This is a genomic window from Pseudomonas sp. GM24 (assembly GCF_000282235.1).
Classification (GTDB): domain Bacteria; phylum Pseudomonadota; class Gammaproteobacteria; order Pseudomonadales; family Pseudomonadaceae; genus Aquipseudomonas.
The window spans coordinates 1-52,378 of the sequence record NZ_AKJR01000062.1; the positions used below are offsets into that span (position 1 = coordinate 1).

The 52,378-nt window shown below is 57.6% G+C and carries 50 protein-coding genes and 1 pseudogene; 26 read left to right on the forward strand and 25 right to left on the reverse strand.

What is annotated here, in order from left to right; genetic code table 11:
* The 3 genes from tssI to PMI23_RS29245 form a co-directional block, all read left to right on the forward strand.
* Nucleotides 1-1,535 (forward strand): type VI secretion system tip protein TssI/VgrG (tssI, locus tag PMI23_RS09860; protein WP_007949790.1); only part of this gene is annotated, 1,535 nt, incomplete at its 5' end.
* A 198-nt stretch (nt 1,536-1,733) separates the two neighbouring features.
* Nucleotides 1,734-4,418, forward strand: a complete 2,685-nt coding sequence (locus tag PMI23_RS09865) for a glycoside hydrolase family 19 protein (protein ID WP_007920306.1) — start codon at nt 1,734-1,736, stop codon at nt 4,416-4,418.
* Nucleotides 4,415-4,951 (forward strand): hypothetical protein, encoded by a 537-nt coding sequence (locus PMI23_RS29245; RefSeq protein ID WP_007920308.1) that lies wholly within the window; start codon nt 4,415-4,417, stop codon nt 4,949-4,951. Before PMI23_RS09865 ends, PMI23_RS29245 begins: the two co-directional genes overlap by 4 nt.
* Before the next feature lie 154 nt (nt 4,952-5,105).
* On the opposite strand, the gene PMI23_RS29985 is transcribed toward PMI23_RS29245, so the two are convergent.
* A complete protein-coding gene (locus PMI23_RS29985; protein WP_238539527.1) occupies nt 5,106-5,528 on the reverse strand; it encodes a DUF6124 family protein in 423 nt (140 codons plus the stop codon).
* 169 nt (nt 5,529-5,697) lie between these two features.
* Between PMI23_RS29985 and PMI23_RS09875 the strand changes: the two genes are divergently transcribed.
* The 11 genes from PMI23_RS09875 to PMI23_RS29840 all read left to right on the forward strand — a co-directional run bounded on the left by PMI23_RS09875 (nt 5,698) and on the right by PMI23_RS29840 (nt 16,913).
* The gene (locus PMI23_RS09875) at nt 5,698-6,483 is read left to right on the forward strand and encodes a hypothetical protein (protein ID WP_238539528.1); all 786 of its coding nucleotides are present in this window, start codon (nt 5,698-5,700) and stop codon (nt 6,481-6,483) included.
* 46 nt (nt 6,484-6,529) lie between these two features.
* On the forward strand, nt 6,530-7,897 hold the full coding sequence (locus PMI23_RS09880) for a lysozyme inhibitor LprI family protein (protein WP_007949791.1): 1,368 nt from the start codon (nt 6,530-6,532) through the stop codon (nt 7,895-7,897).
* Between the two features lie 203 nt (nt 7,898-8,100).
* Complete coding sequence (locus tag PMI23_RS09885) at nt 8,101-9,495, forward strand: TIGR01777 family oxidoreductase (protein WP_007920314.1); 1,395 nt, start codon at nt 8,101-8,103, stop codon at nt 9,493-9,495.
* Nucleotides 9,496-9,504: 9 nt separating this feature from the next.
* Nucleotides 9,505-11,955, forward strand: coding sequence for a hypothetical protein (locus tag PMI23_RS09890; RefSeq protein ID WP_007920315.1), 2,451 nt, complete (start codon nt 9,505-9,507; stop codon nt 11,953-11,955).
* Nucleotides 11,956-11,975: 20 nt separating this feature from the next.
* Nucleotides 11,976-12,680, forward strand: coding sequence for a hypothetical protein (locus tag PMI23_RS09895; RefSeq protein ID WP_238539529.1), 705 nt, complete (start codon nt 11,976-11,978; stop codon nt 12,678-12,680).
* A gap of 37 nt (nt 12,681-12,717) precedes the next feature.
* Nucleotides 12,718-13,224 (forward strand): hypothetical protein, encoded by a 507-nt coding sequence (locus PMI23_RS09900; RefSeq protein ID WP_007920317.1) that lies wholly within the window; start codon nt 12,718-12,720, stop codon nt 13,222-13,224.
* Between the two features lie 4 nt (nt 13,225-13,228).
* On the forward strand, nt 13,229-14,092 hold the full coding sequence (locus PMI23_RS09905) for a tetratricopeptide repeat protein (RefSeq protein ID WP_007920318.1): 864 nt from the start codon (nt 13,229-13,231) through the stop codon (nt 14,090-14,092).
* A gap of 2 nt (nt 14,093-14,094) precedes the next feature.
* Entirely contained in the window at nt 14,095-14,853 is a 759-nt protein-coding gene (locus PMI23_RS09910) for a lysozyme inhibitor LprI family protein (protein WP_007920319.1), read from the forward strand.
* Between the two features lie 61 nt (nt 14,854-14,914).
* Nucleotides 14,915-16,003 (forward strand): tetratricopeptide repeat protein, encoded by a 1,089-nt coding sequence (locus PMI23_RS09915; protein WP_007920321.1) that lies wholly within the window; start codon nt 14,915-14,917, stop codon nt 16,001-16,003.
* Nucleotides 16,000-16,599: a lysozyme inhibitor LprI family protein gene (locus PMI23_RS09920; RefSeq protein ID WP_007920323.1), complete on the forward strand. Its 600-nt coding sequence runs from the start codon at nt 16,000-16,002 to the stop codon at nt 16,597-16,599. Before PMI23_RS09915 ends, PMI23_RS09920 begins: the two co-directional genes overlap by 4 nt.
* Before the next feature lie 152 nt (nt 16,600-16,751).
* Complete coding sequence (locus PMI23_RS29840) at nt 16,752-16,913, forward strand: hypothetical protein (protein WP_007920325.1); 162 nt, start codon at nt 16,752-16,754, stop codon at nt 16,911-16,913.
* Between the two features lie 114 nt (nt 16,914-17,027).
* Here the strand turns inward: PMI23_RS29840 and PMI23_RS09925 are convergent, their stop codons facing one another.
* Nucleotides 17,028-17,399 (reverse strand): DUF6124 family protein, encoded by a 372-nt coding sequence (locus tag PMI23_RS09925; RefSeq protein WP_007920326.1) that lies wholly within the window; start codon nt 17,397-17,399, stop codon nt 17,028-17,030.
* 586 nt (nt 17,400-17,985) lie between these two features.
* On the opposite strand from PMI23_RS09925, the gene PMI23_RS09930 reads away from it, so the two are divergent.
* Together PMI23_RS09930 and PMI23_RS09935 are read left to right on the forward strand one after the other, a co-directional pair.
* Nucleotides 17,986-18,369 carry a hypothetical protein gene (locus PMI23_RS09930; protein ID WP_007920327.1) on the forward strand — a complete coding sequence of 128 codons (384 nt, stop codon included), beginning with the start codon at nt 17,986-17,988 and terminating at the stop codon, nt 18,367-18,369.
* A 191-nt stretch (nt 18,370-18,560) separates the two neighbouring features.
* The gene (locus tag PMI23_RS09935) at nt 18,561-21,173 is read left to right on the forward strand and encodes a delta-60 repeat domain-containing protein (protein WP_007920328.1); all 2,613 of its coding nucleotides are present in this window, start codon (nt 18,561-18,563) and stop codon (nt 21,171-21,173) included.
* A gap of 66 nt (nt 21,174-21,239) precedes the next feature.
* On the opposite strand, the gene PMI23_RS09940 is transcribed toward PMI23_RS09935, so the two are convergent.
* The 6 genes from PMI23_RS09940 to exbB form a co-directional block, all read right to left on the reverse strand.
* Nucleotides 21,240-22,640, reverse strand: a complete 1,401-nt coding sequence (locus tag PMI23_RS09940) for an aminoacyl-tRNA deacylase and HDOD domain-containing protein (protein WP_007920329.1) — start codon at nt 22,638-22,640, stop codon at nt 21,240-21,242.
* A gap of 79 nt (nt 22,641-22,719) precedes the next feature.
* Nucleotides 22,720-24,795, reverse strand: coding sequence for an ATP-dependent DNA helicase RecG (gene recG / locus PMI23_RS09945; protein WP_007920330.1), 2,076 nt, complete (start codon nt 24,793-24,795; stop codon nt 22,720-22,722).
* 9 nt (nt 24,796-24,804) lie between these two features.
* A complete protein-coding gene (locus PMI23_RS09950; protein WP_007920331.1) occupies nt 24,805-25,734 on the reverse strand; it encodes a hydrogen peroxide-inducible genes activator in 930 nt (309 codons plus the stop codon).
* Nucleotides 25,735-25,917: 183 nt separating this feature from the next.
* Complete coding sequence (locus PMI23_RS09955) at nt 25,918-26,664, reverse strand: energy transducer TonB family protein (protein WP_007920332.1); 747 nt, start codon at nt 26,662-26,664, stop codon at nt 25,918-25,920.
* Complete coding sequence (exbD, locus tag PMI23_RS09960; RefSeq protein WP_007920333.1) at nt 26,661-27,089, reverse strand: TonB system transport protein ExbD; 429 nt, start codon at nt 27,087-27,089, stop codon at nt 26,661-26,663. The genes PMI23_RS09955 and exbD overlap by 4 nt, the downstream gene beginning before the upstream one ends.
* A gap of 6 nt (nt 27,090-27,095) precedes the next feature.
* The gene (gene exbB / locus PMI23_RS09965; RefSeq protein WP_007920335.1) at nt 27,096-28,049 is read right to left on the reverse strand and encodes a tonB-system energizer ExbB; all 954 of its coding nucleotides are present in this window, start codon (nt 28,047-28,049) and stop codon (nt 27,096-27,098) included.
* A 188-nt stretch (nt 28,050-28,237) separates the two neighbouring features.
* On the opposite strand from exbB, the gene PMI23_RS09970 reads away from it, so the two are divergent.
* Entirely contained in the window at nt 28,238-29,095 is an 858-nt protein-coding gene (locus PMI23_RS09970; RefSeq protein WP_007920336.1) for an SDR family oxidoreductase, read from the forward strand.
* Nucleotides 29,096-29,235: 140 nt separating this feature from the next.
* Here PMI23_RS09970 and PMI23_RS09975 read toward each other — a convergent pair whose 3' ends face one another.
* The 6 genes from PMI23_RS09975 to PMI23_RS10000 all read right to left on the reverse strand — a co-directional run bounded on the left by PMI23_RS09975 (nt 29,236) and on the right by PMI23_RS10000 (nt 34,539).
* Complete coding sequence (locus tag PMI23_RS09975; protein ID WP_007920337.1) at nt 29,236-29,976, reverse strand: hypothetical protein; 741 nt, start codon at nt 29,974-29,976, stop codon at nt 29,236-29,238.
* Nucleotides 29,977-30,043: 67 nt separating this feature from the next.
* On the reverse strand, nt 30,044-30,424 hold the full coding sequence (locus PMI23_RS09980) for a RidA family protein (RefSeq protein WP_003229509.1): 381 nt from the start codon (nt 30,422-30,424) through the stop codon (nt 30,044-30,046).
* Nucleotides 30,425-30,448: 24 nt separating this feature from the next.
* Entirely contained in the window at nt 30,449-32,554 is a 2,106-nt protein-coding gene (spoT, locus tag PMI23_RS09985; protein ID WP_007920338.1) for a bifunctional GTP diphosphokinase/guanosine-3',5'-bis pyrophosphate 3'-pyrophosphohydrolase, read from the reverse strand.
* 57 nt (nt 32,555-32,611) lie between these two features.
* Nucleotides 32,612-32,875 (reverse strand): DNA-directed RNA polymerase subunit omega, encoded by a 264-nt coding sequence (gene rpoZ / locus PMI23_RS09990; protein WP_007894670.1) that lies wholly within the window; start codon nt 32,873-32,875, stop codon nt 32,612-32,614.
* 167 nt (nt 32,876-33,042) lie between these two features.
* Entirely contained in the window at nt 33,043-33,663 is a 621-nt protein-coding gene (gene gmk, locus PMI23_RS09995; protein ID WP_007920339.1) for a guanylate kinase, read from the reverse strand.
* A 12-nt stretch (nt 33,664-33,675) separates the two neighbouring features.
* A complete protein-coding gene (locus PMI23_RS10000) occupies nt 33,676-34,539 on the reverse strand; it encodes a YicC/YloC family endoribonuclease (RefSeq protein ID WP_007920340.1) in 864 nt (287 codons plus the stop codon).
* A 268-nt stretch (nt 34,540-34,807) separates the two neighbouring features.
* Between PMI23_RS10000 and rph the strand changes: the two genes are divergently transcribed.
* The 3 genes from rph to gltS all read left to right on the forward strand — a co-directional run bounded on the left by rph (nt 34,808) and on the right by gltS (nt 37,492).
* Nucleotides 34,808-35,530 (forward strand): ribonuclease PH, encoded by a 723-nt coding sequence (rph, locus tag PMI23_RS10005; RefSeq protein WP_007920342.1) that lies wholly within the window; start codon nt 34,808-34,810, stop codon nt 35,528-35,530.
* A 28-nt stretch (nt 35,531-35,558) separates the two neighbouring features.
* Nucleotides 35,559-35,927: a DUF4870 domain-containing protein gene (locus PMI23_RS10010; protein WP_007920344.1), complete on the forward strand. Its 369-nt coding sequence runs from the start codon at nt 35,559-35,561 to the stop codon at nt 35,925-35,927.
* Between the two features lie 356 nt (nt 35,928-36,283).
* Complete coding sequence (gene gltS, locus PMI23_RS10015) at nt 36,284-37,492, forward strand: sodium/glutamate symporter (protein ID WP_007920346.1); 1,209 nt, start codon at nt 36,284-36,286, stop codon at nt 37,490-37,492.
* 80 nt (nt 37,493-37,572) lie between these two features.
* On the opposite strand, the gene PMI23_RS10020 is transcribed toward gltS, so the two are convergent.
* Nucleotides 37,573-38,352 (reverse strand): exodeoxyribonuclease III, encoded by a 780-nt coding sequence (locus tag PMI23_RS10020; RefSeq protein WP_007920349.1) that lies wholly within the window; start codon nt 38,350-38,352, stop codon nt 37,573-37,575.
* Nucleotides 38,353-38,434: 82 nt separating this feature from the next.
* Here PMI23_RS10020 and pyrE point away from each other — a divergent pair, with 82 nt between their 5' ends.
* Nucleotides 38,435-39,079: an orotate phosphoribosyltransferase gene (gene pyrE / locus PMI23_RS10025; RefSeq protein WP_007920351.1), complete on the forward strand. Its 645-nt coding sequence runs from the start codon at nt 38,435-38,437 to the stop codon at nt 39,077-39,079.
* A gap of 274 nt (nt 39,080-39,353) precedes the next feature.
* On the opposite strand, the gene PMI23_RS10030 is transcribed toward pyrE, so the two are convergent.
* The 7 genes and pseudogenes from PMI23_RS10030 to coaBC form a co-directional block, all read right to left on the reverse strand.
* On the reverse strand, nt 39,354-39,737 hold the full coding sequence (locus PMI23_RS10030) for a hypothetical protein (protein ID WP_007920353.1): 384 nt from the start codon (nt 39,735-39,737) through the stop codon (nt 39,354-39,356).
* The gene (locus PMI23_RS10035) at nt 39,724-40,296 is read right to left on the reverse strand and encodes a hypothetical protein (protein WP_007920355.1); all 573 of its coding nucleotides are present in this window, start codon (nt 40,294-40,296) and stop codon (nt 39,724-39,726) included. Before PMI23_RS10035 ends, PMI23_RS10030 begins: the two co-directional genes overlap by 14 nt.
* A gap of 18 nt (nt 40,297-40,314) precedes the next feature.
* A complete protein-coding gene (locus PMI23_RS10040; RefSeq protein WP_007920357.1) occupies nt 40,315-40,566 on the reverse strand; it encodes a hypothetical protein in 252 nt (83 codons plus the stop codon).
* A 206-nt stretch (nt 40,567-40,772) separates the two neighbouring features.
* The gene (argB, locus tag PMI23_RS10045; RefSeq protein ID WP_003229488.1) at nt 40,773-41,678 is read right to left on the reverse strand and encodes an acetylglutamate kinase; all 906 of its coding nucleotides are present in this window, start codon (nt 41,676-41,678) and stop codon (nt 40,773-40,775) included.
* A gap of 17 nt (nt 41,679-41,695) precedes the next feature.
* Nucleotides 41,696-43,072 (reverse strand): annotated as a pseudogene (locus tag PMI23_RS10050) (phosphomannomutase/phosphoglucomutase); the annotation flags it as partial.
* A gap of 319 nt (nt 43,073-43,391) precedes the next feature.
* Complete coding sequence (dut, locus tag PMI23_RS10055) at nt 43,392-43,847, reverse strand: dUTP diphosphatase (protein ID WP_007920363.1); 456 nt, start codon at nt 43,845-43,847, stop codon at nt 43,392-43,394.
* A 5-nt stretch (nt 43,848-43,852) separates the two neighbouring features.
* Nucleotides 43,853-45,061 carry a bifunctional phosphopantothenoylcysteine decarboxylase/phosphopantothenate--cysteine ligase CoaBC gene (gene coaBC / locus PMI23_RS10060; protein ID WP_007920365.1) on the reverse strand — a complete coding sequence of 403 codons (1,209 nt, stop codon included), beginning with the start codon at nt 45,059-45,061 and terminating at the stop codon, nt 43,853-43,855.
* A gap of 135 nt (nt 45,062-45,196) precedes the next feature.
* Here coaBC and radC point away from each other — a divergent pair, with 135 nt between their 5' ends.
* On the forward strand, nt 45,197-45,871 hold the full coding sequence (gene radC, locus PMI23_RS10065) for a RadC family protein (protein ID WP_007920367.1): 675 nt from the start codon (nt 45,197-45,199) through the stop codon (nt 45,869-45,871).
* 132 nt (nt 45,872-46,003) lie between these two features.
* Here the strand turns inward: radC and PMI23_RS10070 are convergent, their stop codons facing one another.
* The gene (locus PMI23_RS10070) at nt 46,004-47,590 is read right to left on the reverse strand and encodes an ABC transporter substrate-binding protein (protein WP_007920376.1); all 1,587 of its coding nucleotides are present in this window, start codon (nt 47,588-47,590) and stop codon (nt 46,004-46,006) included.
* 448 nt (nt 47,591-48,038) lie between these two features.
* Between PMI23_RS10070 and rpmB the strand changes: the two genes are divergently transcribed.
* Nucleotides 48,039-48,272 carry a 50S ribosomal protein L28 gene (gene rpmB, locus PMI23_RS10075; protein WP_007920377.1) on the forward strand — a complete coding sequence of 78 codons (234 nt, stop codon included), beginning with the start codon at nt 48,039-48,041 and terminating at the stop codon, nt 48,270-48,272.
* Nucleotides 48,273-48,283: 11 nt separating this feature from the next.
* Complete coding sequence (gene rpmG / locus PMI23_RS10080) at nt 48,284-48,439, forward strand: 50S ribosomal protein L33 (RefSeq protein WP_003177274.1); 156 nt, start codon at nt 48,284-48,286, stop codon at nt 48,437-48,439.
* Between the two features lie 76 nt (nt 48,440-48,515).
* Here the strand turns inward: rpmG and PMI23_RS10085 are convergent, their stop codons facing one another.
* Together PMI23_RS10085 and PMI23_RS10090 are read right to left on the reverse strand one after the other, a co-directional pair.
* The gene (locus tag PMI23_RS10085; protein ID WP_007920378.1) at nt 48,516-48,725 is read right to left on the reverse strand and encodes a hypothetical protein; all 210 of its coding nucleotides are present in this window, start codon (nt 48,723-48,725) and stop codon (nt 48,516-48,518) included.
* A 158-nt stretch (nt 48,726-48,883) separates the two neighbouring features.
* Entirely contained in the window at nt 48,884-49,246 is a 363-nt protein-coding gene (locus PMI23_RS10090; protein ID WP_007920379.1) for a cupin domain-containing protein, read from the reverse strand.
* Nucleotides 49,247-49,483: 237 nt separating this feature from the next.
* Between PMI23_RS10090 and PMI23_RS10095 the strand changes: the two genes are divergently transcribed.
* Both PMI23_RS10095 and PMI23_RS10100 read left to right on the forward strand, forming a co-directional pair.
* Nucleotides 49,484-50,977: an aldehyde dehydrogenase gene (locus tag PMI23_RS10095; protein WP_007920380.1), complete on the forward strand. Its 1,494-nt coding sequence runs from the start codon at nt 49,484-49,486 to the stop codon at nt 50,975-50,977.
* A 191-nt stretch (nt 50,978-51,168) separates the two neighbouring features.
* The gene (locus tag PMI23_RS10100; protein ID WP_007920382.1) at nt 51,169-52,314 is read left to right on the forward strand and encodes an MFS transporter; all 1,146 of its coding nucleotides are present in this window, start codon (nt 51,169-51,171) and stop codon (nt 52,312-52,314) included.
* Nucleotides 52,315-52,378 lie beyond the last annotated feature (64 nt).

Here is a 52,378-nt window from a genome sequence, read left to right on the forward strand (position 1 = left end):
ACCACTTCCAGCACAGCGACAAAGGACACCTGCTGGTGTTCGGCGACGACCAGACCGTGTTCCCCGATCTCGGCCAGCCGACCGCGTACGTGCAGGGCAGCGGCATGGTCGCCGAAGAACCGGTGATCAAAGGCTTCAAACTGCGCCTGGAAACCCGCACCAGCCGCACCACACGCCGCGACTACGACTTCGAAAAACCGCGCCTGCAAATGGAAGCGGCCTACAAACCGGACGGCGAGAGCACCGAGCCGGATCTCGAAGACTACGACTACCCCGGCCGCTTCATCGACCGCGCGCGCGGCAAGTTCCTCAGCCAGCGCGCCCTCGAACGCCACCGCGCCGACTACCGCCAGGCCGAAGGTCGCGGCGACCAGACCAAACTGGTCAGCGGCCACTTCATGGCCATGTCCGACCACCCGCGCAGCGAGTGGAACGACCTGTGGCTGCTCACCGAACTCTTCCACGAAGGCAAACAGCCGCAAGTCCTCGAAGAAGGCGTGACCAGCGACACCACCGACAACAAGGACGACTTCCACCAGGGCTACCGCAACACCTTCCTCGCCACCCCGTGGGACGTGTTCTACCGCCCGGCGCTCGAACACCCGAAACCGCGCGTCCTCGGCAGCCAGACCGCCGTCGTCACCGGCCCCGCAGGCGAAGAAATCCACTGCGACCAATACGGCCGCATCAAAGTGCAATTCCACTGGGACCGCGAAGGCCTGGCCGACGACAAAACCAGCTGCTGGCTGCGCGTCTCCAGCTCCTGGGCCGGCGACCGTTACGGTGCGATCAGCATCCCGCGCATCGGCATGGAAGTCCTCGTCACCTTCCTCGAAGGCGACCCCGACCAACCGCTGGTGACCGGCTGCCTGTACCACAAGGAAAACCCGGTGCCGTACGCCTTGCCGGCGAACAAGACTCGCAGCGTGTTCAAGACGCTTAGCTCACCGGGTGGCGGTGGGTACAACGAACTGCGTATTGAAGACAAGAAAGGTGCGGAGCAGATCTACATTCATGCGCAGCGCGACTGGGATGAGAACGTTGAGCACGATCAGAAGATTCGGGTCGGGAATGAGCGTCATGACACGGTGGTTAAGAACACCTACACCGAGCTGAAGGCTGAAGAACACCGCACGACGATTTCCGACCGCAAGATTGAAGCGAAGCTGGATGATCACCTGACGGTTGGGCAGAACCAGCATGTGAAGCTGGGGACTGCGCAGCTCACCAGCGTGGGGAAAGAGATTCATCTCAAGGCTGGGGACAAGATCGTTATTGAGGCGGGAACGGAGCTGACCATCCTTGGGGGTGGGAGCTTTATCAAGCTCGATGGCGGTGGTGTGACGGTGGTTGGGCCAGTGATCAAGATCAATGCCGGTGGCTCGGCTGGCTCCGGCACAGGGATCGGGATTAAACCGCCGGTGCTGCCGGGGGCGGCGGATAAGGATAAGGCGGGGAGTTTGATGGATCAGGCGTTGTTGAATGCACCGCCTGAGAAGGTTAAGCCGAAGGCTTTTTTTGTGTTTTCTGAGTAAAAGACATGAATCGTGCTTTTAAGAAAAAATTGATTATGGGAATGCCAACTGCATCTGTCCCGGTTAGCATGTTTTTTGGTCGAGCTAAAGTGCTATTGAAAATGACAACTTTAACTGCGAAGTCATCAAGTCCGATGGTCGCCAAACAGGAATGGGTTGAGTCAAAGAGCTCGACTGTAAGCTTGCAGGAAGCAAAGAATGACTGACTCCTCGACCCAAAGCACAACTCCGGAAATAATCGTTCCGACGATTAAGTTTGAGTTTCCCATAAGAAAGTCCGATGGGAAGCAGTTTAAAGATGCCGAAGAGATTTATCAGGCTATCGGAACTGAGACGTCAGGGCACTATTTACTGGGAAATAACAGATTCTGGCATGGTGGAATCCATATTAGTGACCTAAGTGCGCCTCAATGTGTACTACAGGAACCTGTGCGTTGTATTGCTGATGGTGAAGTTGTCGCTTATCGCTTGAGCAAGGATTACTTGACATCAACCTTCGGTGAGGGCGAGGGCTCTAAGTCTCTGAAGTATACTAATTCTTTCTGTTTGGTGCGTCACGAATATCATTCACCACCAAATACCGAAGAAGGCGCGAATAAAGGTAAACAGAACAAGCTGACATTTTACAGCTTGTACATGCATTTATTACCGTTTGATCGGTATCCATTGTCACCAGAAGAAGCGCCTAATCAAAGAATCAAAATGATCGCCGGTGGTTTTACTGCGCGTAGCGACGCTAAGGGTGAACCTGGTTGCCATACTTATGGAGCAATCGCTGCAGGCACAGAGTTTGAGATTCTCGAAAAAAAGGGAACAGTTGAGGTTTATGCCAAGGGCAAAATTCTTAAGGGAAGTGTGGCAGGCCGCTCTGTGGGTCAGGAGGCTTGGTTTGCCTACAAAAAAAATGGTGAGGTATATCCTCGAACAACAACTGGTGGCGCCATTGCAGGACCAAGTTGGTTCGAAGTTTTACCTCCGCAGCGAGAAAAACCGAATTATTGGCACGGCAAAGTAAAGGCGACAGTAGGGCCACAACCTTTACCGATATACAGCGCTCCGGCAATACAAGCCAACGGGCAAAATGCGGGGCCACCAGTTGGCTCTATAGCATTGGTAGCTACAAGTGTTGTTACTTTCGACAGCGAAAAAGTTGTCAACCTGAATATCGCTGGAGAGACTAGGCGCATGGCCGAATGCACGCTAATTAGCGGCGGCCCCGGAGGGGGCGGAGCGGTGCCGCCAACGTTTTGGGCTTGCGTCGAAAATGAGCTTCCATCGCCAGCGATGCGGTGGGATACAGTGACTCCCGTTGATGAGGCTTTTGAGAAAGTCGTCATTACCAGTATCGGTATCAAGGCAGGAAATCCTATTGGTTACTTAGGCCTGATGGAAAATCTTCTTGATGAGAGCGGTGAGGCAACTCGCAAGCACCAGGTTCATATCGAGGTCTTTACAACAGATCAAAAATTGGAAGAGTTTTTACAAAATCCAGCTGGGTTGGCCACTGGGAAGAAATTTTTGCGATTGTCCGCAAATAAAACTTTGTTAAAAAAGCCTCCCCAGACGGGAGTTGTGGAGTTGGTTTCGGACCATGCCATTGAACTGAGTAAAGTTCCAATATTCAAAAATCCAGATGAATGGTATGAGCCAAAGGTTGAAGAGGATGGCCAAAGTAAAACAGGCCTAATCGCAAAAGGCGAAGCGGAGATAATCTCTCAGCACGATTGGGAAAAGCTTGGCTTTCGGATTGTAAAGGAGTCGAGTGCTGTCGCAGATGGCTTCCTTGATCCAGATGATATGCCAGAATTTTTTAAAGGCCTATACAGTGACCTAGATAGGCTTGGAAACGCAGACGGGAAAGTTACACCAGAGGATTTTCCTAAGGCATTGCAAAATGCTGAGCTTAGGTCTCATTGGTCAAAGCTTATTGCCTATCATCCAACTGAGTGGAAGGACACGTCCAGCGAAGCGAAGTGGGGTAGATTGCCGCAGATTTTGGAAGGCTCACCAAAGACGCTCGCCCATGAGAAGACACGTATCGATAAATTGGTGTTCTGGAGTGAACTGTCTGGTAAGGCAGAGGTTCCTGCTGATGGACTTGTTTGGCATTTTCATCCGATAGAGTTTATTGAATATATCAAGGTGAAGCCAAAGTTTGAGTTTACTTTGGATATGATGAAAAAGATCTACCCCGGACTTGGCCCGTCGAAATATGTAGACCTTCAGGCGATAGCTGACGAACTCAACGCTAATATTGATTTCTTTAAGCTTGATACACCACTGCGCAGGAGTCATTTTTTTGCACAGGTAATGCAAGAGACAGGACCCACACTAAGTGTGGAAGAAAGCTTCTTGTGGAAGGCTACTTCTCTAATAGCTACGTTCTCGTACTTTTCGAATAATCCTAGTGCGGCACATGCCCTCGGTTATCAGACTGTTAAACCGATAAAGGCCGATGGGACTTCGGTGACGCAAGCGGATTATGTAGAAGTCGCTAATCGAGCATATGGCGGCCGAGCGCAGTTAGGGAATGGAGATTATGCAACTGGTGATGGTTGGAAATTTCGCGGGCGGGGACTGAAGCAGTTAACGGGAAGAGTAAACTATAGAGACTTTACAACATGGTATCGAAGTAATTTAAGCAGGTGGCCAAATGAGGATCACGATTTTATAGAGACCCCAGATTTGTTAGTTCAAATGAAGTATGCGGTTCGTTCGGCAGGCTATTTTTGGGTAGACCATAACTTGCACATAAGGGCAGATGCAGGGCCAACGGAAGCGGCGGTGGATTCAATTACAGATATTGTAAACTATAATACAAATAGTCGCGTAGCAAGAAAGGAGAATTTTAAAAAAATATGGGAAGGAGAATATTTCAAATGAACAAATTCTTGCATGTTGATGTGCAGATAAGAAAGTTTTTAAGAGTTTTTCTTGTGGTTTATGTGTTTGGTTGTTTTGTATCTGCAGCATTTGCAGAAGAAGAGCAGGACGCGGAGGATGTTACTCTTTGTAGTGCTCAGGAAGATATCTATTTCAGCTGCCCGCTTCCGGCTGGGAAAATTGTTTCCGTATGTGCATCAGGTAATGTTAATCCGAACTCCGGTTATGTGCAGTATAGGTATGGTGTACCTGGAAAAATAGAGCTTCTATATCCACAAAGTAAAGTTCCTCCCAAAGGCCGTTTTTATGTAGTTAATGCCTCTGAAGGTAGCGTGAGTTTGAATATAATAAAATTTTATAATGGAAGGTATACATATCTTGTTTCGCAGGCATATAGAAGTTTTTTAACTGTTCTAAAAGATGGAGAGCTTATTTCTAGAAAGTCTTGTGAGAGAGGAAGCTACTCATTCATAAATCGAAAGGCGTTAAAGGGTCTTGAGTCGCTCCCGAAAAGTGCTGAAGATTTTAAGTGAGATTTCGTGACGGGATAAAGTGAGAGAAACGAATAAAAGGGACGGATTTATTTATTAAGGAAAAGGGACGCAAGGAAAAGGGACGGATTTATTTTTTAGTCCGTCCCACAGGTACCTCTTACGTATTCACTGTCTGCCTCACCGCTATCAATTCTTACAAATGGTCCAAAGCGCGTTCCACCATAATTTGTGCACCATCGGCAATTCGGACAAGGGCCACCGCTACGGAGCGGTTCGAGCCTTCGATGTCGTCCGCTAGTTTTGCGGCGATGGCGCTGATGGACAGCATGTCTTGACTGTGAGAGGGGACGGATTTATTTGTTGCGCCAAAATTCTTTGATTTTGAGGCGGAGCGTAAACGTATCCGTTTCGATGGTGGGAAAATTTCTTCGATGGCTGATTCAATGAAAAATATATATTTGCTCCCTTGCTTTTTATCGTTAACCTTTTTGCTATTCAGTTCGGTCGCATTTTCTGCGAGTTTCGACTGTGGCAAAGCTTCGACGGAAGTAGAGAGGAAAATTTGTAGTTCTCCTTCTTTGTCCGCAATGGACGAAAAGCTCAGTGAGGTCTTCAAACCGATAAAAAATCGGCGAGCTTTACAAATAATCGAAAGTGAATGGCTTGAGTCAGAGCGTAACTCTTGTGAGTCAGTGGAGTGTTTAGAGGACTCTTATGTTCGGCAGATACGCTTTCTGTTGCCGGTTCCTATTGCGCCTAGGCCAAATCAGAAAGATATTAAGTTAATGTTGGGTGATAAGCCGTACACACAGTTTGAGCGCTCATGGAAGGTCATTGATTTAGCATGGCTTCCCAATGAAAAAGGGGCTGTCGAACGATTTGTGATCTCCGCAGAAATAATTTCAGGCATGTTGCATGTCATCGTGTTTGAAGGGCATTTTGATGCGGCGATGATTGCGTACCGGGGTAATCTATATGAGTACGTTGATCGCAACGACAGGCCGGTATTGCACACGATTGCGAAAGATATCGGTTTTGATGGTGCTCTGAGTTTGGGTTCAAACGACGAAGGGAAAAGGTTTGCGGGAATCTTTGATGGGGCGTTTTACTATCGACAGCAACTCTCTAAGAATCAGCTGCGGGGGATGGTTTATAAGCTCGGTTCAAAATCTCCGCCATTGGAAAGCAGTTTGCTGTTCCAGCAGTGGCCAAATACTGATGAAAATGCTGTTAGTGGTTTGACATTCGGTTGGGGTGGTGAGTATGGAAAATTGCAAGCGTACTACTCGCACACCTCAGGGTATGAAACGATAGCGCAGGCTGGTCGGCCCGAGGCCGGTTGGAATATATATGCTCCGATTTGGAGCAAGTCACGGCCGACGTTTTATTTCAAGAATGGTGATGAAACTATTTGGCGTGCCAATGTTGCGGATAAGACGTTAACAAAAATTGCGAAGGCTAGTGATGAAGGAATGATCCAAAATCCTACCCCTGTCGATATTAATGGGCGCGAAGCAGTCGTTTATCTGAATGGATCTACTCTGAAAATGGCTATCTCCCTTGAAGAATAAGCACGACTTAAAAATACACTTTCGCAAGATATTGTTGGAATTTGCCTTGAGTAAATATCTTATTCCGGTGCTGCCCGCCGTGCTGATTGGTGGTTTATCTCTGTTGGGGGGACATGCATTTGCTGACGATGCATGTGTCGATATCACTACGAACTCTCAGAGGGAAAGATGTTCTGTGAGTGCCAAGGTTGCTGCAGATAAGCAGTTGAATACCAGTTATCAAGAACTGATGGTTCGGCTCGAAGGTGGATATCAGACCGATCCAGTTCTTGCGGCGAGCCAAAAGGCAACGGTTCAGGAGGCTCAGCGCGCCTGGATCAAACTGCGCGATACCGATTGCCAGGTCGATGCGTTGGAGACGGAACCGGACTCTTCGGCGCATGTGGCAGCGGTGAACAATTGCATCGCCAGTATGAGTCGTGACCGTTCAGTGTTTTTGGACAATATCGCGTCCGATACCGGGAGTGGCCCGACATTTGGACGTGGCTCGTGCCCTACGCAAGACTTTGGACAGTTTCTTCCAGCATTCTCCGCTAATGCCGAATCGCAGAAGCGACTAACTGCGCAGGCCGTGAAGCTGCTGGTATTAAAGGGGACGTCGGATATAGGGCGGATTGTGACCTACGTTACTGCGGAGGTGGGACGCGATATGGCGTTTCCCTTAATGGTGGCCGTGCCCGATGGGAAAGTGGAAGGAATAGAGATCGAGAAGGTGGATGACCGCCACGTTAACGTTGTGGATAAACGCGCCGGCAACAGCAATATCAAGATTTTCAACTTTTCGCGGAAGTCATGCTGGACGCTTGATGGGGTTGAGGACTGGTCGATTCCTGATAAAGAGCTTTCTGTAGCCAGTACGCGGAAAATGAGTCGTGCGGAGAATTTCTGTTGGCAGCGCGGACAAGGATTTGCTGGCTTGGGCGGCCTTGAGCAATACCGACTGACAGGAGAACTTTTTGAGGCGACTTTGGAAAATTACCTGTGCGCGGCCGCTTCAGGCGATCCTATATCTAGTTCGGCTGCGGCCGGGCTAAGTCTGTCGGGTATGGCCCCGCAATTGGAATACGGCAAAGTTGAGGCTCTTTTCAAGGCAGCAGCCGTTGATTCGCCGAGCGGTGCTGAGTCGTTGGCTGGCTTCTATTGTTTTGGCAATGAATTGGCCGGTTCAGGACCCTGCCAGCGCCCGCTGGACGTTGAAAAAGAGTTGATTCGTGCTACCACCATGGGATCAACGCATGCATTCGTTTCGTTAGGCGATTATTGGAAAAGCGGCGATCTAGGAAAGAAAGATACTCCTCGCGCCTTGGCCTGTTATCAGCTTGCTGCCGACAAAGGTAACGACTCGGGCATCAATGCGATTAAGCGACTTCAGTCCGAAGTGGCCGAACCGATAGTGGCCAGCAGCTGCTTTTAGTGCGGTTAAGTGAAGAAGGGCGTTTACAGCGCCCGGCGCCTTTTCACCTCGATGTGATCAAACGCGTTCCGCCATCATGGCTAACGCGTTTTCATATGCGCTGAGCCAGAATCCGCAGCGCTTAAACGTTTAATACTTGAGCATCTGACGACTGCGATTTTCCTTTAAACTCCCCACCCCAAGGAATGCGCTCAGGACACGGAATGCCAGCCACCACGATCTCGCTTCGCCCCGCGCTAGTGCTCTGGCTATACGCCGCCGCAATCGTGCACATTCTCGCCGGTCTCACCCTGACCTGGGCCGGGCATTCCGGTTTACTCGACGGCTATCTTGAAGTTCTCGAACTCGCATTCTGGGGCGCCGATGCGGTACCTGCGGCCGGCCACGAACAACAAGTCTGGTGGCTCGCGCTGTTCGGCGCGACGCTGCAAAGTTATTCGCTGTACATGCTCGCGCTGGTGCACTTGGGCAATCGCTTGAAAACCCCGGCAGTCTGGGGCTGGTTGAGCGCCGGCATCCTGTTATGGGCGCCGCAGGACATGTGGCTCTCAGCGCAACAACAGGTCTGGTCGCACCTGTGGCTCGATGGTTTTGCGTTGCTGGTGCTATTGCCGCCGCTGGTTTGGTTGTATCGGCACGACCGCCGAAAATCGCCACCAGAAAAGATGCCGAGTCAGTCCAACCCGTTTGCCGGCAGCGCTTTCAAACGCGTGCTGATCACCGGCGGTACCGGGTTCATCGGCGAAGCCTTGGTCAATCAATTACTCGACGCCGGCCACTCGGTCAGCGTACTGACGCGCGATCCGTTGAGCGCGGCCAATATATTCAACGGCCGCGTCCGCTGTGTGCATTCGTTCAGCGAACTCAGCCACGACGAAGCCTTCGACGTACTGATCAATCTCGCCGGCGCCCCAGTCGCCGGCCCACGCTGGACTCCCAAGCGTCAGGCGCAACTGCTCGCCAGCCGAGTCGGCACCACCGAAGCGTTGATGACCTGGTTGAAGAACGCCAAGCACAAACCAACGCTGTGGATTCAAGCCTCGGCCATCGGCTTCTACGGCGTGCGCGATGCCGGCGAAAGCCTCGACGAACACGCCAGCAAGGGCGACGGCTTCATGGCCGAACTCTGCGCGCGTTGGGAAGCCGCCGCGCAACCGGCCACCCAGTTTGGCGTGCGTCAGGTGGTGCTGCGTCTCGGCGTGGTCTTCGGTCCGGGTGGTGCGTTGTCGCCATTGCTGCTGCCGTTCCGCCTGGGTTTCGGAGGGCGTATGGGCGACGGTCGGCAGATCATGAGCTGGGTGCATCGCGACGATGTGCTTCAGGTGATCGCGCGGGCTTTCAACGACGACACTCTGCGCGGCACCTACAACATGGTCGCGCCCGAAACGGTCAGTCAGGCAGCGTTCTCCGAGCAGGCCGGCAAGGTCCTCAAGCGCCCGGTGTGGTTCCACATTCCCGCCGCGCCAGTGCGTGCATTGGCAGGGGAAATGGCTCAGTTGTTCTTCGACGGTCAGCGCGTGGTGCCGCAGCGTTTGACTGAAGCTGGGTACTCATTCCGTTTTCCAACCCTCGACGCCGCTCTGCGCGATCTGACCTGAGGATCGTCCATGAGCAAGCCGTTGATGTACCTGCTGGCCGGCAACGGCAGCGCTGCCGATTGGTGGGATGACGCGCTGCCGCACTTCCAGCGCTACGACGTGGTGCCGCTGGAGTTGCCGGGCTTCGGCGCGAATCCGCAGCCGCCTTGCGAGGATCTGGCGGACTACGCGCAGACCTTGTTGGCGATGACGCAGAAGGGCAGCGCGATCATGGCAGTCGGGGTCAATGCGTTGCTTGTATTGCATGCGTTGCAGCATCGGCCCGGACACTTTTCCCGCAGCGTTTTGTTGGCGCCGGTCGGTGCGTTTTTGTGGCAGCGTCGATTGCCGGCGCTGATGTCGCCGCTGCCGATCCGCAAGACCATTCACTGGCTACTGTCGAACAAACCCACGCTGTTCGCGCGCAAGTTTTCCAACCAGACCTGGACGCCCGCGCAGTACCAGCGCATGGGCGCCGGCTATGCGCGCTGCCGTGCGTTTGTGCCGCACTGGGATCTGATTCGCGCCGATACCGCGTTGCCGCTGCTGGAGTGGATCACCGATCCGGTCGAGCTGGTCTGGGGCGATCAGGACGCGGTGCTCGGCATCGAGCAAGCGGCGGCGTGGTCGGCGATTCTCGCCCGCGCAGATCTGACCATCAGCCTCAAATCTGGTTGGGGTCATTACCCGTGGATCGACTCGCCCGCGCAGTTCGTGCAGTGGCTGGAGTCGGGCGAGCGCGGGTTTGTCGCGCATACCAAGGGCGGGCGTTTGCGCTTGGCTGAACTGGCGCGGCAAGCGGTGCCGGCAGCGCTGACGCTCAACGATTGCAGCGATCCGCGCCTGCCGGCATTTCTCGCCGCCCAACCTGATGTGACCTGGGCGGTGCGCTCCTCCAGTTACGGCGAGGATCAGGCCGACTCGGCGAATGCCGGTTTGAGCACCACCTATCTGCGCGAGCCGTCCGCCAATGTGCCGAAACGCATTGCCGAACTGACGGCCGAAGGCGTCGAGGAAGTGGTGGTGCAGCGCTTCATCACCCCGGTAGTTTCCGGGATCGCCTTCGTGCGGCATCTGTCGGTGGAGCTGGAGTGGGTTGAAGGTCATCTCGAATCGCTCGCCGACGGTCACGTCAGCCCCTCACGGGCAACGCTTTCGCGGCTCGGCGATGCGTGGCGCAGCGGCACGTTCACACCGGCCCACGGCTTGACCGAAGACCTGCTCTGGCACTTTCTGCAAGACGTGCTGCGCGTGTTCCACTACGTATCCGGCGACGTCGAATGGGCCTGGGACGGTGCGCAACTGTGGCTGCTGCAATACCGGCCGATCAGCGACTACGGCTGGCGCCGGCACCTGACTGCCGCCAACATCGCCGAGATCCTGCCGCCGCAACCGAGCGTGCTGGTGGAATACGCCCAGCGCCGAGCAGCCGCGAGTATTCCGGCGATCATGGCGCGTTGGGATGCGCGGGTGTTGCAGGACAACGAGCCGTTCACCGCAGTGTTCGGCGGCGCGTCCTACATCAACAATGATTTGTTCCTCGCCCGGTTGGCCGACTGGGGCATCAGCGCCGATAACTACGCTGGTGAAGTTGGCGGCGCGACGCCACATCTGCCGTGGCAACCGCTGAAGATGCTGCGTTCGTTGCCGCTGTTTTTGCGTATGCAACGCAAGGCTCGCGGCCATTTGCTGAATCTTGAAAACGGCTTGCAGCGCTTCGATCGGGAACTGGCCGAACTCGTCGCCCAAGCTGCCGATGGTCAGCAATTGGCGGACTGGTTCACCCGGTTTTACGTGTTCGTAGTGCAAGGCAATCTGTGCATCGCCACAGCGCTGGCGAGCAGCGGCGGTGACTGGCTGGGCCGCCCGCCGACCGCTTACGACAACCTTGAAAACAGTCCGCATCGATTGCCGTGGGAAACCGATCCTGCTACGCCTCGGCCCGCGTCGAGCGATCTGCCGCTGCAGCCATTCCCGCAATGGCCAGGGCTGATCCGTCTCGCGCATTCGAGCGGCCTGCCGGGCTTGCGCGGCTACTACCTGCAAGTACGCGAGTGGTATCGCGACAACCTCATGCGCATCTTCTTCCGTCTGCACCACGCCATGCCACTGTCGGATCGCGAACATTGGTTTGCACCGCACCCCGATGTGCGCACCCGCGATGGCAGCTTTTGGCAGGACGGTCGCGAAGGTGCGGAGCAGGCGACCGGGTTCATGATTTATCCGGGGCAGGTGCAAGGCATCCTCGGCGCCGACATCCTGCTCGAAGACACCCTCGATCCGGGGCGGCACGCGCATTACCAGACGGCGCGGGCAGTGATTGCGCGGATGGGCGGACGCTTGTCGCATGGCTCGACGTTGTTGCGGGAATTGCGCAAGCCGTCGGCGGTGATGCCGCAGGTGGATCCGGCGTGGGTGGGGTGTGAGGTGTTGTATCGGGATGGTGAGTTGGAACTGATGAATTCGAAGGATAGGAAGTGAAACTACGATACCTCCGCGAATTGATCTTTGGTCTGGTCGCGTTTTTACAGGTGGATTATGTGACTGCCGCAGGTCCTGTATTGGTCGGTAACGAGCCCGGCCAGTCGCCGGTTGCGCAAGGCCCGACCGAGACAGTTGTAGACATGGGGTCGTGTCGGTTCTCCATGCCGCTGCTGCAGAACCAATGGCTGAAGTTCGACGATTTCTATTCGGTATTTATCGCAGCCAAACAACTGCCCAAACCGTCAAGCGCCCCCAGCTTGTGGCAAGCGCAGACGTCGAGTGGTGCCGACTGGCACTTCGATAAACATGGCGACCTGAGCCTGCCGTGGTTTGGTTTGATGTGTGAAAACTCGGAGTACTTTTCGCTTCTCACCGACTGGAAACCCCCGGTAGAAGATGCGTTTGCGGTGCAAGTCCTGCGTGACGACAACGACCGCAGGTGTCCGGCGACCCTTACCGATCAGGGCTGGCTGCCCAACTCTCTGGCGGGTCGTGCGAATACCTACACCTTCGAACAATGGGGTGGGGAGAACTCTTCGGGTTTTATCTTCGGTTTCCACGACAAGTCACGACGGCACATTACCCGCATCGCTTTTTGCCTGCTGAGGGGTAAAGACGTGCTGATTGGCTCGGCGGAATCGGGTTCATCCGCCCCGCTGGCGATCAGCAACGAAGAGTTCGAGAAAATCAGGAAAGCGGTGCGCGGCATTGCCTTCAAATGAACACACCCAAAATGCATTGCCTCGATGGAGTTACAGCGTGAAAGGATTTTCGGTTCTTCTCGGCAGCTTGGTATTGGCTGCCGCGTCCATCGCATTCGCTGCCGATCCAACCTTCAAGGATTACACCGTCACGCCAGTTTTCACCGGCCCCAACCATAAGCTGGTGCCGCAAGAAAACAGCAGCCCAATGATGGATCAGGCACGGGTGCAAGCCCTGAAAGGCAAGGTCAACTTCGCCGGCCATTACATCCTGCACAGGCTCGGCTGTGGCGGCAGCGCCATTTGCGGCGAAGTGCTGGACGCTCAGACTGGGGAAGTCGTTGGCGGTCTACCGAATGCTTACGACGGCAGCACGTTCGGCATGGTTTACCAGCCCGACAGCAGCTTGATTATCGTGTCCGGCATCACGCTCGACGGCGAAGAAGATGCCCAAGGGAATGCTTTGGAAAGTGGTAACCGGGATCGTTACTACGAGTTTGTGAACAATGAGTTTCGGCTGCTGAGCATGACCGACGTGGAATCGTCGCCGATGGATGAGGAGTGAGTGGATGAACCGTCTTCTCGCGGGCAGCCTTAAGTGGTTGATGATTGTCATGAGCCTGACAGCTTCAGCCAATGCCTTGTCTGAAAATATTCAGATCGTGGGGGTTGGCGGGCACTTAGTGACATTGAAGGACAAGACATGGGGCAGGCCTGCTGCGGAGGCGGCGGTTGCCTCGTTTACCGCCAATGGAAAAACGTTTCCCCTCTATGTACCCGCGGTGGGTACTGAAACGCATGAGGCTTGGTTAAGTCCCGACAAGAAAACATTGCTCCTCCTTCAGACTCTGTATGGCGTTGTCATTGGCCAGGAGGGTGAAGAAATCCCAACAGAGGAAACTGGTTGCGGGGTCATTTCGATGGAGACCGGTTGCGTGCTCAGTCAGCCTGCAGCCAGGTTTTGCTACGGCAAGTGGGAGGGCAATCGGTGGACTTCCGGGGAAGAGGATGCGCCTGACCTCGTCATGCAGACGCCGTCTCCAAAGGACTTATTGAAGCAGGTCTCAAATATTGAGATGCCACAATCTCGCGTGGAAGAACTCGCATTCAATCTTCGCACTATAAGTCCAGAGTCCTATATGGCTTGTCACCCACCGTCGCGCAATGTTCAAGCGTTCAACGACCTGGCTTTCTACTTGGCCGAGGGCGGTAGAGATGAGCTGGCGCTGAAGTTTTATCGCGGCGTTGAGGCCGTTGGTAAACGCACGGTACTGATGTTGAACATCGCTGATTCACTCTGGCGCCTCGATCGCAAAGATGAAGCGCAGCGCTATTACAGCCAGTACCGCGACGCGATGAGCGCCGACGGCAAGACGCAGAAAATACCTCAACGTGTCGTTGAGCGATCCGCCATTCAGGGAATGAAAAATTGAACATGTTTGTGCGTTTTATCGCGTTGTCCTTTGGATGCCTGTTTGCCTCCTGCGCGATGGCCGAGGACGACTGCAAAGAAATCACCGTGAGCGCCCAGGTCGATCGGTGTGTGGAGGCAGCTCGCAAAGAAGCCGACACACAACTCAATGCCAGCTACAAGAAGCTGATGGGACGGTTTGAGGCTCAACAACGGCGCGACCCTGAGCAGGGTAAGGCGCTGGTCGCAATGGCCAGAGAATCCCAGCGCGCCTGGATCAAGCTACGCGACACCACCTGCCCGCTTGAAGCCACGGAAATCGAGCCTGGGGTGGCAGCGCATGTCACAACGGTTAACAACTGCATGGCCAGACTGAGTCTGGAACGTGCGGCTTACCTGGACACAATCGTCGCTGATGAGCCGGGTAATGTGGTCGATCTCAACAAGGTGTACCTGTCCGGCTCCCTGCGCTTCGGCGATGTCGTGGCACGTTATGTCAGCACCTTTGGCAGCCCATGCCTGACGGTCCAGATACTGGCGCCCAACGGCGGTTGGAGGGTGCTGTCCTCCAAGCGGTTTTGCAGTTTTGACGGCAAATCGTTTTGGAATGGTTATGCCAGTGCATTGTTTGAGGATCATGCATTTGCTGCCGATGGTTTACACCTGACGCTCAGCTTGTTCGAGCTTCGTGGGGAAGGAGAGAAGCGGCTCGCTTGTGTGATACCGATCCAGAATGAGCGAATTAAAGAACTGAAGTGCGGCGCGCCTGAACCCGGTGCCTAATCGGACAAGCTCTATTGGGGTGTATTTGGACATCATTTGATTGAATCAAGGATTGAAGAAAGTGAAACGCGTATTGCAGAGCGTTCTCTGCGCTCTAACTTGTTGTGTCGCTGTACCGGGTTCTCCCGCGCTTGCTGCGCCCCAAGTCCTGAAGGAAATTCCGGCTAGCTTGCTGGGTGATGTATCACGGCAAAACGTATTTGTTCTGGAAGGAGATGCGGACGAGGCCTCCAACCGGTTATTGATTGCGCCGATGCAGGCACGTAACGAGGACATATTGCTCGATACGTCGAAGGCGCTGCCTCTGATCAAGAGTCAGTACTCGTCTGCGCTTCAGGGTGTCTTCAGCGTCCATGTACTCAAAGGTCGCCCTGGCGTCATGACTGTCATTGATCCGCAGGCTGAGGAAGCTGTGGTCAAGCAGCCGTTCGTTGAGGCTGGGGATTACATCGCGCTGGTAACCAGCGAGGAAGATAACGCGGTTTACAACTTCAACCTGTTGTTCGCCTTCAACAGAGGTTCAAAGCAGTTTGAGCTGAAAGCTCTGCTGGAAGTGGCGAACAACGACTCCTGTGACCGGTCGCTTGTCAGCGTAGTGGAGTTGCCGGTGCAGACGTTGGGCCCAATCACCCTGGCCTCTTTCGATGGGCGTGAGGCGCTGCAGAAGCTGCAGGTTGCTCGTACTGGCAGTATTAAGGGCGTGAGAAAGAAACTGATGACCGTCGATTCGGCTGATTTGCTGGATATGGCGCTGGCAGCCTACCGAAAGGGTGATGACTCTTCCTTCAAGGATACGATGAGCTACGCGTTGATGGGCGGTGGCTCGCATGACACTTGTCCCCCGGATAGCTATATCGCCGCAAAGTACTACTACCCGCAGCGTCCCGGCTGGTCCAACGACCTCGGTTTTCTCCTGGGCGAGGCGGGTTACTACGCTGAGTCCATTGAACTGTTGAATGCGGTAATTGCACACAACCCAGAGCGGACGGTGGCTTACCTGAATCTCGCAGATAGCTATTGGGCTATGAACGATAAAGAGCGAGCGGTGCCGGCGTACAAGCAATATGCATCGCGTATGTCGGAAGCGGGAAAGGTGTCGAAGATTCCTGCGCGGGTAGCTGAGCGCAGTGTTGGCGGATCCGGATCATGATCAAACTCAAGACGTTCTTTGAGCTGATCGTGGGTGTTTTTTTGGCTGCTTCGCTGGTTCCAGCGCATGCGCAGGAAGCCTGCAATCCCGACAGCTTTACCAATCGCGATTTAGTCATTTGCGGTCAGCAGACTTTCGAGAAAGTCGATGCAGTCTTGAATGAGCAATATAAGAAAGCGCTGGCCAGTTTGGCGCCTGCGGAAAAGATGCAACTCAAAGACGTGCAGAAGAAATGGGTGCGCTTCAAAGAAGGGTTTTGCGAGGAGATCTATCAAGGCACGTTCCCGGGTGCTGAAGCGCCGATTGATAGGCTTGGGTGTCTGGTGCAAACAACCAACGCACGTTTGGGAGAGTTGATTGCTCTGCAAACCGGGTTACCGCTGGACGGTTTTTACAAAGCCGCCACGGCCATGGCTGGGCAGGACCGGGAAAAAGGACTGGCGACTTCGATGGAGCGATTGGGTGGAGCAGCCTTCGAGGACCCGCTTTGGAAACAATACGCTGATGGGCATTGCGAAATGGCTGGTCGGCTGTTTCGTGAAGACTTCGCTTATTGCATTGTTCGTATGCGTTTTCAGTTGCCTATGAATCGTTGATGCAATGATTGGTTTGAAAGCGTTAGCGTTTCCTGCGTTTTGTTTACCTGCCCGCTGACAGAAAAGGACTCAATATTCCCTTGTAGTTGACTTGTTATTGGGGGAGCCGCGCCTCTAATATCCGCTCAAATCGCGATACCCGCAGGGTCTCCATGAAAAAGTCCAAACATGAACCAAAGCCTATGATGGCTGCCCGGTTCCAGGCCGAAGCTCGTGAAGTTTTGGCCAAGCGTTCCGATAAGCGCAGCCGCTTTCTGGATGTTGCTCTGTCCAATGGCAGTGATTTCGAGCCTGTCGGTCGCCTAGCTGGCTGAAGGTTCCGGATTCTCAAAAAAGCTGCCGTGATTGGCAGCTTTTTTTCGTCTGGGTTTTTACAGGTAGTTGCAGAAAGGGGACTTAACGTCCCCTTTTTTCATCCACAAACTTCGCTACGGCTTGGCCGCCACGCTTCGCACTTCAATCTGGTCGAGCGTCCCTTCCACCATCAATCTCACCCCGTCCGCCATTCTGCTCAGGGCGAGTGCAACCGAGCGGCGGGAGCCGTGGAGATCGTCGGCGAGGTCACAGGCGATGACGCTGATGGACAGCAGGTCTTCGGAGGCGTTGGCCATGAGGGCTTCGGCGTCGGTGCCGGGGGAGAGTTTGAAGAGGCCGTTTTCACGTTTGGGATGTGGTTCGACGGATGGTTTGAAATGGTGGTCGAGGGCGCGCTCGGCGGCTTCGTGGAATTTCTTTGATTCCAGGGTTTCGTAGGGCGAAACGTCTGGATTCTCTGGGGGGTTGGGTGTTGGTTTGATCATGGTGCAGCTTCCTGAAGTTATGAGGCCGACACCAATTCGCTTTGCACTTCGAATAGGTGGCAGCTGTGCGTTGGTGTGCAAGACCGGTTCAGGAACCCGGCAGACCCGAAGGTCTCCGACGCACAGCCGCCATAACGATCGGGAGCATAGGAAAACGCTCGGCGAAACGCCACTAACGATTGTGCACCTGAACCGGACTTGCACGTCCGAGTCACCGATTTTGCGGCGACACACAGAGCCTATCGATAGCCAGCCAACTCGCCTAGTTCACGCACAGCCCCGCACTTTGCAGGAAATTTCCCATAGATTCGCGGGCCGGAAGATCAAAAGATCGCAGGCTTCGCCGGCTCCTACAGGGATGTGTTTCAACAGGTGTAGGAAAGGTGAGTGGTGAGACGCGGAGCGTCTCGGGATGCATTCCCACGCGGAGCGGGGGAACGATCAGTGGGCGAGCGCTGAACCGTGACTTGGTGGTCATCGTGCGGGAAATGGTCCGCATCCTCTTCCAACAGCGTCAGATACTGGCGTTATCGTCCGAATCCCTTACACTGCCCCGGCCGTTCATTTTCCTTTTGAGGCTGTGCGCATGAAATTTCGTTTTCTTCTGTGGATGATGGGTTTGTTGATGGGTAAGGCCAGCCGGACAAATCCTGCGTTCCAGCAGCAGTTGGGTGACAAGGATTTGGTGTTTCAGTTGCAGACGCTGGATGGGAAAGTGGCGCGGCATTTCGTGGTCAAGGATCAGCGCATCACCAGCAAGTCTGGCGTGGTGGCAGAGCCGGCGTTTGCGATTGCGTTTAAAGATGCCGGTTATGGCTTCGCGACGATGCAGGCGAAGAACAAGCAGTTGGCGTTTATGCAGGGGATTCAGGACAAGTCGATCCAGCTCAAGGGCAACCCGGCGCTGGTGATGTGGTTTCAGGGGTTGATGAAGTATTTGAAGCCAAGAAAGGCTAAGGCTAAGGCTTAAGAAGGTGCTGGCTTGAACAGATCCATGCGCGCGCACTGAATAACGGTGCGCTTGTCTTGTAAGGCCATCATTGCGGCTCGTAAAGACAGCCGGACTGTCATTTCTATCAGGTGTTTTGTGCGTCATGGCGATGCTCTACTCAAGTTCCAGTTCCAGCGTTAAGGGACTCACCAACTTGATGGAACAAGCTCATGACGCAGACACACAGTATTTCTACCCCTAGGTCACTCGATCCGACATTTGCTCGCAATGGCGTGTTGACGTTACCGATACCCGGCATCGCGGGCGACGAAGCGGCGGCGGTCTTGGCGCTCCCCGATTCAAAATTTCTCGTGGCGATACCCTTAACGGGAGCGAATGCCCCGGTTGCCATTGCAAGGCTGAATGACGACGGTTCGCTGGACGAGACCTTCGGTCCGGCGCGCAGAGGTTTCGTTGAAATAGCGCTGGAAGGGGCTCGGATCAGCTATGTCTCCGGTCTCGATGCGCTCGAGGATGATGGTTGGCTGATACGCCTTCAGTATTTCTCGACTACCTCCGATGACGTTGGCCTCGCACTGGTCCGCCTGAAAAAGACCGGTGAACTGAACGAAACGTTCGGCACCAACGGCGTGCGGTTCATCTCCCATTATGGCAACCCCGACCCCGCTAGCGTGCCGCGCAAGACCAGTCGCCCGACCGGCAGATCTTCCCAGATTGCTCACGCTTCATTACGGTCAACGGCCCTGAAGGTGGGCGGCAAAATCGTCCTGCTTCATCTCGTGTTTTTTGCTGATGCGCCATTGCCAGTGGGCGTTGTGATACGTCTGCAAGCGGATGGCTCCCTCGATCGATCATTCAACGGTTCGGGCTATGTGGTTGTGAATGTCGCCACATCGAATAACGTCTCCGGTATCGCCGTTCAAGCCGATGGCAAGGTGCTGGTCTGCGGTGCATACCAGGACGAATCGGGAGGCCGTGGAGTTTTTCTGGCGCGTCTGGACACAAATGGCGCACTGGACAGTCAGTTCAACGGCGGCGTGGCCGTGTTGATTCCCGACGACGAAGGCGAGAGTTTTCTGCAATCGATTTCGGTACGTGAAGGCGATGGCAGGATTATCGTCGCGGGCCGAGCCTTGCGTAGTGGCCTTGAAGGTGGGTTGATCGCTGCGTTCACGACCAGCGGCGCGGCAAACCTTGTGTTCAATGGCGGCAAGCCGCTGTTTTCGCCGTTACTGAAAGGGTTGGCGTGGACGCATGCCTCGCAGGTGGGTGGTTCGATCGTTGTTGTCGGTCACGGTGAATCAGCCATGGTGACGGCGCGTTTTCTTGCTAATGGAAAACCGGATACGGCTTTCAACGGTACGGGGCATGCGCTGTTTGAAGACAGCGCAGGGGCAGCCTTTGCGCGAGGTGTGGCCGTCATGGGGGACAGCCGGATCGTGGTGTGCATCGAGCTATCCGTCCATTCTGATCTTCCCAAAGTCCCAGGGCGCTTCGTGCGCTATCTGGCGGGCACGTCACTTTTGAATAACGATCCGACTTTTGGCGACGCCGGCATCCTCAGATTTCCATTCCCGGGATTCTCGGGATATGACGTCAGGGCGCTGCTGGCGCTGCCGCAAAACAAATTGCTGGTCGCCGTTCGCCTTTCAACGCCCGGTGCGCCTACGCGGATCGTTCGCCTGCTTGAAAACGGTGCTCTCGACTCGGCTTTCGGTGGAGAAGACTCCGGCTATGTCGAGATCAGGCTGAAAGAAATTTTTTACATGAGCCGGATCCTCGGGTTTACACCGCTGAGCGATGGCGGTTGGCTGGTTGGTGCTCAGTACTCGGAAGAGGGCGCGACTAACTCGACGGGCCTGGTGCTGGTCAGGCAGCGCGAGGACGGGCAACTGCAAACGTCTTTCGGGGAACAAGGTGTGCTTTATCTTCCCTACGATAAGATGGGAGGAGGCGCATATTCCGAGGTGGTGCACGAGTCTGCCAGCGATGCCGCAAGGGCTGGCGCAGCAGGGATGGCTGCTCAGCAACTGGACGAAAAAATCGTCGTAGTCAGTACCATTGCAGATGCTGCCGGAAGGGCAAAAGGTATCGTTCTGAGGTTCGAGCCGGATGGCTCGCCCGATAAGACCTTCAACGGCACAGGCATTGCATTCATAGAACTTGCAGAGATTTCGCCTTCGGACATCGTTGCGCAAGCGGTCGCGACCCAGGCTGACGGCGCCGTGGTGATCTGCGGCAATTATTTCGCGGTGAGTAAGCCTGGCGCCTACGTGACTCGTTTCGATGCCACGGGCAAGGTTGACACGGGATTTGGAAGCAAAGGAGCGGTGTATGTGCCCCACGATGAATGGATCAGTCTGGACGTTGCGGCAGTAGTCGATGACAAAATCGTTGTGGCCGGCGGTGCGGCGGTGGAGGGCGTTTCTCATGGCTTGATTGCGGTGCTCAATCTCAGCGGCTCCTACAATCGGGTGTTCAATGGTGGTCAACCGCTAATATCTTCGCCTGTCTCTCAAGGCGTCAGATGGTTGCATTGCGTGCCGCGTGCGGACGGTTCAGTCATCGTTTGTGGTAGCAGTGGCACTGGCGCGCTTGATGAGAGTCTCAGCGCGGTCACCGCACGCTTTCTGGCCGATGGTTCTCCGGATCCTTCTTTCTTTGGTACGGGATTTACCGTTTTCAATGAAAGCGCGGGTTTCGAATATCCACACGGCATGGCCGTAATGGATGATGGCCGCATCGTGGTGGGCGGAGTGTATTTCACCGACTTCGGGTACGAAAAAGGCTGGGTGATCCGTTACCTTAACAAGTCGGATTAAGCCGGGGCGTTGGGTACATCGCGGGCAAGCGTCGCTCCAACTGGAGGTCGCTTGCCCGTTTTGCTTTCAGCCCTGACTGAACTGCGAAGCCAGTTCGCGCAGCAGGACTTCGGCCTCAAGCACTTTGCTGACCACGTCGTTGGCTTTGTCGCGAGTCAACCCCACGCGCTCCAGCAACGCATCCGGAATGTCTTCATCCGGCCCGGAGCCAATCCCGCGGCTGCGCAGCAGGCGCACGGCCAGGCAGACGAGGTTCGGGTATTCGGCGTAGGCGCCGTCGTAGCTTGGGTCGTGCTGGAAGCGCAGGGCGGTGGCCAGTTCATCGGGCATGTCCCAGTAGCGCATCAGCCACGAGCCGATCTGTTCGCGGCTGATACCGAGCAGGTGTTGCTCGATGTAGCTGTGGCACAGGTGCGGGTTGACCTCCAGGTGGCGGCAGATCAGCGAGAAGTGCGGCGGGAACACGTGGGCCAGCAACAGGTAACCGAAGTTGTGCAGCAGGCCGGCCAGATAGGTCAGGCCGGCTTCCGGGCGCTGGGCGCGCGGCATGGCGCGGGTCAGGCCTTCGATGACGGCGGCGGTGTAGATCGACTGCTGCCAGTACGGCGTGGTGTGTTGCGGGTGGTCTTTGGGCAGGCTCAGGGTCTTGCCGAGGGCCAGGCCCAGCGCGAGGTTGATCACCAGATCGAAACCGAGCACGCGAACGATCGCGTCTTCCACCGAACGAATCTTGCCTGGCGAGGCGTAGTACGGCGACGCTGCCCAGCTCACCACTTGCGCGGCCAGCGCCGGGTCGGTTTCAACCACGCCGGTGATGTCATCGATGGTGGCGTTGGGGTCAACACGCAACTTGATGATTTTTTGCGCGGTTTCGGCCAGCGGCGGAATCTCGATGGTCGCTTCCAGACGCTGCTGAATGCGCCGCGCGGTGAACGCTTGCACGGCCTGGGTGATTTCCTCGCGGTCATCGTCCGGGCGATCAAGGTTCGGGCGGATGCTGCTCAGGGCTTCGCCGAAATTGGCGGCGCTGGCCTTGGTCAGCATGGTTTTGAAGTCTTCGCTGGCGATTTCCAGCAGCAGGCCCGGCTCGCCGGAGTTGATCAGCAACTTCGGTTCACGCAGCAGGCTTTCTTCGTAGAGGCACGGCGAGCTGGTCAGCGCTGGCAGGCCCGGCAGCAGGCTCAGGCTGTGTTTGCCGAGCATCTTTTCCAGGCGCTCGGTGGACACGGCGGTCAGGCGCCGGCCCGTGAGTTCGGCGAGGCGATTGAGATCCAGCAGCTGGCTCTGTGGAAACAGCACCATCAACGCGCCGACGGCGTCGTCGAGCAACACGGCTTGTACCTTGCGCGAGGCATTGAGGCCGTGGTGATCGAGCACTTCTTCGTAGGCAACGCCCAGCTTGTTGAGCAGCAGCCGAATAACAGACGGAGCGTGCGGAGATTCGGGGGCGAGAGCAGCTTCGGTCATGGTCTGTATCCGTTTTTGAAACAATGGCAGGAGTATAACCAGCTCTGTCGGAACGATCCTTCAGAAACTGCGACGGTGCTCACACTTGGCCGTATTGCTGCCCATGGCGCAGCCAGCGGTCGAGCAATGGGCTGACGTGGGTCGGCCAGCGTTCCAGTAGCGCTTGCGCGGCGTCGCGGACGGCAGGCAGCAGGTCGGCGTCGCGCATCAGGTCGGCGACCTTGAATTGCAGCAGGCCGGTCTGGCGAGTGCCGAGCATTTCCCCGGGGCCGCGCAGTTCGAGGTCTTTTTCGGCGATGACGAAGCCGTCGTTGGTCTCGCGCATGATGCCCAGACGCTGGCGCCCGATCTGCGAGAGCGGCGGATGGTAGAGCAGCACGCAATGGCTGGCAGCGCTGCCCCGACCAACGCGGCCGCGCAACTGGTGCAGTTGCGCGAGGCCAAGACGCTCGGGGTTTTCGATGATCATCAGACTGGCGTTGGGCACGTCGACGCCGACTTCGATCACCGTGGTCGCGACCAGCAGTTGCAGGTTGCCAGCCTTGAATTCGGCCATGACGGCGGCCTTCTCGACGGGTTTCATGCGCCCGTGAATCAGCCCGACTTTCAGCTCGCCGAGGGCCAGAGTGAGGTCTTCAAACGTGGTTTCGGCGGCCTGACAGGTCAGCTCTTCCGATTCTTCAATCAGCGTGCACACCCAATAGGCCTGACGGCCCTCGGCGCAGGCACCACGCACGCGTTCGATGACTTCGACGCGGCGGGTGTCGGTGACCAGCACGGTGTTAACCGGCGTTCGTCCGGGTGGCAGTTCGTCGAGGATCGAGGTGTCGAGGTCGGCGTAGGCGCTCATCGCCAATGTCCGTGGAATCGGCGTGGCGGTCATGATCAGCTGGTGCGGGCACATGCGTCCGCCGACGCCTTTCTGCCGCAGCGCCAGACGCTGCTGCACACCGAAACGATGCTGTTCGTCGATGATCACCAGCGCGAGGTTCTTGAACTGCACTTCGTCCTGGAACAGCGCGTGGGTGCCGACCACCATCGGCGCGCCGCTGGCGATCTGTTCCAGCGCGGCGACGCGGTTCTTGCCCTTGAGCTTGCCGGCCAGCCACGCCACTTCAATGCCCAGCGGCTCGAGCCAGCGCTTGAAGGTGATGAAGTGCTGTTCGGCGAGGATCTCGGTCGGCGCCATCAGTGCGACTTGATAGCCGGCCTCCAGTGCTTGCAACGCGGCGAGCGCGGCGACCACGGTTTTGCCGGCGCCGACATCGCCCTGAATCAGGCGCAGCATCGGTTCGTGCTGACTGAGGTCGTAGGCGATTTCATTGCCGACGCGCTGTTGCGCACCGGTCGGGTTGAAGCCGAGGTTGGCCAGATATTTCGGCGGCAGCTTTTTCGCTTTCGGCATGGCTGGCGCGCGCAGCGAACGCATGCTTTCGCGCAGACGTTGCTGTGAAAGTTGGTGCGTCAGCAGTTCTTCGAAGGCCAGACGATGCTGCGCCCAGTGATGGCCGAGGGCGAGTTCATCGACGTCGGCATCGGCGGGCGGGTTGTGCAGATAGCGAATCGCATCGGCCAGTGGCGCCAGTTGGTAGTCGCGGGCCAGTTCGGTCGGCAGCCAGTCGGGCAGGGTGTCTGGCTTAAGCATTGTCAGCGTCTGCAGACACAACTGGCGCAGACGCGCTTGGGTCAGGCCTTCGGTGAGCGGGTAGACCGGGGTCAGGGTTTCATCCACGGGCGGCGGTTCGTCGCCGGTAATGGCGCGGTATTCCGGGTGGTAGATTTCCAGTCCTGACGCACCGGGCCGGGCTTCGCCGTAGCAGCGAACGCGGGTGCCGCGCTTGAGGCCTTCTTTCTGCGCGTTGCTGAAATGGTAGAAGCGCAGACTGAGGCCGCCGGTGCCGTCCTGCAAACGCACAACGAGGCTGCGCCGGCGGCCCATGACCACGTCGGCGCCGCTGACGGTGCCTTCGACCACGGCGTCTTGCCCCGGCCGCAGCGCGCCGATCGGCACCACGCGGGTGCGATCCTGATAACGCAGCGGCAGGTGAAACAGCACGTCTTGCAGATTCTCCAGGCCGACCTTGGCCAATTTCTCGGCCATGGCTTCGCCGACACCCTTGAGTACCGTCACCGACACTTGCGACAGCTCCGTCATGACGCTCGCTTAACCGGCTGTAACCGGTGCCGCTGGCTTGGCCACCGAACACAGGCGAATGGAGTCGGCGAGGATCTCGATGGCTTTGGGCCGTGGGAAGCTCGCGCGCCAGGCAATGGCCACGGTGCGGAACGGCACCGGCGGCGACAGCGGACGCACTTCGATCACGCCGGGGGCGTAGTGATGGCTGTCGACGGCCGACAACGGCAGGATCGAGATGCCCAGACCGGACGCAACCATGTGCCGAATGGTTTCCAGCGAGCTGGATTCGACCGTAGTGTGCTTGGCGCCGTCGTTGCCCTTGGTCAGGGTCGGGCAGGCTTCCAGCACTTGATCGCGGAAGCAGTGGCCTTCACCGAGCAGCAGCAGGCTCTTGTCGTTGAGCAGGCCGGCGTCGATGGTTTCTTTCTGTGTCCACGGGTGTTGGGCCGGCATCAAGACGTAGAACGGCTCGTCGTAGAGCGGTAGGGTCAGCACGTCGGCTTCGTTGAACGGCAGGGCGATGATGATCGCGTCGAGCTCGCCGTTGCGCAGTTTGTCGCGCAGCACGTGGGTGAAGTTTTCTTCGATGTACAACGGCATCTGCGGGGCGACCCGGTGCAGTTGCGGAATCAGGTGCGGGAACAGGTATGGGCCGACGGTGTAGATCGCGCCGACTTTCAGCGGCGCGGTCAGCTGGTTCTTGCCGGCCTGGGCCAATTCGCGGATGCCTTGCGCCTGCTCGAGGACTTTCTGCGCCTGGGCGACGATGCCTTCGCCGACCGGGGTCAGGCGTACGGCACTTTTGCTGCGCTCGAAAATCAGCACACCGAGTTCGTCTTCAAGTTTCTTCACGCCCACCGACAGGGTCGGCTGGCTGACGTGGCAACGTTCGGCGGCGTGGCCGAAATGCTGCTCTTGGGCGAGGGTAACGATGTAGCGTAATTCTGTGAGGGTCATAGCAAGCGTCCATGAAGATGCGGGCCAAGCATACCGGCTGCAATCGATAGACGCACGTTATCAGACTGAGCGCTCAATGCGACTACGGCATAAAGCAAAAGATCGCAGCCTTCGGCAGCTCCTACATTGGAATGCATTTCCCTGTAGGAGCTGCCGAAGGCTGCGATCTTTTGATCTTGCTACTTAACGGCGGCGTTCGAGGGAGTAAACAAACGGCGCAACAATTTCGATCGAGCCGTTGTTGAGCATGTCGGCCGGTGGCTTGGGCAGCGGCTGCGCACGACGGATCATTTCCAGGGTAGCCCGGTCCAGATCGGCGTTGCCCGAGCGGCCCACCAGTTCGAACGACAGCACATTACCTTCGGCGTCCACCACGAAGCGCAGACGGTTCAAGCCTTCCTTGCCCCGCGCCTGTGCACTTTGCGGGTACTTCTTGTACTTGGCCAAATGCGCAAGCAGAGTGCCTTGCCAACTGGCCTTGGCTGCCAACTGTGCCGGCGACGGGCCGGGCGCCGGTGCAGCGGATTTCTCCGTCGGTGCCGGGGTCGGCGGTGTATCGGCCGGCTTCTCCTCGGAAGGTTTTTCCTTCGGTGGATCAGGCAGCTTCTTCTCGACCGGCTTCGGCGGTTTAGGCTTGGGCTTCGGCTTGGGTTTCTGCACCGCGATTTCCGCTTTCGGTGCTTCGGCCAGCTTCGGAATCGGCAACTCTTCAACCGGAGCCGGTGGCTGCGGCGGTGTGACGACTTTCGGCGGAGCAGGCGGTGGCGGGGCCGGAACCGGGGCCAACTCGACCATCATTGCCTGCGGTGGCAATTCGATGGGCGGGCGGGCGGTCCAGTTCAGCGCCAGCGCGATGGCCAGCGCGTGAACGCCCAGCACCACGGCCAGGCTACCGCTGTAACGCGTCAGCTTATGGCGCGTCGTGATCATTTCTTGGCTGCCGTCTCAAGTCCGACCAGACCGACCTTCAGGTAACCGGCGGAGCGCAGTTTGTCCATCACGCTCATCAGGTCGCCGTAATCCACGCCTTTATCGGCCTGGAAGAAGATGGTGGTGTCTTTCTTGCCCTGGGTCTTGGCGTCGAGAACGGCGCCAAGGGTTTCGGCTTTGACTTCATCGTCGCCGATGTACAGGCGCTGGTCAGCCTTGACGCTGAGGAACACCGGTTTCTCTGGCCGCGGTGCCGGTTTGGCGGTCGAGGCAGGCAGGTCGACTTTGATGTCCACGGTGGCCAATGGAGCGGCCACCATGAAGATGATCAACAGCACCAGCATCACGTCGATGAACGGCGTGACGTTGATTTCGTGGTTCTCGGCCAGATCGTCGTCTGCGCCTTCTTTCAAATGCAGGCCCATGGCCGATTACCCCACTTTGACCATGTGCGGCTGCGAGCTGCGCTCAGGCTGGTGATCAAGGTCACGGCTGACCAGCAGCAGCACTTCTGCCGAGGCGTCGGAAACCTGCGCCTTGTAACCGGCGATGGAGCGGGCGAAGACGTTGTAGATCACTACGGCCGGGATCGCGGCAACCAGACCCAGTGCGGTGGCCAGCAGCGCTTCAGCGATACCTGGCGCCACGACGGCAAGGTTGGTGGTCTGGGTTTTGGCGATGCCGATGAAGGAGTTCATGATGCCCCAAACGGTACCGAACAGGCCGACAAACGGTGCGGTGGAACCGATGGTGGCGAGGACGCCGGTGCCGCTGCTCATGTTGCGACCGCAGGCGGCAACCAGGCGCTCGAGACGGAAGCTCACGCGTTCCTTGATGCCTTCTTTCTCGCGGCTGTTGACCGACAGGCGCATTTCTTCGAGCGCGTCGTGCACCAGCAGGTTGGCGAGGGTGCCTTCCTTGCCGGCGGTGGCGCTGGCTTCTTTCAGGGTGGTGGCTTTCTTCAGGGCGGCAATTTCGCCACGCAGACGACGCTTGGCGCCCATCAGCTCGAAGCCTTTGGCGATCCAGATGGTCCAGGTGATGATGGAAGCGATGGCCAGACCGATCATCACGATTTTCACGATGATGTCTGCGTTCTGGTACATGCCCCACGGCGACAGGTCGTGGGCCATGCCCAGGCTGTTGTCGGCTTCGAGAACTTCAGGAACGTCGGCAGCGTCAACCGTTTGCACCGGATCGGTAGCGGCCGGGGCAGCCGGAGCGGCGGCTGGTGCGCTTTGCTCGGTGGCGGCTGGCGTTGCAGGTGCTTGGGCGTCGGCGAAAGCGGCGGTCGGTGCCAGCATCAGGCTGAGCAGCAGCGCTGCCACCGCGCTCCAGGCGCGAGGTCGATTGGTTGGCGAAGCGGAGGTTTGATTACGTGTCATGCTGGCCGGACCTGAGATAGAAAAACGGTGATGCTCTACCAGGCCTCGTAAGGCCGAGAACAAAAGTGGCGTGCATTATTGCAAGTAATTCTTGTTAACAAAAGTAATAGAGTATCTTTTTTTCTTGCATTGCTAGCCGTTCGTCCTTTGCCAGCGCTAGTCTGTGCCTTTGCGATAGGAGTTTTTTGATGTCCGCGCCTTCTGTTTTGATTGCCGGTTGTGGTGATGTCGGCAGTCGTCTGGCCAAGCAATTGCTGGCGGCTGGCTGGGAAGTTCATGGCCTGCGCCGGGATGTTTCGAAGCTGCCTGCTGGGGTGATCGGCGTTGCCGGCGACCTGTTCAACGAAGACTGCCCGGCCACCTGGCCGGTGGGGGCAGTGGACTATCTGGTGTATTGCGCCGCGGCTACTGATCACGATGAGGCCGGTTATCGTGCGGCTTATGTGCAGGGTTTGCAGAATGTGCTGAGCTGGCTGGATGACTATGGTCAGGTGCCTGAGCAACTGATCTTCGTGTCCAGTAGCAGTGTTTATGGCCAGCAGGAGGGTGAGTGGGTTGACGAAGCATCCGAGACGATCGCTGCCGGTTATTCCGGGCGGCTGATGCTCGAAGCGGAGCAGGTTGCGCTGAACAGTGGCATTCCTGCGAGCATCCTGCGCCTGACCGGGATCTATGGCCCGGGTCGGGAATGGCTGCTGACTCAGGTGCGTCGCGGTTATCGCGTAGCCGTCGAGCCGCCGCTGTATGGCAATCGCATTCACGCCGATGACGCGGCGGGACTGTTGGCGTTTCTGCTGGAAAAGTCACGGCAGGGCGTGCAATTGGAGAAGATCTACATCGGTGTCGACGATGCACCGGCACCTTTAGCTGAGGTCGTGGGCTGGCTGCGCGAGTATCTGGGCGTTACCGAATGGGCCGACGACGCCAGCGTTCGCCGTACCGGCAGCAAACGCTGCAGCAATGCGCGGGTGAAGGCGCTGGGCTGGACGCCTGAGTACCCAAGCTATCGCGAAGGTTACGCTGCGATCCTCGAAGGTAAATGCTGACTTCCTGACACCCCAAAAACAAATGTAGGAGTGAGCCTGCTCGCGATAGCGGTCTAACATTCAACACTTATGCTGACTGTTACACCGCTATCGCGAGCAGGCTCACTCCTACAGGGGATCTCAGCGGATTGTGGTCCGGGTTACTGCTTCTCCAGCAACCACTTGCGCTCGCCCGGCGTGTATTGCGGCATTTCGTCTGCCAGTGCCGTGTTCACAGCCTGGAATATTTCCAGTTCCTTGCCCTTGCGCGCAAAGATGTAGGCATTGCCCTGACCGTTGAGCTGCAACCACATGTTGTCGTTGGTGCTGCTCATCGACGCGCAGTCACCCGCCAGACACAGGGCATAACGATCAGCCCCCGGCAGCCCGGAGACCTGGCCATCAGCCTGGAACTGCACAGTGCCGCCTTCGCCCTGACCGCTGGCGATTGTCCAGTTGCCGCCCATGTACGCGGAATACAGTGCACGTTCGAAACTGGCACCGATCGGTGCACCTTCCGGCACCGGAATCTGTGCACGGTCGAAAACCTGCTCCGGTTCGTTATCGCTGGCGGCTTGCTGCAGCTGCCCGCCGTCGCGTTTCAGCTCACTGGCGGAGCTGCCATAGAAGTCGACTTTCCAGGCGCCGGATTTTTCACCCAGCAGCCGTCCTTCGACGTTCTCAAAACCGTTGGTGTAGCGGGCCTGACCGGCCTTGGTGTTGACGTCCCACTCAAGGTTCGGGCCGTAAGCCTGAAGCGCTTCGCGCAGGGGTCCGCCCTTGGCTGCAGCATCAATCGCCACCTGGTTGATCCAGGTGCCGCTGATATCACGGTCGGCAGGGTTGCTGGCGCAGCCGCCGAGGAAAATGGCGAGCAGCGGGAGAGCTAGCGCTTTGCGCATGGTGGAATCCTTTCAAAACCTTTTCTTGCAGCAGTCGGCGCGGCGGTTGAAGGCCGCGCCGTGCGCATCACTCGATGACCAGAATGGCATCCATTTCAACCTGCGAACCCTTTGGCAGGGCGGCAACGCCAATGGCGGCGCGGGCCGGGTATGGCTGGTCGAAGTACTTGCCCATGATCTCGTTGACCTTGGCGAAGTGACTCAGGTCGGTGAGGAAGATGTTCAGTTTGACGATGTCCTTGAACGAACCGCCGGCCGCTTCGGCCACGGCTTTGAGGTTCTCGAACACCTGGACGGTCTGGGCTTCGAAGCCTTCAACCAGTTCCATGGTTTTTGGGTCCAGCGGAATCTGACCCGACATGTAAACGGTGTTGCCGGCCTTGATCGCCTGGGAGTAAGTGCCGATGGCGGCCGGGGCCTTGTCGCTGGTGATAACGGTCTTGGTCATGTATGACTCCTTGTAATGGTTGAGTTATGCACGCATGCGGGTGATGCGGATCACCCCGGTCAAGGCGCGCAGCTTCTTGATCACGCGGGCCAGGTGCACACGGTCGTGGACGCTGACCACCAACTGGACAACGCTGATGCGACCATCGCGTTCGTCCATGCTGATTTTCTCGATATTGCCGTCGGCCGCGTTGACGCTGCTGGCCAGCAGGGCGATCAGGCCGCGCTGGTGTTCCAGCTCGACGCGCAGTTCGACGTTGAATTCGCCGGTGACATCCTTGGCCCACGAGAGCTGGATGCATTTTTCCGGGTTGTGCCGGATTTCGCTGATGTTGCGGCAGTTGTCCAGGTGCACGACCATGCCTTTGCCCGCCGACAGGTGCCCGACAATCGGGTCGCCCGGGATCGGCGTGCAGCATTTGGCGTAGCTCAGCACCAAGCCTTCGGTGCCGCGAATCGCCAGCGGGCCTTCCGGGCTTGGCAACTGTTCGCCTTCGCCGAGCAGGCGGCGGGCGACCACATAGGCCATGCGGTTGCCCAGGCCGATGTCTTCGAGCAGGTCTTCGATCAGTTCGAGGCGGTACTCGGTGAGCATGGCTTTGACGCGTTCGGCCGGGATCTTCTCCAGCGAACTGTCGAAACCGTTAAGCACCTTGTTCAGCAGGCGTTCGCCGAGGCTGATGGACTCGGAGCGACGTTGCAGTTTCAGCGCATGGCGGATGTGCGTGCGCGCCTTGCCGGTGACGACGAAATTGAGCCACGCCGGATTCGGCCGGGCGCCGGGGGCGCTGACGATCTCGACCGTGGAGCCGCTTTGCAGCGGTTCGGACAGCGGTGCGAGACGACGGTTGATCCGGCAGGCGATGCAGCTGTTGCCGACGTCGGTGTGGACCGCGTAGGCAAAGTCGACCGCCGTGGAGCCTTTGGGCAGCTCCATGATCCGGCCTTTGGGCGTGAACACGTAGACCTCGTCCGGGAACAGGTCGATCTTCACGCTTTCGATGAATTCCAGCGAGTTGCCGGCACGTTGCTGCATTTCCAGCACGCCTTTGACCCACTGGCGGGCGCGGGCGTGAGTGCCTTTCGGCTGCTCGTCGCCGCTGGATTTGTACAGCCAATGCGCGGCGATGCCGTTGTTGGCCATCTCTTCCATTTCACGGGTACGGATCTGGATCTCGATCGGTACACCGTGCATGCCGAACAGCGTGGTGTGCAGCGACTGATAGCCGTTGGCCTTGGGGATCGCGATGTAATCCTTGAAGCGCCCCGGCAACGGCTTGTACAAATTATGTACAGCGCCGAGTACGCGGTAGCAGGTATCGACCTTGTCGACGATGATCCGGAACGCGTAGACGTCCATGATCTCGTTGAAGGCCCGACGCTTGCCGCGCATTTTCTTGTAGATGCCGTAGAGGTGTTTCTGGCGACCGCTGACTTCGCCCTGGATACCGTCGATGGCGAGGCAATGGCCAAGGGATTCTTCGATCTTGTTGACGATTTCCTTGCGGTTGCCCCGGGCGCGTTTGACCGCCTGGTAGATCCGCGCGGAACGCATCGGGTGCATGGCCTTGAAACCAAGGTCTTCGAATTCGATGCGGATCGCGTGCATGCCCAGCCGGTTGGCGATGGGCGCGTAGATTTCGAGGGTTTCCTTGGCGATCCGGCGGCGTTTTTCGCCGGACAGCACTTCCAACGTGCGCATGTTATGCAGGCGGTCGGCGAGCTTGACCAGGATCACGCGAATGTCGCGTGCCATGGCCATGGCCATTTTCTGGAAGTTTTCGGCTTGGGCTTCGGCCTTGGTCTCGAAATTCATCTGAGTCAGTTTGCTGACCCCGTCGACCAGTTCGGCCACGGTTTCACCGAACTGCGCTTGCAGCGCTTCTTTGGCAATACCGGTGTCTTCGATCACGTCATGCAGCATCGCGGCCATCAGGCTCTGATGGTCCATGTGCATGTCGGCAAGAATATTCGCCACGGCAAGAGGATGCGTGACGTACGCCTCGCCGCTGCGACGGCGTTGGCCGTCATGGGCTTGTTCGGCGTAGAAATACGCTCGGCGGACCAGGTTGACCTGGTCGTTGCCGAGGTAGGTCGATAAGCGATCGGCGAGGGCGTCTATGCTCGGCATGATAATTCCTGCCGTAGGCTGTGACCCCGCGCCGTGCTACGTCGACCAGGCATAGGCTTAGACGGCCTCGTTGGACTCGTCCTCGAACGCTGCAAACAGCGGTTCGTCTTCGACGATCTCAGCGTTGGCGATGAACTCGTAGCTCATCAGGCCTTCAGCGATTTCACGCAGGGCTACAACGGTAGGCTTGTCGTTTTCCCACTGAACCAGTGGCTCTTTGCCGCCGGTGGCCAGTTGACGGGCACGTTTGGTAGAGAGCATGACCAGCTCAAAACGGTTTTCCACGTGGTTCAGGCAGTCTTCAACGGTTACGCGGGCCATGGTATTCCTCGGAGCGAATGCAATATGCGCGCTGCCCGGTTGGGCGAGCGGACTCAACAGTTTAAAAAATCACCAGCGATTAGGGAAGCGCTGATTTTTTGACCAAGCCCTTCAACGCGCTGCAAGCACCAATGTAAAGCGCTTGCAGGCGTTTTGGGAAGTGCTGATTAACCGAGCAATTCGGCAAGCAATTTGCCGAAACGCACCTGCTGGCGTTTCTGTTGGAGTTGATTGGCGCGGAAAATCGCCTTCAGATCGTCCAGTGCGTGAGCAAAATCGTCGTTGATGATCAGGTAGTCGTACTCGACATAGTGACTCATCTCGTTGACCGCTTCGCGCATCCGGCCGTCAATGATTTCGTCGCTGTCCTGACCACGATTGGTCAGGCGCTGGTGCAGGGCTTGAAGCGACGGCGGCAAGATAAAGATCGAGCGTGCTTGCGGCATCAGCTTGCGCACTTGCTCGGCGCCTTGCCAGTCGATTTCCAGAATCAGGTCGTGACCTTCGTCCAGCGTCTGCTGCAGGCGGCTTTGCGAGGTGCCGTAGAAGTTGCCGAAGACTTCGGCGCGTTCGAGGAAGTCGCCATGCTCGCCCATCTTCACAAACTCTTCGCGGGTCACGAAGTGGTAGTTCACACCGTCCACTTCACCCGGACGCATGGCGCGGGTGGTGTGCGAAACCGAAACGCGAATTTCCGGTATGGCGTCGGTCAAAGCCTTGACCAGGCTGCTTTTGCCCGCGCCCGATGGCGCGGAAATGATGTACAGGGTGCCGGTGCTGTGGGTCATGTCGGGGTTGCCTTACTCAATATTCTGCACTTGTTCACGCATCTGCTCGATCAACACCTTGAGGTTGACGGCGGCCTGGGTGCTGCGCGGGTCGAAGGCCTTGGAGCCCAATGTGTTGGCTTCGCGGTTGAGTTCCTGCATCAGGAAATCAAGGCGGCGTCCGGCCGCACCGCCGGACTTCAGTACCCGGCGCACTTCGATGATATGGGTGCTCAGGCGATCCAGTTCTTCGGCCACATCGCTCTTTTGCGCGAGCATGACCATTTCCTGTTCGAGGCGCTGCGGATCAAGCTCGGCCTTCATGTCGGTGAAGCGGTCGAGGACTTTCTGGCGTTGGGTGGCGAGCATCTGCGGTACCAGTTCGCGCAGGGTCACCACGTCTTCTTCAATGGAAGTCAGGCGCTCGTTGATCAAGCGTGCCAGCTCCGCGCCTTCGCGCTCGCGGCCGGCCTTCAACTCTTTCAGGCCTTGATTGAACAGGGCCAGCGCGTCGGCGTTCAATGCCTGCGGGTCAGTCGCGTCGCCCACCAGTACGCCAGGCCAGGCGAGCACTTCCAGCGGATTGAGTGCGGCAGGATTGTTGATCAGGCCGGCAATGGTTTCGGCCGCAGCGACCAGCTGCGCGGCGCGCTCGCGATCGATTTGCAGGGTTTTGCCGGTACTTTCTTCGGTGAAACGCAGGGTGCATTCGAGTTTGCCCCGCGACAGGCCCTGGCGCAGCGCTTCACGCACCGCGCCTTCGAGGTCGCGAAACGTCTCCGGCAAACGCAGGTGGGGTTCCAGATAGCGGCTGTTGACCGAGCGCAGTTCCCAGCTCAGGGTGCCCTGGGCGCCGGCTTTTTCGACGCGGGCGAAGGCGGTCATGCTGTGCACCATGGCGGTGACCTCGCAATGCAGATCGGCGCAGCAGATGTTCCGCAGGCTCGATATCAATGAATTTAAGCCGACTGGCAGCAAAGGCGCAGGATTGTAGCGCAGTGCGGCGAATGCGCCCAAACACACGGTGTGACAAAGGGCTGCAGCCCGTCGGTAATGGGTGTTTCAGGGCCTTCGATCGTCGCCCGGATTTTTTAACGAGTGCCCAGGCGCGGTGCAGCGCTCTATAATGCTCGGCAGTTTTCCGTCCCCAGTACAGGTATTCCCTATGAAACGTCCAAGTGGTCGCGCTGCCGATCAGCTCCGCTCGATCCGCATTACCCGCAACTACACCAAACACGCCGAGGGATCTGTACTGGTCGAATTCGGTGATACCAAAGTCATCTGCACCGTCAGCGTCGAAAACGGCGTGCCGCGCTTCCTCAAAGGTCAGGGCCAGGGTTGGTTGACTGCCGAGTACGGCATGCTGCCGCGCGCCACTGGCGAGCGTAACCAGCGTGAAGCGAGCCGTGGCAAGCAGGGCGGCCGCACCCTGGAAATCCAGCGTCTGATCGGTCGTTCCCTGCGCGCTGCGCTGGACATGTCCGCGCTGGGCGACGTGACCCTGTACGTCGACTGCGACGTGATCCAGGCTGACGGTGGCACGCGCACCGCTTCCATCACTGGCGCCATGGTTGCCCTGGTTGATGCGCTGAAAGTAATCAAGAAGCGCGGCGGCCTGAAGGGCGGCGATCCGCTCAAGCAAATGATCGGTGCGGTATCGGTCGGCATGTATCAGGGCGAGGCCGTGCTGGATCTGGACTATCTTGAAGATTCCGCCGCCGAGACTGACCTCAACGTGGTGATGACCAGCACCGGTGGTTTCATCGAAGTGCAGGGCACTGCCGAAGGCGCGCCGTTCCAGCCTGAAGATCTCAATGCCATGCTGGAACTGGCCAAGCAAGGCATGAACGAAATCTTCGAACTGCAAAAGGCTGCACTGGCCGACTGAGCAGATTGATAACTGCAAGGAGGACGCGATGAGTGACGAGCAAGAGCTGCTGCCCAAGCCGAGCCAGGAGGTTCGCCAGTGGGCGATGTTTTGTCACTTGTCCGCCTTGTTGGGGATCTGGATACCGTTCGGCAATTTGATCGGGCCGTTGATCCTGTGGCAAATGAAGCGCGAGACAGACCCGTTCATTGATGCTCAAGGCAAGGAGGCGCTGAATTTTCAGATCACCGTCGCCATTGCTTCATTGATCTGCTTCTTGCTGATGGTGCTGATCATCGGGTTCTTCCTGTTGGGGATACTGGCGATTGGCGCACTGGTTTTGACGATCATCGCCGGTGTGAAAGCCAATGAAGGTTTTCCTTACCGATATCCGTTTACCTGGCGGCTGATCAAATAAGAAGCTCGCAAAGTTCTAATACCAATGCCCTGACCCGTCAGGGCATTTTTATTTATGCAGCATAATTAATCGCTATTGTATGTAGGAATAATCTGGTTGCGATGACGGGTCCTATTGTTTGCGCATATACACTTTTAGTCACAACTGCATCGGCTTAGTTAGGATTCATGTCCTTGGAATCAAGTCCGACGATTGTTAAAGTTGCTCGGCTAATATTTCTTCTGAAATATTAAGATATGTTCAAGCCAACGAAGGCTCTTGAATTTCCGAGTAATCAGTGTTGAGACAATCAGCCTGTTCAGGGGCGGACGAAGGTAAAAAATTCGCCTCTGAATAAATAGCCAAGAATAATCCCAATGATTCAGCTCGATTTTTACGGAACGCTTGTGGCCGCTTCCTTAGTACTTCTACTGGGGCGCGGGCTCGTTATGCGTGTTGGCTTCATGCGCAGTTACAATATTCCTGAACCTGTCGCAGGTGGCTTGGTAGTTGCCTTGGTTTTGTTATTGCTGCGAACGTTCGATATTGAAATTCGTTTTGATACTTCCCTGCAAACACCTTTAATGCTGGCCTTTTTTGCCACTATCGGTCTGAGCGCCGATTTCGCCAGCCTGAAGAAGGGCGGGCGCATCGTGGGGATCTTCCTGCTGGCCGTTACCGGGCTGTTGGTGGTGCAGAACGCGATGGGAATCGGGCTGGCAAAAATGCTCGGGCTCGACCCATTGATGGGGTTGCTGACCGGCTCGATCACCCTGGCGGGCGGTCACGGTACCGGTGCTGCGTGGGGCACGGTTTTCAGTGAGAAGTATGGTCTGGCCTCTGCCTCCGAACTGGCGATGGCCTCTGCGACGTTTGGTCTGGTACTAGGTGGTTTGATTGGCGGGCCGGTCGCGCGTTTGCTCATCAAGCGTGTGGAAGTGCCCGGTTGCAATCAACAGGAAGCACCACGATTGCCAAAGGGTTTTGAGCAGCCGAACAAAGAGCGCTCGATCACGCCATTTTCGTTTGTCGAAACCCTGGCTCTGATTGCCGTGAGCTTGCTGGCGGGCAATCTGTTGAATGGCCTGTTGCACGGGACTGCGTTCGAGTTACCGACGTTTGTTTGTGTGCTGTTTGTCGGCGTAGTGCTGCGCAACGGTCTTTCAGCACTGGGCTTGTATCAGGTGTTTGAGCGTGAAGTCTCGGTGCTGGGCAATGTCAGCCTGTCGTTGTTTCTGGCGATCGCCCTGATGTCGCTCAAGTTGTGGGATCTGGCCGCGCTTGCGCTGCCGATCTTCATCATTCTGGCGATGCAGGCCATGGTCATGGCGCTGTTCGCGATTTTCGTGACATTCCGGGTGATGGGCCGCAACTATGATGCTGCCGTGCTGGCGGCGGGGCATTGCGGTTTTGGCCTGGGCGCCACGCCGACTGCCATTGCCAACATGCAGGCCGTGACGCAGCGCTACGGCCCCTCGCAGATCGCGTTTCTGGTGGTGCCGATGGTCGGAGCGTTCTTCATCGACATTATCAATGTCATCGTGATCAAGCTGTATTTGGCCTTACCGTTCTTCGCGGCAGTCTGAATTCGATCCTGTCTGGAAGTGACGCATAAAAAATGCCCGTATCTTGCGATATGGGCATTTTTTGTACTGCGAAACGACGCTTAGATGGTCAGCGTCCAGTCGTAGTCGACGATCAGCGGCGCATGCTGCGAGAACCGCGGTTGACGTGGCAGGCGTGCGCTGCGTACGAAGCGTCGCAGGCCTGGAGTCAGGATCTGGTAATCGAAGCGCCAGCCCAGATTGAGCATCTCGGCCTGTTCGTTGTCCGGCCACCAGCTGTACTGGTCGCCTTCACGGCTGACTTCGCGCAGGGCATCGACATAGCCCATGTTGCCGACAATCTCGTCCATCCAGGCGCGTTCTGGCGCCAGGAAGCCCGGGGATTGCTGGCTGTCGCGCCAGTTCTTGATGTCGAGCTTCTGCTGCGCCACGTACAGCGAGCCACAATAAATGTACTCGCGACGTTTGCGTCGCTGTTTGTCCAGGTACTTGCCGAAGTCGTCCATGAGTTTGAACTTCTGGTTCAAGTCCTCATCGCCGTTCATCCCCGAAGGGAGCAGCAAGGTGGCAATACTGACTTTGTCGAAATCTGCTTGCAGGTAGCGCCCGTAGCGGTCGGCCGTCTCAAAACCGAGACCGCTGATGACAGCCTTCGGTTGCAACCGCGAGTACAAAGCCACGCCACCTTGGGCAGGGACTTCAGCATCGCAGGCATAAAGGAAGTAGCCATCCAGTTGGAAGGCTGGGTCATCCAGTTCAAAGGCGGAGGCACGGGTGTCCTGCAGGCAGATGACGTCGGCATTCTGTGCTTGCAGCCAACTGAGCAAACCACGCTCGACTGCAGCCTGAATACCATTGACGTTCACACTGATGATCCGCATAAATGGCCCCAAAAATCGCGTGCGTGTATGATACACGGCGTCAAGCTAATTAGCTAAATCCGTGGTATTTGGGGTTTTTTTCATGCAAGCGTATCAGCGCGATTTCATTCGTTTTGCCATCGATCGCGGCGTTTTGCGCTTCGGTGAGTTCACCCTGAAGTCCGGGCGCACCAGTCCTTACTTCTTCAACGCCGGCCTGTTCAACTCGGGTTCGGCCCTGGCCCAGCTGGGGCGTTTCTACGCTGCAGCCATTGCCGAAAGCGGCATTCCTTTCGACGTCCTGTTCGGCCCGGCCTACAAAGGCATCCCGTTGGCGGCGACCACTGCCGTCGCGCTGGCCGAGCATCACGGCCGTGACCTGCCATGGTGCTTCAACCGCAAGGAAGCCAAGGCTCACGGCGAAGGCGGCAGTCTGGTCGGCGCGCCGTTGACCGGTGACGTGCTGATCATCGATGACGTGATTACCGCCGGTACGGCAATCCGCGAAGTGATGCAGATCATCGCTTCCCAGGAGGGTGCCAAGGCCGCTGGCGTGCTGATCGCCTTGAACCGTCAGGAGCGTGGCAACGGTGAGTTGTCGGCGATTCAGGAAGTCGAGCGCGACTTCGGCATCCCGGTGATCAGCATTGTTTCGCTGAATCAGGTGCTGGAATTCCTCGCTGACGACCCGCAACTCAAACAGCACCTGCCAGCCGTAGAAGCCTACCGCGCCCAATTCGGTGTCTGACGACGAGAAGCCCTGTGAAGACAGGGCTTTTTTGTCACTGTCAAAAGCATTAATCACGCAGGCGCAGTGCGCGCAGTAACGCATCAACCTGGCCAAAAGCATCTTGCTGCCACTGTTCCGGTGTTCGGTCTTCCAGGATCTGGCTATCTTCTACGAATCGTCTTACTGACACGGGTCCGTAACCACCAACGACATCAAATTTGTCGATATTTCACTAAAATATAGTATTTCAGCGTTTGTTGAAAAAGCCTGAAACAGTGAAGCCGCCGCTGTTTCAGCGGAGGCTGCTCCATTTAAGAGCGATTTTTGCCGCAATCAGCCCGTTGAACAGTGCCAAAACCAGGAGCGCCCACACGACCATCACGTAAAGGGCACTGCTCACGTCGAAGTTCCAAAGATCCAGTGTGCTAGTACTCAAGATGCGAATGGCCGAGGGTAGGTTGACGTAAAACAGCCCAACAAACGCGCACGTCAACGGCAGCGCCCGCGAATAAAACGCCTTCCCTACTTTCTCTCGACTTCGCCTTCGGCTCTGTGGGCCAGACTGGTATTCATCCAGCGCCAACGCTTCACTGAGCGCCGGCCACGCCAGATTGAACATGAACGTGGTCAGGGTCAGCAGCAAGCCACTGACCGCGACGGTGTCACTGAACGGCATTGAGCCCCAACGTCGCGCAGAGCAAGGCGTGAGAATCCTCGCTGATCTCGAACTGCCCGGCGCTGCCCTTGCGCTTGGTAATGGGTTTGAAGGTCGGCTCGTTCTGGGTGATCAGCATGTTCAGCTCATCGCGTATCACGTCCGAACTGATCACCACCAGAAACACGGTTTGCGCGTGCTCTGCGGTCTCGATCACGGCACGCATGCTGTGCTGGAGGATGTCATCGAGCTGATTGCGAAAGCGCGATACCGTGTTCTTCAGCAAGGTTTTGCTTTGGCTTTGGGTCAGCTGAAAGATCGTCGAGATCTGCGATTCCGTCGGCAGCGTTTGTCCGAAGTAGCTTTGAATCAGGTAGAGCAGGCGATCCTGTTTGGCCTCGTCGGCCCGGCTGGGCATGCCGCCCTCGACCAGCATTTTCAGGTATTCGGTCAGGCTGGCCTTGGCGATACGCTGCAGGGCGTGGGCGATTTCCGCGTCGCCAATGCGCAAGGTCTTTTTGACCGGTTCCTTTTGTTCCAGCTCGAAAGCGTCGGCGTCGATCGTGAACGAGATCTGCATGGCTCAGGCGCTCCGGAGTTATTTTTTGTCCGAGGGCGTGATGACCTCGGCGCTTTTGATGTTGGCAGGCTGTTCTGGATAAGGGTCTTTGATCGCATCACCTTGCCCGGTGAGGATTTTCCAGCCATTCAACGCGTGCGCCGTTTTGCGAAACTGTGGGCACGGTGGCATCGAGGTTTTGGCTTGATTGGAATACTGATGGCCGCAATCAACGCACTCGTAAGTGCCTGGGGAAACATCGCTGCCGTAAGGGACGTAGTCTTTTTGCATGAGTCAATCTCCGGTGGATGAAGGGAAGATCCTAGGGAGATTTGTTCGGAGGGAATGTCGGACGTTTCGCTGAGTTGTATCGGATGTTTCTTGCGCGCATAAAAAAGATCGCAGACTTCGTCAGCTCCTACAGAGACTTCGTACAAAACGACGTTTCTGTAGGAGCTGACGAATGCTGCGATCTTTTGCTGTTCAGCGATTACCGATCAAGGACGCTTGCGATTGCTGATCAGTGTACCCACACCGGTGTCGGTGAAGATTTCCAGCAGGATCGCATTCGGTACCCGGCCGTCGATGATCAGCGAGCTGCCAACGCCGCCCTGAACCGCTTCCAGCGCGCAACGGATCTTCGGCAGCATGCCGCCGTAGATGGTGCCATCGGCAATCAGATCGTCGACCTGCTGAGTGCTCAGGCCGGTCAATACGGTGCCCGACTTGTCCATCAGGCCGGCGATGTTGGTGAGCAGCATCAGCTTCTCGGCTTTCAGGGCCTCGGCGACTTTACCGGCGACCAGGTCAGCGTTGATGTTGTACGACTCGCCATTCTCACCGACGCCGATCGGCGCAATCACCGGGATGAAGTTGCCTTTGACCAGCAGGTTCAGCAGTTCGGTGTTGATCCCGACCACTTCACCTACCTGACCGATGTCGATGATTTCCGGCTGGGTCATCTCCGGTGTCTGGCGGGTCACGGTGAGCTTCTTCGCGCGAATCAGCCCGGCGTCTTTACCGGTCAGGCCGATGGCGCTGCCGCCGTGACGGTTGATCAGGTTGACGATGCTTTTGTTGACCTGCCCGCCCAAGACCATTTCGACCACGTCCATGGTCGCGGCGTCGGTGACGCGCATGCCGTCGACGAAGTGGCTTTCGATCGACAGGCGCTTGAGCAGATCACCGATCTGCGGGCCGCCACCGTGCACGACCACCGGGTTGATGCCCACGGCTTTCATCAAGACGATGTCGCGGGCGAAGCCGGTTTTCAGCTCCTCGCTTTCCATCGCGTTGCCGCCGTATTTGATCACCAGAGTCTTGCCGACATAGCGTCGGATGTAAGGCAACGCTTCGGACAGGACCTGGGCGGTATGGGCGGCGGCTTCGCGTTCGAGGGTCATTCAGGGCTCCGGGTGGATCAGAACGGTAGTTGGAGATCAGGTGCAACGCGCTTCAATTGGGCGTGGAACACGTCCTTGATGCGCTGTAATTCAGCCTCGTCATCGGCCTCGAAGCGCAGCACCAGCACCGGTGTGGTGTTGGACGCGCGCACCAGGCCCCAGCCTTTGGCGTAGTCGACTCGCACGCCGTCAATGGTGGTCAGGTCAGCGCCTGGGCCCCACTGTGCGTCGTGCAGTGCATCAATGATGCTGAATTTGCTCTCTTCGGTCACATGGATATTGATTTCCGGCGTAGAAATATCATTCGGGAAGGTCGCAAACAGCTCCTCCGCGGTGGGTTTTTCCTTGCTGAGGATCTCCAGCAGCCGTGCGGCGCTGTAGATGCCGTCGTCGAAACCGAACCAGCGCTCCTTGAAGAAGATGTGCCCGCTCATTTCACCGGCCAATAGCGCACCGGACTGTTTCATTTTCTTTTTGATCAACGAATGACCAGTCTTCCACATTAGCGGACGACCACCGTACTCCTTGATCAGCGGCACCAGGCGACGGGTGCATTTGACGTCGAAAATGATCTCGGCGTCCGGGTTGCGTGCGACTACGTCGCGGGCGAACAGCATCAGCAGGCGATCCGGGTAGACGATGCTCCCGGTGTTGGTCACCACGCCGACACGGTCACCGTCGCCGTCGAAGGCCAGGCCGATGTCGGCGTTGCTTTCCTTGACCTTGGCGATCAGGTCGACGAGGTTTTCCGGCTTGCCCGGATCCGGGTGATGGTTCGGGAAGTTGCCGTCGACTTCGCAGAACAGCGGGATGACTTCGCAGTTCAGCGCCTCGATCAGTTGCGGGGCGATCACGCCGGCCGCGCCGTTGCCGCAGTCGACCACGACCTTCATGCGCCGCGCCAGTTTGATGTCCTGGACGATTTCGGTGTTGTAGCGATCGAGAATTTCGACCTGAGTAACGCTGCCGGTGCCGCTGCTCAGATTGTTGGTTTTGATGCGCTCATGCAGCACCTGAATCTGTTCGTTGGCGAGGGTGTCGCCGGCGATGACGATCTTGAAACCGTTGTAGTTCGACGGGTTGTGGCTGCCGGTGAGCATCACGCCCGACTTGCCGGCCAGCACATTGGCGGCGTAATACAGCGCCGGCGTCGGCACCAGGCCAACGTCGCTGACGTGGCAGCCGCTTTCGGCGATACCGCGGATCAGCTCGGCAACCAGTTCGGGGCCGGACAGGCGGCCATCGCGACCGACGGACACGTTCGGCTCACCCTGGGCCAGGCTCTGCGAGCCGATGGCGCGACCGATCCAGTAAGCGGTTTCGGCATTGAGGAATTCCGGCACGGTGCCGCGAATGTCATAGGCGCGGAAAATGCTGTCGGGCAGCTTCGGGGCAATCTTGGCTGGGGTGCTCATCTACGGAAATGCTCCATCTCGAAAGTGGCGGGACAGACCGACGAATCGTTCGACGGCAGGCTCAAACTGAAGGGTATGACGGCGTTTTCCACAGAGAGTTCGTGGTATGAAAGGGCCATGACGCCTCGGCTGGCGTGGCTTTCGGCCGGCAAAACCTTGATTTTCGGTGTTAAACCATTCAGTTGATCTGCCTGAAACTTCCCCCTGTAGGAGCTGCCGCAGGCTGCGATCTATTGATCTTGATCTTAAAAATCAAAAGATCGCAGCCTGCGGCAGCTCCTACAGAAGATGACTCCGGTTATTTAGTGCCGGTGTGGCCAAACCCGCCGGTGCCGCGTTCGGTTTCGACGAACTCTTCAACCATTTCAAAGTGCGCCTGTACCACCGGTACCAGCACCAATTGCGCCAGGCGTTCGCCGACGGTCATGGTGAAATCGGTCTGGCCACGGTTCCAGCACGACACCATCAACGGGCCTTGGTAATCGGAGTCGATCAGGCCGACGAGGTTGCCCAGCACAATGCCGTGCTTATGGCCCATGCCCGAGCGCGGCAGGATCAGCGCGGCGAGGTTCGGGTCGCCGATGTAAACCGACAGACCGGTGGGGATCAGCACGGTTTCACCCGGCTTGATCACGATGTCCTGATCCAGCATGGCGCGCAGGTCGAGGCCAGCGGAGCCTGGTGTGGCGTATTGCGGCAGCGGGAATTCGCTGCCGATGCGTGGGTCGAGGATCTTGGCTTGCAAAGCGTGCATGTAAATTAAACCTGGTTCAGACGTTCGGCGATAAAAGTGACCAGCTGGCGAGCGATCTTGCTTTTGCTGGTCTGGGCGAAAACCGTGGCGTGCAGCGCACGGTCAATCACGCTGCAGGCGTTTTCTTCACTGTTGAAACCGATGCTCGGGTTGGCAACGTCGTTGGCGACGATCAAATCGAGATTCTTGTCCTTCAGCTTGCGTGCAGCGTAGTCGAGCAGGTGTTCGGTCTCGGCGGCAAAGCCGACACTGAACGGACGGTCGGGACGGGTCGCAATGGTGGCCAGGATGTCCGGGTTACGCACCATTTGCAGGACGAAGCCGTCACCGCTCGTAGGATCTTTCTTGAGTTTTTGCGGGGCGACGACTTCCGGGCGGTAGTCCGCAACGGCTGCCGAGGCGATGAACACGTCGCACGGGATCGCCGATTCGCAGGCCGCGAGCATGTCGCGAGCGCTGACCACATCGATGCGCGTGACGCGATCCGGGGTCGGCAGGTGCACCGGGCCGCTGATCAAGGTGACGCGGGCGCCGGCTTCAACTGCGGCTTCGGCGAGGGCAAAGCCCATTTTGCCGGAGCTGTGGTTGGTGATGTAGCGCACCGGGTCGATGTTTTCCTGGGTCGGGCCGGCGGTAATCACCACGTGCTTGCCGGTCAGAGCCTGACGCTGGAAGCAGTCCGCCGCGCATTGCGCCAGATCGGTGGCTTCCATCATGCGGCCCATGCCGACATCGCCGCAGGCCTGACTGCCCGAGGCTGGGCCGAAGGTCTTCAGGCCACGGCTTTCCAGGAGTTGCAGGTTGGCCTGGGTCGCCGGGTCGCGCCACATCGCCTGATTCATGGCCGGAGCAACGGCGACGACGGCGTCGGTGGCCAGTACCAGAGTGGTCAGCAAATCATTGGCGATGCCTTGGGCAAGGCGGGCGATCAGGTCGGCGGTGGCCGGGGCGATCAGCACCAGATCGGCCCACTTGGCCAACTCGATGTGGCCCATCGCGGCTTCGGCAGCCGGGTCGAGCAAGTCGAGGTGCACCGGGTGGCCGGACAGCGCTTGCATGGTCAGCGGGGTGATGAACTCGGCGCCGCCATGGGTCATCACCACGCGCACTTCAGCGCCCTGATCGATCAGGCGACGAACCAGATCGGCGCTCTTGTAGGCCGCAATGCCGCCGCCGACGCCCAGAACGATGCGTTTCCGATACAGCCGCTGCATAGGTCTGCCTTTCATTTCGTGGGTGACATACGTGGCGAATCCCCCTCCCCAGGGTGAATTCGCCCGCAAAAAAGATGGGCTAAGATATCACAGCGACCGCTACGGAACAGCGGCGCCCACAGACAGGGAATGTGTATGAGTATTCGCGATTGGCCTGCGGCGGAACGGCCGCGGGAAAGGTTATTGGAGCACGGGGCAGCGAGCCTTTCGGACGCTGAGTTACTGGCGATTTTTCTGCGCACCGGATTGCCCGGAATAAGCGCTGTGGACCTGGCGCGCAATCTGTTGACTCAATTCGGCAGCCTGCGTTTGCTGCTTGAGGCCGACCAGCACGCCTTCAGCAAACAATTGGGACTCGGGCCGGCGAAGTTTGCGCAACTGCAAGCTGCTCAGGAAATGAACAGGCGGCATCTGGCTGAGAAATCACGGCAGAAACCAGCCCTGGAAAACCCTCAGGTCGTTCGCGATTATCTGAAATCGATGCTGCGTCACGAACCGCATGAGGTGTTTGGTTGCCTGTTTCTCGACTCCAAACATCAAGTACTGAATTTCGAGATCCTCTTTCGCGGCTCGATCGACAACACCAGCGTGCATCCACGCGAAGTTGTGAAGCGATGTTTGGCCAATAACGCGGCGGCGTTGATCCTGTGCCACAACCATCCATCGGGGAACACTGACCCCAGTCAGGCTGATCGATTGCTGACCAAGCGCCTGCAGAAGACGCTGGAGCTGATTGATGTGCGAGTGCTGGATCACTTCATCGTCGGCGATGGTGAGCCGCTGTCGATGGCGGAGTGTGGCTGGATGTAGTTCTAGGGACAAAACGCAAGTCCATGTAGGAGTGAGCCTGCTCGCGATGGCTTCATTTCAGTCAACATGTTTGGTGGCTGGAAGATTGCTATCGCGAGCAGGCTCACTCCTACAGGTTATGTGTAAGGCAGGTTATTTGAGGTTGACCTTGGAATAGTCCTGCCGGCCGAACGGGCTTACCGAGTAACCCTGCACGTCTTTACGTGTCAGTGCGTAGGCCGTCGGGTGCGCCAGCGGCAGCCACAACGCCTGCTGCTGAATCTGCGTCTGCGCCTGTTCGTACAGCTTGGTGCGCACGCCTTGTTCGCTGGTGGTCTTGCCGGCGCTGATCAACCTGTCCAGATCGGCATTGCAGTACCGCGCGAAATTGGTGCCCGATTTGACCGCGGCGCAGGAAAACTGCGGCGTAAGGAAGTTGTCCGGGTCGCCATTGTCACCGGCCCAGCCCATGAACAGCAGGTCATGCTCGCCGGCCTTCGCGCGACGAATCAATTCGCCCCATTCGATCACGCGGATTTCTGCCTGAATGCCGATTTCCGCCAGATCCGATTGCAGCAATTGCGCACCGAGGCTTGGATTCGGGTTTAGCAGGCTGCCTGACGGGCGTGTCCAGATGGTGGTCTGAAACCCGTCCTTCAATCCTGCCTTGGCCATCAGTGCCTTGGCTTTAGCGACATCGTGCGGGTAACCCGGCAGACTCTTCGCGTAACTCCAGGTGTTCGGCGGATAAGGGCCATTGGCCGCTTCTGCGGTGTCTTCAAACACAGCCTTGATGTAGTTGGCCTTGTCGAAGGCAAGGTTGATTGCCTGACGCACCTCCGGCTTGTCCAGTGGCGGATGCTGACTGTTGATGCCGACGAATGCGGTCATGAACGCGTCAGTCTTTTCAACTTTCAGTGTCGGCTCTTTCAGCGCGGCCTGTACGTCCAACGGTTTTGGCGACAGGGCGATCTGGCATTCATTGCGCCGCAGTTTCTGCAGGCGCACGTTGGCGTCCGGGGTAATGGCGAAGATCAACGGATCCACCGCAGGCTTGCCGCCGAAGTAATCCGGGTTGGCCTTGTAGCGGATCGCCGCGTCTTTCTGGAAACGGTTGAAGACGAACGGGCCGGTGCCAATCGGCTGGCTGTTGAGCTTGTCGGTCGCGCCGGCCTTCATCAGCTTGTCGGCGTATTCGGCGGAGTAGATCGAAGCGAAGCCCATGCTCAGAGTCGCCAGGAACGTCGAATCCGGGTGATCAAGGGTGAAGCGCACGGTGAGCGGGTCAAGTGCGTCGATTTTTTTGATCAGTGCCGGCAACTGCATCGACTGCGCATGCGGGAAGCCGCTCTGGGCGACCTTGTGCCACGGGTTGGCCGGGTCGAGCATGCGGTCGAAGCTGAATTTGACGTCTTCGGCGGTCAGTTCACGGCTTGGCTTGAAGTAGTCAGTCGTATGAAACTTCACCTGCGGGTGCAGCTTGAACACGTAAGTCAGGCCATCGGTGCTGACTTCCCAGCTGTCGGCCAGGCTCGGCACGACTTTGCCGCTGGTGGTGTCGAAATCCACCAGACGGTTCATCAGCACGTCGGCCGAGGCGTTGGTGGTGGTCAGCGAGTTGTATTGCACCACATCGAACCCTTCAGGGCTGGCCTCGGTGCAGACGCTCAGCGCGGCGGCCTGGGCCAGGGGGCTCAGCAGGAGCGGGGCGAGCAACAGGGGTAGGGCAGCGAGGCGCATGGTCGGTTTCCTTTTACAGATCGAAGGCCCATCTGCAAGTGCAGTCTGGAAAAGGCCTACCCTAGAGGTCTGGATTACAAATGACTATCCCCTTTTTGCATTTTCGGGGCACAGTGATGGCGGTTTTTCAGACTGCGGCGCGCGGTAAAAAGTCTGGATCGGCCGTGAGGACGATTTTCTGCGACGAGTGGTAAAAATCGATGCCAGCCTTTATCCAAGGCGTTCGCAGGCTGAAAAAGCGTCTTTTTATGGATTGATTGCACACCGAATGTTGTTGCACCCGGGTCTTTCTGGTATAAAGCAGCGCTCTTTTCTAGGGGCCCGGTTCCTTCACTGTAGGTGTAGCCGGTAAGACCTCTAAAGAAACGCGGCGCCTGGCGCCAAATGACTGAGAGATTAAGCGGCCAACCCATGCCGGGTTGGGCATGTGGTTTTAGAGGGCTGAGGCATGTCGAGAGTATGTCAAGTTACCGGTAAGGGTCCGGTGACTGGGAATAACATTTCCCACGCAAACAACAAAACCCGTCGTCGTTTCCTGCCGAACCTGCAGCATCACCGCTTCTGGGTTGAAGAAGAGAAACGTTTTGTGCGTCTGCGCGTATCTGCCAAAGGCATGCGTATCATCGACAAGCGTGGCATCACTGTCGTGCTCGCCGAACTTCGCCGCGATGGCAAGATTTAAGGGAGCTAATCATGCGTGAATTGATTCGTTTGATCTCGAGCGCCGGTACTGGTCACTTCTACACTACCGACAAGAACAAGCGTACTACCCCGGACAAAATCGAGATCAAGAAATATGATCCGGTTGTTCGCAAGCACGTGATCTACAAGGAAGGCAAAATCAAGTAATTGATTTTTCCGGACTTACGAAAAAGGCCCGTATCTCACGATACGGGCCTTTTTTGTTGCCTTGAAGCCTGATCGATCAACCACAGATCAGTTCAATGATCTCGTTTTTCTCGTTGACCAGGACTCTGATGCGGTCCGCATCAGTGCGCAGGTTGTACATGCCATCCGGCACTTCGAGGCGATGCTTTGTTACTCCGGCTGCGTTGCGCACAGCGAGCAGGTTGTCAGTAGTAGCAACATCGCCGAGGAAAAATTGCGCGTTGTAGAGATTGCATTGGCTGGACATTGTGCCTCCTTGCTTTGGTTTGAGTTGAGGCCCCTATTCATCGAATCAGACTAACCTCCTGGTTTGACTGATCTTTTCCCGATTCCTAAGCGGCCAGCCGAAGTTTCACTCAAACCTGCTGGACATGCCTTACCCTGCTCGTCACCGTGTGTGTCGGATCAGCTTTTCTGTTCAAAGATCACATAGACCTTGCGGCAAGCCTCCAGCACTTCCCAAGTGCCACGAAACCCCGCCGGAATCACAAACCGGTCACCAACACGCAAGGTCTTGGCATTGCCATCGCCATCACGCAGCACCGAAACACCCTGCAAGATCTCGCAGTATTCATGCTCGGTGTAGTTCACTGTCCACTGACCCACCGCGCCTTCCCACACACCAACGCCCATCTGCCCACAAGGGCTTTCGTATTGGTGGAACACCGCTTGCTCAGGATCACCCTTGAGCACTTTCGCCGGGTCCGGACGATAGCGTTCGGCTTCGCTGCTGGTCAGGCTGATGTCGACGACGTTCTGGATGTTCATTGTTGTTTTCTCCCGTAATGACGACGTGATGGTTGGAATGGGCGAAAGTCTATGTTTATTAAAATGAACACCGCAAGGCCGTATAGCCGGCTTATGTCAAATATATTGAAACAACCCCGGCCGCTGGTTTAGGGTGGCGGGTGCCTTGGGCCGAAATGCAGGCTGGCCGGGCAGATTTTTTGAGGACGCTGGCGACGATCGCGCGGCGCTCGTACTGAACAAGAGGAGGACACTTAAATGACCACCCTGACTCGTGCCGACTGGGAACAACGCGCCCGCGACCTGAAGATTGAAGGCCGCGCCTACCTCAATGGCGAATACACCGACGCCGTCTCCGGCGAGACCTTCGAGTGCATCAGCCCGGTCGATGGCCGTCTGCTCGGCAAGATTGCCAGCTGTGACGCCGCCGACGCTCAGCGCGCCGTGGAAAACGCCCGCGCCACCTTCAATTCCGGCGTCTGGTCGCGCTTGGCGCCGACCAAACGCAAAGCCACCATGATCCGTTTTGCCGGCCTGCTCAAGCAGCATGCCGAGGAACTGGCCCTGCTCGAAACCCTCGACATGGGCAAGCCGATCAGTGATTCGCTGTACATCGACGTTCCGGGCGCGGCGCAAGCGCTGAGCTGGAGCGGTGAAGCGATCGACAAGATTTACGACGAAGTCGCCGCTACGCCGCACGATCAACTGGGTCTGGTGACTCGCGAGCCAGTGGGGGTGGTCGGCGCCATCGTACCGTGGAACTTCCCATTGATGATGGCCTGCTGGAAACTCGGCCCGGCATTGTCGACCGGTAACTCGGTGATCCTCAAGCCGTCGGAAAAATCCCCGCTGACCGCCATCCGCATCGCTGCGCTGGCTGTTGAAGCCGGTATTCCGAAAGGCGTGCTCAACGTGCTGCCGGGCTACGGCCACACCGTCGGCAAGGCGCTGGCCCTGCACAACGACGTCGATACGCTGGTATTTACCGGTTCGACCAAGATCGCCAAGCAATTGATGATCTACTCCGGCGAATCAAACATGAAACGCGTCTGGCTGGAAGCCGGCGGCAAGAGCCCGAACATCGTCTTTGCCGATGCGCCGGATCTGCAAGCCGCCGCTGAATCCGCCGCCAGCGCCATCGCCTTCAACCAGGGTGAAGTCTGCACCGCCGGTTCGCGTCTGCTGGTCGAGCGTTCGATCAAGGACACATTCCTGCCGATGGTGATTGAGGCGCTGAAGGCCTGGAAGCCGGGCAATCCGCTGGACCCGGCGACCAATGTCGGTGCACTGGTGGATACGCAGCAGATGAATACCGTGCTGTCGTACATCGAATCCGGCCACAGCGATGGCGCCAAACTGGTCGCTGGCGGCAAGCGCATCCTGCAGGAAACCGGTGGCACCTACGTCGAGCCAACGATTTTCGACGGCGTGAGCAACGCGATGAAAATCGCTCAGGAAGAGATTTTCGGGCCGGTACTGTCGGTTATCGCCTTCGATACTGCCGAGGAAGCTATCCAGATCGCCAACGACACGCCTTACGGCTTGGCCGCTGCGGTCTGGACCCAGGACATCTCCAAGGCACACCTGACCGCCAAGGCTCTGCGTGCCGGCAGTGTGTGGGTCAACCAGTACGACGGCGGCGACATGACCGCACCGTTTGGCGGCTTCAAGCAGTCGGGCAACGGCCGCGACAAGTCGCTGCACGCGTTCGACAAATACACTGAGCTGAAAGCGACGTGGATCAAGCTGTAAGCCGTTAGGAGGGTCTGTTCGCGAGAGCAGATTCTCCAGACGAGGCAGATCCCTGTGGGAGCGAGCCTGCTCGCGAAAGCGGTGTATCAGTCAGCCCTTGTGCTGAATGTGAAACCGCTTTCGCGAGCAGGCTCGCTCCCACATTTGCTTGATGTGGCCTCTAAAAATAATTATCCACAGGAGCGTGGAACATGCGGTGGGCGACGTATTTCGCCGTGTTGGCGTCTGTCTTGAGTGTCGGCCTGGCCCTGGGGGTCAGCATGCCGTTGGTGTCGTTGCGCCTGGAGGGTTGGGGTTACGGCTCTTTCGCCATCGGTGTGATGGCGGCTATGCCGGCGATTGGCGTGTTGTTGGGCGCGAAAATTTCCAGCCATCTGGCGGCACGCTTCGGTACGGCCAACCTGATGCGCCTGTGTCTGTGGGCTGGAGCGCTGTCCATCGGCCTGCTGGCGCTGTTGCCGAGCTACCCGATCTGGCTGGTATTGCGCCTGATGATCGGCGTGATCCTGACCATCGTGTTCATCCTCGGCGAGAGCTGGATCAATCAACTGGTGGTCGAGAACTGGCGCGGACGATTGGTGGCGCTGTATGGCAGCAGCTATGCGTTGAGCCAGCTCTCCGGCCCGTTACTGCTGGGCGCGCTGGGTACCGAGCATGATTACGGTTTCTGGGTCGGCGTCGGCCTGCTGCTGGTTTCGCCCTTGTTGCTGCTGGGCCGCAGCGGTGCACCCAGCAGCGAAGCGAGCAGCGTAACGTTCCGTGACCTGTGGGGATTCGCTCGTGAGCTGCCAGCGATTGCCTGGGCGGTTTCATTGTTCGCCGCGTTCGAGGCGATGATCTTGACGCTGCTGCCGGTGTATTGCCTGCAGCAGGGTTTTACCGCCGAGATTGCACTGGCGATGGTCAGCACGGTGGTGGTGGGCGATGCGCTGCTGCAATTGCCGATTGGCGCGTTGGCCGACTACCTGTCGCGGCGCACGTTGTTCGCCGGTTGTGCGCTGGTGTTGATGCTGTCGAGTCTGGCGATCCCGCTGTTGCTCGATACGCTGCTCATCTGGCCGCTGTGGGTATTGTTCGGGGCGAGTGCCGGCGGGTTGTTCACCCTGTCGTTGATTTTGATTGGCGAGCGTTATCGCGACGATGCACTGGTGCGGGCGAATGCGCATATTGCACAGCTGTGGGGCGTGGGATGTCTGGTCGGGCCGCTCGCGGCCGGGGCGGGCAGCCAGTGGATCAATGGGCATGCGTTGCCGTTGTTGATGGCGATTGGGGCGTTTGGGTTGGTGATTCTGCTCTTGCGCCAAGGGGCATTCGGACCCATAACCGAGCCTGCCTAAGATCAAAAGATCGCAGCCTTCGACAGCTCCTACAGTTGCAATGCATTCGTTCTGTAGGAGCTGC

Bases quoted from the DNA above. Each gene is read 5' to 3' on its own strand.
- PMI23_RS09865 (WP_007920306.1), top strand. From the start codon at position 1,734: ATGACTGACTCCTCGACCCAAAGCACAACTCCGGAAATAATCGTTCCG.
- PMI23_RS29245 (WP_007920308.1), top strand. From the start codon at position 4,415: ATGAACAAATTCTTGCATGTTGATGTGCAGATAAGAAAGTTTTTAAGA.
- PMI23_RS09875 (WP_238539528.1), top strand. From the start codon at position 5,698: ATGTTGGGTGATAAGCCGTACACACAGTTTGAGCGCTCATGGAAGGTC.
- PMI23_RS09885 (WP_007920314.1), top strand. From the start codon at position 8,101: ATGCCAGCCACCACGATCTCGCTTCGCCCCGCGCTAGTGCTCTGGCTA.
- PMI23_RS09890 (WP_007920315.1), top strand. From the start codon at position 9,505: ATGAGCAAGCCGTTGATGTACCTGCTGGCCGGCAACGGCAGCGCTGCC.
- PMI23_RS09905 (WP_007920318.1), top strand. From the start codon at position 13,229: ATGAACCGTCTTCTCGCGGGCAGCCTTAAGTGGTTGATGATTGTCATG.
- PMI23_RS09910 (WP_007920319.1), top strand. From the start codon at position 14,095: ATGTTTGTGCGTTTTATCGCGTTGTCCTTTGGATGCCTGTTTGCCTCC.
- PMI23_RS09920 (WP_007920323.1), top strand. From the start codon at position 16,000: ATGATCAAACTCAAGACGTTCTTTGAGCTGATCGTGGGTGTTTTTTTG.
- PMI23_RS29840 (WP_007920325.1), top strand. From the start codon at position 16,752: ATGAAAAAGTCCAAACATGAACCAAAGCCTATGATGGCTGCCCGGTTC.
- PMI23_RS09925 (WP_007920326.1), bottom strand. From the start codon at position 17,399: ATGATCAAACCAACACCCAACCCCCCAGAGAATCCAGACGTTTCGCCC.
- PMI23_RS09930 (WP_007920327.1), top strand. From the start codon at position 17,986: ATGAAATTTCGTTTTCTTCTGTGGATGATGGGTTTGTTGATGGGTAAG.
- PMI23_RS09935 (WP_007920328.1), top strand. From the start codon at position 18,561: ATGACGCAGACACACAGTATTTCTACCCCTAGGTCACTCGATCCGACA.
- PMI23_RS09940 (WP_007920329.1), bottom strand. From the start codon at position 22,640: ATGACCGAAGCTGCTCTCGCCCCCGAATCTCCGCACGCTCCGTCTGTT.
- recG (WP_007920330.1), bottom strand. From the start codon at position 24,795: ATGACGGAGCTGTCGCAAGTGTCGGTGACGGTACTCAAGGGTGTCGGC.
- PMI23_RS09950 (WP_007920331.1), bottom strand. From the start codon at position 25,734: ATGACCCTCACAGAATTACGCTACATCGTTACCCTCGCCCAAGAGCAG.
- PMI23_RS09955 (WP_007920332.1), bottom strand. From the start codon at position 26,664: ATGATCACGACGCGCCATAAGCTGACGCGTTACAGCGGTAGCCTGGCC.
- exbD (WP_007920333.1), bottom strand. From the start codon at position 27,089: ATGGGCCTGCATTTGAAAGAAGGCGCAGACGACGATCTGGCCGAGAAC.
- exbB (WP_007920335.1), bottom strand. From the start codon at position 28,049: ATGACACGTAATCAAACCTCCGCTTCGCCAACCAATCGACCTCGCGCC.
- PMI23_RS09970 (WP_007920336.1), top strand. From the start codon at position 28,238: ATGTCCGCGCCTTCTGTTTTGATTGCCGGTTGTGGTGATGTCGGCAGT.
- PMI23_RS09975 (WP_007920337.1), bottom strand. From the start codon at position 29,976: ATGCGCAAAGCGCTAGCTCTCCCGCTGCTCGCCATTTTCCTCGGCGGC.
- PMI23_RS09980 (WP_003229509.1), bottom strand. From the start codon at position 30,424: ATGACCAAGACCGTTATCACCAGCGACAAGGCCCCGGCCGCCATCGGC.
- spoT (WP_007920338.1), bottom strand. From the start codon at position 32,554: ATGCCGAGCATAGACGCCCTCGCCGATCGCTTATCGACCTACCTCGGC.
- rpoZ (WP_007894670.1), bottom strand. From the start codon at position 32,875: ATGGCCCGCGTAACCGTTGAAGACTGCCTGAACCACGTGGAAAACCGT.
- gmk (WP_007920339.1), bottom strand. From the start codon at position 33,663: ATGACCCACAGCACCGGCACCCTGTACATCATTTCCGCGCCATCGGGC.
- PMI23_RS10000 (WP_007920340.1), bottom strand. From the start codon at position 34,539: ATGGTGCACAGCATGACCGCCTTCGCCCGCGTCGAAAAAGCCGGCGCC.
- rph (WP_007920342.1), top strand. From the start codon at position 34,808: ATGAAACGTCCAAGTGGTCGCGCTGCCGATCAGCTCCGCTCGATCCGC.
- PMI23_RS10010 (WP_007920344.1), top strand. From the start codon at position 35,559: ATGAGTGACGAGCAAGAGCTGCTGCCCAAGCCGAGCCAGGAGGTTCGC.
- gltS (WP_007920346.1), top strand. From the start codon at position 36,284: ATGATTCAGCTCGATTTTTACGGAACGCTTGTGGCCGCTTCCTTAGTA.
- PMI23_RS10020 (WP_007920349.1), bottom strand. From the start codon at position 38,352: ATGCGGATCATCAGTGTGAACGTCAATGGTATTCAGGCTGCAGTCGAG.
- pyrE (WP_007920351.1), top strand. From the start codon at position 38,435: ATGCAAGCGTATCAGCGCGATTTCATTCGTTTTGCCATCGATCGCGGC.
- PMI23_RS10030 (WP_007920353.1), bottom strand. From the start codon at position 39,737: ATGCCGTTCAGTGACACCGTCGCGGTCAGTGGCTTGCTGCTGACCCTG.
- PMI23_RS10035 (WP_007920355.1), bottom strand. From the start codon at position 40,296: ATGCAGATCTCGTTCACGATCGACGCCGACGCTTTCGAGCTGGAACAA.
- PMI23_RS10040 (WP_007920357.1), bottom strand. From the start codon at position 40,566: ATGCAAAAAGACTACGTCCCTTACGGCAGCGATGTTTCCCCAGGCACT.
- argB (WP_003229488.1), bottom strand. From the start codon at position 41,678: ATGACCCTCGAACGCGAAGCCGCCGCCCATACCGCCCAGGTCCTGTCC.
- dut (WP_007920363.1), bottom strand. From the start codon at position 43,847: ATGCACGCTTTGCAAGCCAAGATCCTCGACCCACGCATCGGCAGCGAA.
- coaBC (WP_007920365.1), bottom strand. From the start codon at position 45,061: ATGCAGCGGCTGTATCGGAAACGCATCGTTCTGGGCGTCGGCGGCGGC.
- radC (WP_007920367.1), top strand. From the start codon at position 45,197: ATGAGTATTCGCGATTGGCCTGCGGCGGAACGGCCGCGGGAAAGGTTA.
- PMI23_RS10070 (WP_007920376.1), bottom strand. From the start codon at position 47,590: ATGCGCCTCGCTGCCCTACCCCTGTTGCTCGCCCCGCTCCTGCTGAGC.
- rpmB (WP_007920377.1), top strand. From the start codon at position 48,039: ATGTCGAGAGTATGTCAAGTTACCGGTAAGGGTCCGGTGACTGGGAAT.
- rpmG (WP_003177274.1), top strand. From the start codon at position 48,284: ATGCGTGAATTGATTCGTTTGATCTCGAGCGCCGGTACTGGTCACTTC.
- PMI23_RS10085 (WP_007920378.1), bottom strand. From the start codon at position 48,725: ATGTCCAGCCAATGCAATCTCTACAACGCGCAATTTTTCCTCGGCGAT.
- PMI23_RS10090 (WP_007920379.1), bottom strand. From the start codon at position 49,246: ATGAACATCCAGAACGTCGTCGACATCAGCCTGACCAGCAGCGAAGCC.
- PMI23_RS10095 (WP_007920380.1), top strand. From the start codon at position 49,484: ATGACCACCCTGACTCGTGCCGACTGGGAACAACGCGCCCGCGACCTG.
- PMI23_RS10100 (WP_007920382.1), top strand. From the start codon at position 51,169: ATGCGGTGGGCGACGTATTTCGCCGTGTTGGCGTCTGTCTTGAGTGTC.